52 protein-coding genes (1 of these 52 running past the window's edge) are annotated in these 57,671 nt (G+C 58.1%); 27 read left to right on the top strand and 25 right to left on the bottom strand.

The window, feature by feature from the left end; translation table 11 throughout:
- The 9 genes from paaD to GOW56_RS11490 form a co-directional block, all read right to left on the bottom strand.
- Positions 1-167, bottom strand: partial view of a 1,2-phenylacetyl-CoA epoxidase subunit PaaD gene (paaD, locus tag GOW56_RS11530; protein ID WP_171118426.1) — the 5' portion only. Its footprint begins 292 nt before the window's first position; 167 of the gene's 459 nt are visible here — the first part of the coding sequence; the start codon lies at positions 165-167; the stop codon falls past the left edge of the window.
- A 6-nt stretch (positions 168-173) separates the two neighbouring features.
- Positions 174-932, bottom strand: coding sequence for a 1,2-phenylacetyl-CoA epoxidase subunit PaaC (gene paaC, locus GOW56_RS11525; protein ID WP_171205958.1), 759 nt, complete (start codon positions 930-932; stop codon positions 174-176).
- Positions 932-1,216: a 1,2-phenylacetyl-CoA epoxidase subunit PaaB gene (paaB, locus tag GOW56_RS11520; RefSeq protein ID WP_171118424.1), complete on the bottom strand. Its 285-nt coding sequence runs from the start codon at positions 1,214-1,216 to the stop codon at positions 932-934. Before paaB ends, paaC begins: the two co-directional genes overlap by 1 nt.
- A gap of 23 nt (positions 1,217-1,239) precedes the next feature.
- The gene (gene paaA, locus GOW56_RS11515; protein WP_171205957.1) at positions 1,240-2,217 is read right to left on the bottom strand and encodes a 1,2-phenylacetyl-CoA epoxidase subunit PaaA; all 978 of its coding nucleotides are present in this window, start codon (positions 2,215-2,217) and stop codon (positions 1,240-1,242) included.
- A 15-nt stretch (positions 2,218-2,232) separates the two neighbouring features.
- Positions 2,233-3,435, bottom strand: coding sequence for a 3-oxoadipyl-CoA thiolase (gene pcaF, locus GOW56_RS11510; protein ID WP_171205956.1), 1,203 nt, complete (start codon positions 3,433-3,435; stop codon positions 2,233-2,235).
- A gap of 234 nt (positions 3,436-3,669) precedes the next feature.
- A complete protein-coding gene (locus tag GOW56_RS11505) occupies positions 3,670-4,485 on the bottom strand; it encodes a PaaX family transcriptional regulator C-terminal domain-containing protein (RefSeq protein WP_171205955.1) in 816 nt (271 codons plus the stop codon).
- 90 nt (positions 4,486-4,575) lie between these two features.
- Positions 4,576-5,685, bottom strand: coding sequence for a sterol desaturase family protein (locus tag GOW56_RS22095; RefSeq protein WP_171205954.1), 1,110 nt, complete (start codon positions 5,683-5,685; stop codon positions 4,576-4,578).
- Positions 5,686-5,783: 98 nt separating this feature from the next.
- Positions 5,784-5,996, bottom strand: coding sequence for a hypothetical protein (locus GOW56_RS11495; protein ID WP_171205953.1), 213 nt, complete (start codon positions 5,994-5,996; stop codon positions 5,784-5,786).
- A 35-nt stretch (positions 5,997-6,031) separates the two neighbouring features.
- The gene (locus tag GOW56_RS11490; protein WP_171205952.1) at positions 6,032-6,997 is read right to left on the bottom strand and encodes an NAD(P)-dependent oxidoreductase; all 966 of its coding nucleotides are present in this window, start codon (positions 6,995-6,997) and stop codon (positions 6,032-6,034) included.
- A gap of 132 nt (positions 6,998-7,129) precedes the next feature.
- Here GOW56_RS11490 and GOW56_RS11485 point away from each other — a divergent pair, with 132 nt between their 5' ends.
- Positions 7,130-8,005, top strand: a complete 876-nt coding sequence (locus tag GOW56_RS11485) for a LysR family transcriptional regulator (protein ID WP_171205951.1) — start codon at positions 7,130-7,132, stop codon at positions 8,003-8,005.
- Positions 8,006-8,049: 44 nt separating this feature from the next.
- On the opposite strand, the gene GOW56_RS11480 is transcribed toward GOW56_RS11485, so the two are convergent.
- Positions 8,050-8,955, bottom strand: a complete 906-nt coding sequence (locus GOW56_RS11480; RefSeq protein WP_253284247.1) for a LysR family transcriptional regulator — start codon at positions 8,953-8,955, stop codon at positions 8,050-8,052.
- Positions 8,956-9,044: 89 nt separating this feature from the next.
- Here GOW56_RS11480 and GOW56_RS11475 point away from each other — a divergent pair, with 89 nt between their 5' ends.
- Genes GOW56_RS11475 through GOW56_RS11460 form a run of 4 tightly spaced genes read left to right on the top strand, consistent with a single transcriptional unit; the run spans position 9,045 to position 14,654 of the window.
- Positions 9,045-10,220: a pyridoxal phosphate-dependent aminotransferase gene (locus tag GOW56_RS11475; protein ID WP_171118408.1), complete on the top strand. Its 1,176-nt coding sequence runs from the start codon at positions 9,045-9,047 to the stop codon at positions 10,218-10,220.
- Positions 10,217-11,419 (top strand): acyl-CoA dehydrogenase, encoded by a 1,203-nt coding sequence (locus tag GOW56_RS11470; RefSeq protein ID WP_171205950.1) that lies wholly within the window; start codon positions 10,217-10,219, stop codon positions 11,417-11,419. The genes GOW56_RS11475 and GOW56_RS11470 overlap by 4 nt, the downstream gene beginning before the upstream one ends.
- 11 nt (positions 11,420-11,430) lie before the next feature.
- Positions 11,431-13,620, top strand: coding sequence for a thiamine pyrophosphate-dependent enzyme (locus GOW56_RS11465; RefSeq protein ID WP_171205949.1), 2,190 nt, complete (start codon positions 11,431-11,433; stop codon positions 13,618-13,620).
- Entirely contained in the window at positions 13,617-14,654 is a 1,038-nt protein-coding gene (locus GOW56_RS11460) for an ACP S-malonyltransferase (protein WP_171205948.1), read from the top strand. Before GOW56_RS11465 ends, GOW56_RS11460 begins: the two co-directional genes overlap by 4 nt.
- A 98-nt stretch (positions 14,655-14,752) precedes the next feature.
- Here the strand turns inward: GOW56_RS11460 and GOW56_RS11455 are convergent, their stop codons facing one another.
- Positions 14,753-15,625, bottom strand: coding sequence for an amidohydrolase (locus GOW56_RS11455; RefSeq protein WP_171205947.1), 873 nt, complete (start codon positions 15,623-15,625; stop codon positions 14,753-14,755).
- Positions 15,622-16,623, bottom strand: a complete 1,002-nt coding sequence (locus tag GOW56_RS11450; protein WP_371807902.1) for an ester cyclase — start codon at positions 16,621-16,623, stop codon at positions 15,622-15,624. The genes GOW56_RS11455 and GOW56_RS11450 overlap by 4 nt, the downstream gene beginning before the upstream one ends.
- A 164-nt stretch (positions 16,624-16,787) precedes the next feature.
- Between GOW56_RS11450 and GOW56_RS11445 the strand changes: the two genes are divergently transcribed.
- From GOW56_RS11445 to GOW56_RS11375, 15 genes are all read left to right on the top strand, one after another.
- Complete coding sequence (locus GOW56_RS11445; RefSeq protein ID WP_152460110.1) at positions 16,788-17,834, top strand: ABC transporter ATP-binding protein; 1,047 nt, start codon at positions 16,788-16,790, stop codon at positions 17,832-17,834.
- 75 nt (positions 17,835-17,909) lie between these two features.
- Positions 17,910-19,118 carry an ABC transporter substrate-binding protein gene (locus GOW56_RS11440; protein WP_171205945.1) on the top strand — a complete coding sequence of 403 codons (1,209 nt, stop codon included), beginning with the start codon at positions 17,910-17,912 and terminating at the stop codon, positions 19,116-19,118.
- Positions 19,119-19,184: 66 nt separating this feature from the next.
- Entirely contained in the window at positions 19,185-20,207 is a 1,023-nt protein-coding gene (locus GOW56_RS11435; RefSeq protein WP_171205944.1) for a carbohydrate ABC transporter permease, read from the top strand.
- Position 20,208: 1 nt separating this feature from the next.
- The gene (locus tag GOW56_RS11430; RefSeq protein ID WP_171205943.1) at positions 20,209-21,363 is read left to right on the top strand and encodes a carbohydrate ABC transporter permease; all 1,155 of its coding nucleotides are present in this window, start codon (positions 20,209-20,211) and stop codon (positions 21,361-21,363) included.
- Between the two features lie 127 nt (positions 21,364-21,490).
- On the top strand, positions 21,491-22,021 hold the full coding sequence (locus GOW56_RS11425) for an ester cyclase (protein ID WP_171118397.1): 531 nt from the start codon (positions 21,491-21,493) through the stop codon (positions 22,019-22,021).
- Positions 22,022-22,032: 11 nt separating this feature from the next.
- Complete coding sequence (hisD, locus tag GOW56_RS11420) at positions 22,033-23,364, top strand: histidinol dehydrogenase (protein ID WP_171205942.1); 1,332 nt, start codon at positions 22,033-22,035, stop codon at positions 23,362-23,364.
- Positions 23,361-24,413, top strand: coding sequence for an ester cyclase (locus tag GOW56_RS11415; protein WP_171205941.1), 1,053 nt, complete (start codon positions 23,361-23,363; stop codon positions 24,411-24,413). Before hisD ends, GOW56_RS11415 begins: the two co-directional genes overlap by 4 nt.
- The gene (locus tag GOW56_RS11410) at positions 24,413-25,177 is read left to right on the top strand and encodes an SDR family NAD(P)-dependent oxidoreductase (RefSeq protein WP_171205940.1); all 765 of its coding nucleotides are present in this window, start codon (positions 24,413-24,415) and stop codon (positions 25,175-25,177) included. Before GOW56_RS11415 ends, GOW56_RS11410 begins: the two co-directional genes overlap by 1 nt.
- Positions 25,177-26,220 (top strand): LacI family DNA-binding transcriptional regulator, encoded by a 1,044-nt coding sequence (locus GOW56_RS11405; RefSeq protein ID WP_216597841.1) that lies wholly within the window; start codon positions 25,177-25,179, stop codon positions 26,218-26,220. The genes GOW56_RS11410 and GOW56_RS11405 overlap by 1 nt, the downstream gene beginning before the upstream one ends.
- Positions 26,217-27,206: an ester cyclase gene (locus tag GOW56_RS11400; RefSeq protein WP_171205939.1), complete on the top strand. Its 990-nt coding sequence runs from the start codon at positions 26,217-26,219 to the stop codon at positions 27,204-27,206. The genes GOW56_RS11405 and GOW56_RS11400 overlap by 4 nt, the downstream gene beginning before the upstream one ends.
- 191 nt (positions 27,207-27,397) lie before the next feature.
- The gene (locus GOW56_RS11395) at positions 27,398-28,363 is read left to right on the top strand and encodes a cupin (RefSeq protein WP_171205938.1); all 966 of its coding nucleotides are present in this window, start codon (positions 27,398-27,400) and stop codon (positions 28,361-28,363) included.
- Positions 28,360-28,962: a trans-aconitate 2-methyltransferase gene (locus tag GOW56_RS11390; RefSeq protein ID WP_171118386.1), complete on the top strand. Its 603-nt coding sequence runs from the start codon at positions 28,360-28,362 to the stop codon at positions 28,960-28,962. Before GOW56_RS11395 ends, GOW56_RS11390 begins: the two co-directional genes overlap by 4 nt.
- Before the next feature lie 10 nt (positions 28,963-28,972).
- Complete coding sequence (locus tag GOW56_RS11385; RefSeq protein ID WP_171205937.1) at positions 28,973-30,097, top strand: cobalamin-independent methionine synthase II family protein; 1,125 nt, start codon at positions 28,973-28,975, stop codon at positions 30,095-30,097.
- Positions 30,094-30,789 (top strand): alpha/beta fold hydrolase, encoded by a 696-nt coding sequence (locus GOW56_RS11380; protein WP_171205936.1) that lies wholly within the window; start codon positions 30,094-30,096, stop codon positions 30,787-30,789. Before GOW56_RS11385 ends, GOW56_RS11380 begins: the two co-directional genes overlap by 4 nt.
- A complete protein-coding gene (locus GOW56_RS11375; RefSeq protein WP_171170220.1) occupies positions 30,786-31,481 on the top strand; it encodes an RraA family protein in 696 nt (231 codons plus the stop codon). Before GOW56_RS11380 ends, GOW56_RS11375 begins: the two co-directional genes overlap by 4 nt.
- Positions 31,482-31,761: 280 nt before the next feature.
- Here GOW56_RS11375 and GOW56_RS11370 read toward each other — a convergent pair whose 3' ends face one another.
- Positions 31,762-35,223 (bottom strand): indolepyruvate ferredoxin oxidoreductase family protein, encoded by a 3,462-nt coding sequence (locus tag GOW56_RS11370; RefSeq protein WP_171205935.1) that lies wholly within the window; start codon positions 35,221-35,223, stop codon positions 31,762-31,764.
- Between the two features lie 127 nt (positions 35,224-35,350).
- Here GOW56_RS11370 and GOW56_RS11365 point away from each other — a divergent pair, with 127 nt between their 5' ends.
- Entirely contained in the window at positions 35,351-35,818 is a 468-nt protein-coding gene (locus GOW56_RS11365) for an Lrp/AsnC family transcriptional regulator (RefSeq protein ID WP_171205982.1), read from the top strand.
- Between the two features lie 460 nt (positions 35,819-36,278).
- Here GOW56_RS11365 and GOW56_RS11360 read toward each other — a convergent pair whose 3' ends face one another.
- The 5 genes from GOW56_RS11360 to GOW56_RS11340 all read right to left on the bottom strand — a co-directional run bounded on the left by GOW56_RS11360 (position 36,279) and on the right by GOW56_RS11340 (position 43,563).
- Positions 36,279-37,943: a Na/Pi cotransporter family protein gene (locus tag GOW56_RS11360; RefSeq protein ID WP_171205934.1), complete on the bottom strand. Its 1,665-nt coding sequence runs from the start codon at positions 37,941-37,943 to the stop codon at positions 36,279-36,281.
- A gap of 243 nt (positions 37,944-38,186) precedes the next feature.
- Positions 38,187-39,539, bottom strand: a complete 1,353-nt coding sequence (locus GOW56_RS11355; protein ID WP_171205933.1) for an aspartate aminotransferase family protein — start codon at positions 39,537-39,539, stop codon at positions 38,187-38,189.
- A gap of 106 nt (positions 39,540-39,645) precedes the next feature.
- A complete protein-coding gene (phnY, locus tag GOW56_RS11350) occupies positions 39,646-41,109 on the bottom strand; it encodes a phosphonoacetaldehyde dehydrogenase (RefSeq protein WP_254447206.1) in 1,464 nt (487 codons plus the stop codon).
- Positions 41,110-41,112: 3 nt separating this feature from the next.
- A complete protein-coding gene (phnA, locus tag GOW56_RS11345; protein WP_152460092.1) occupies positions 41,113-42,357 on the bottom strand; it encodes a phosphonoacetate hydrolase in 1,245 nt (414 codons plus the stop codon).
- An 18-nt stretch (positions 42,358-42,375) separates the two neighbouring features.
- Complete coding sequence (locus tag GOW56_RS11340; RefSeq protein ID WP_171205932.1) at positions 42,376-43,563, bottom strand: 2-aminoethylphosphonate--pyruvate transaminase; 1,188 nt, start codon at positions 43,561-43,563, stop codon at positions 42,376-42,378.
- 120 nt (positions 43,564-43,683) lie between these two features.
- On the opposite strand from GOW56_RS11340, the gene GOW56_RS11335 reads away from it, so the two are divergent.
- A complete protein-coding gene (locus tag GOW56_RS11335; RefSeq protein WP_171205931.1) occupies positions 43,684-44,574 on the top strand; it encodes a LysR substrate-binding domain-containing protein in 891 nt (296 codons plus the stop codon).
- 24 nt (positions 44,575-44,598) lie between these two features.
- Here GOW56_RS11335 and GOW56_RS11330 read toward each other — a convergent pair whose 3' ends face one another.
- The 7 genes from GOW56_RS11330 to glyA form a co-directional block, all read right to left on the bottom strand.
- The gene (locus tag GOW56_RS11330) at positions 44,599-46,620 is read right to left on the bottom strand and encodes a putative 2-aminoethylphosphonate ABC transporter permease subunit (RefSeq protein WP_171205930.1); all 2,022 of its coding nucleotides are present in this window, start codon (positions 46,618-46,620) and stop codon (positions 44,599-44,601) included.
- Entirely contained in the window at positions 46,617-47,732 is a 1,116-nt protein-coding gene (locus tag GOW56_RS11325) for a putative 2-aminoethylphosphonate ABC transporter ATP-binding protein (RefSeq protein ID WP_371807901.1), read from the bottom strand. Before GOW56_RS11325 ends, GOW56_RS11330 begins: the two co-directional genes overlap by 4 nt.
- A gap of 132 nt (positions 47,733-47,864) precedes the next feature.
- The gene (locus GOW56_RS11320; RefSeq protein WP_171205928.1) at positions 47,865-48,884 is read right to left on the bottom strand and encodes a putative 2-aminoethylphosphonate ABC transporter substrate-binding protein; all 1,020 of its coding nucleotides are present in this window, start codon (positions 48,882-48,884) and stop codon (positions 47,865-47,867) included.
- Between the two features lie 263 nt (positions 48,885-49,147).
- The gene (locus GOW56_RS11315) at positions 49,148-49,987 is read right to left on the bottom strand and encodes an EamA family transporter (protein ID WP_171205927.1); all 840 of its coding nucleotides are present in this window, start codon (positions 49,985-49,987) and stop codon (positions 49,148-49,150) included.
- A gap of 37 nt (positions 49,988-50,024) precedes the next feature.
- Positions 50,025-50,321: an FAD-dependent oxidoreductase gene (locus tag GOW56_RS11310; protein ID WP_371807904.1), complete on the bottom strand. Its 297-nt coding sequence runs from the start codon at positions 50,319-50,321 to the stop codon at positions 50,025-50,027.
- A 123-nt stretch (positions 50,322-50,444) separates the two neighbouring features.
- On the bottom strand, positions 50,445-51,200 hold the full coding sequence (locus GOW56_RS11305; protein ID WP_171205926.1) for a DeoR/GlpR family DNA-binding transcription regulator: 756 nt from the start codon (positions 51,198-51,200) through the stop codon (positions 50,445-50,447).
- A gap of 161 nt (positions 51,201-51,361) precedes the next feature.
- Positions 51,362-52,627, bottom strand: a complete 1,266-nt coding sequence (gene glyA / locus GOW56_RS11300) for a serine hydroxymethyltransferase (protein ID WP_171205925.1) — start codon at positions 52,625-52,627, stop codon at positions 51,362-51,364.
- A 109-nt stretch (positions 52,628-52,736) separates the two neighbouring features.
- Here glyA and GOW56_RS11295 point away from each other — a divergent pair, with 109 nt between their 5' ends.
- The 5 genes from GOW56_RS11295 to GOW56_RS11275 all read left to right on the top strand — a co-directional run bounded on the left by GOW56_RS11295 (position 52,737) and on the right by GOW56_RS11275 (position 57,661).
- Entirely contained in the window at positions 52,737-53,621 is an 885-nt protein-coding gene (locus tag GOW56_RS11295) for a LysR family transcriptional regulator (protein WP_171205924.1), read from the top strand.
- 220 nt (positions 53,622-53,841) lie between these two features.
- Positions 53,842-54,588, top strand: a complete 747-nt coding sequence (locus tag GOW56_RS11290; RefSeq protein WP_171205923.1) for an ABC transporter ATP-binding protein — start codon at positions 53,842-53,844, stop codon at positions 54,586-54,588.
- Entirely contained in the window at positions 54,585-55,376 is a 792-nt protein-coding gene (locus GOW56_RS11285; protein WP_171205922.1) for an ABC transporter permease, read from the top strand. The genes GOW56_RS11290 and GOW56_RS11285 overlap by 4 nt, the downstream gene beginning before the upstream one ends.
- A complete protein-coding gene (locus tag GOW56_RS11280; RefSeq protein WP_171205921.1) occupies positions 55,373-56,974 on the top strand; it encodes a HAMP domain-containing sensor histidine kinase in 1,602 nt (533 codons plus the stop codon). Before GOW56_RS11285 ends, GOW56_RS11280 begins: the two co-directional genes overlap by 4 nt.
- Before the next feature lie 3 nt (positions 56,975-56,977).
- A complete protein-coding gene (locus GOW56_RS11275) occupies positions 56,978-57,661 on the top strand; it encodes a response regulator transcription factor (RefSeq protein WP_170346833.1) in 684 nt (227 codons plus the stop codon).
- Positions 57,662-57,671: the final 10 nt, after the last annotated feature.

Raw genomic sequence — 57,671 nt, 5'->3', positions numbered from 1 at the left:
GATGTCGCCGGGCAACCGGAATACGTTGGCGTGACGGTTACGACCAGCGTGTCAGCGTCCCAGCGCACATCGCGCACAATGCCCAAATCCACGACGGAGATCACCGGGATTTCGGGATCGGGCACGGCATCCAGCCAGCTCCATATCTGGTCAGTCGAGACCCGCATCCGCTTTTACCACTTTGCTCCGGGATAGGCGCGTTGCAGCCATTGCATCTGCGTCAGCAGATGGCCCAGATGTTCGGTATGCATGCGCCCGTCGCGGCCGCCTTTATGGGCAAAACGGCTTTCCGGAATGGTCAGAGTTGCCTGATTGAGGACACGCTCAACCAGAGCGTCGTATTCCTCTCGCAAATCCGCCGGATTCGGAGCGATACCTCCGGCGACCATCTGGGCGTCCACCTCGTCGCTGGCAAACATCTCGCCCACATAGGGCCACAGGTAATCCAGTGCGTCCTGCATCCGTACATGGCTTTCCTCGGTTCCGTCGCCAAGCCCGACAACCGTGTCGCCCGAACGTTCCAGATGGTAGGTCACTTCCTTGCTGGCCTTGGCGGCGATTGCCGCGACCCGCTCGTCCGAGGAAGCCATCAGGCGCCCCAGCATGATCGAGTGCCATACATCGAACAGGAATTGACGCATCAGCGTACGGCCGAAATCGCCGTTCGGCACCTCGACCAGCAACACGTTGCGGAAATCCCAGGCGTCGCGCAGGAAGGCCAGATCGTCGGCGCTTTTGCCACCATCCGCCTCTCCGGCAAGGCCCAGCCACATCTGGGTCTGGCCAATCAGGTCCAGCGCAGTGTTGGCCAGCGCTATGTCTTCTTCCAGAACCGGCGCATGGCCGCACCACTCACTGACACGATGGCCGAGGATCAGGGTGTTGTCCCCCATCCGCAGCAGGAATTGCAGAAATGCCTCGTCCCGGGTCATCACATTGCCCCCACTTCATCGGGAATGTCGAAGAAAGTCGGGTGGCGGTAAACTTTGCTTTGGCTCGGTTCGTACAGCGGGCCTTTGTCGCTGGGCGACGACGCCGAGATGTTGTTGGCTTCGACCACCCAGATCGAGACGCCTTCGTTGCGGCGGGTGTAGACATCGCGCGCGTTCTTGATTGCCATTTCCGCGTCAGGGGCATGTAGCGAACCGACATGTCGGTGGCTCATCCCATGCTGACCGCGGATGAAGATTTCCCACAGGGGCCATTCGGTATTCATCGGGTATCCTCCTCAGGGTAAGCTTATTCAGCAGCCAGATTGCCGGCCTGTTTCTTGCGGGCGTGGGCCAGCAGCCCGTCACGGACCCACTTGCCGTCGTCCCATGCCTTGTTGCGCGCGGCCAGCCGATCCACGTTGCAGGGGCCGTTGCCCTTGATCACGCCAAAGAATTCCGACCAGTCGGGTTCCGTAAAGTCGTAATGCCCCCGCTCTTCATTCCACTTCAGATCCGGATCAGGGATTGTCAAACCCAGATATTCAGCCTGCGGCACAGTCTGGTCGACGAATTTCTGGCGCAGCTCGTCATTGGTATTGATCTTGATCTTCCAAGCCATCGACTGGGCCGAATGCACCGAGTCCTTGTCGGAGGGGCCGAACATCATCAGTGACGGGTACCAGAAGCGGTTCATCGCATCCTGCGCCATCTTGCGTTGCTCGGGCGTACCTTCGGCCATTTTGCGAATGGCATCGTAACCCTGGCGCTGGTGAAAGCTTTCTTCCTTGCAGATGCGGATCATGGCGCGCGAATACGGCCCGTAGGACGTTCTTTGCAGCGGCACCTGGTTCATGATCGCCGCCCCGTCAACCAGCCACCCGACGGCACCGATATCGGCCCAGTTCAAGGTCGGGTAATTGAAGATCGACGAATATTTCATGCGGCCATCCAGCAGCATCTCGGTCAGTTCATCGCGGCTGACACCCAACGTTTCGGCGGCACAATACAGGTAAAGACCGTGCCCGGCCTCGTCCTGCACCTTGGCGAGAAGGATCGCCTTCCGCTCCAGCGTCGGCGCGCGCGTGATCCAGTTGCCTTCGGGCAATTGGCCCACAATCTCGGAATGAGCGTGCTGTCCAATCTGACGGATCAGCGTCTTCCGATACCCGTGCGGCATCCAGTCCTTTGGCTCGATCTTGATATCCGCGTCGATCCGCGCCTGGAATTCAGCAAGCTTGTCCGGATCTTCATTCGACGCTTCGGATTCTACCATCTGAGCATACATGTCCCGTCTCCTCCGTTACACGCGTTCAAGTATAAGGGCCGCACCCTGCCCGACACCCACACACATGGTGCACAGGGCATAGCGCCCGCCGGTACGTTTCAATTGATAGGCCGCGGTCAGCACAAGACGCGCACCGCTCATGCCAAGGGGATGGCCCAGCGCTATTGCGCCACCGTTGGGGTTCACGTGGGGCGCATCGTCGGGAAGACCCAGCTCGCGCAAGGTGGCAAGGCCCTGAGACGCAAACGCCTCGTTCAGTTCGATCACGTCCATCCGATCCACGCTCAGCCCTGCGCGGGCCAGCACCTTGCGGCTGGCCGGCACCGGGCCGATGCCCATCACACGTGGCGCAACACCCGCAACCGACATGCCAACCACACGGGCCATCGGGGTCAGACCGTTCTTGGCTGCTGCGGCCTCATTCGCCATCAGGATCGCTGCCGCGCCATCATTCACACCGGACGCATTCCCCGCCGTCACGGTTTTGTCGGGCCCGTTCACACCTTTCAGACCCGCGAGTTTTTCTGCCGTAGTTCCCGGGCGCGGGTGCTCGTCCGTATCAACGACAATCGGATCGCCCTTGCGCTGGGGAACCGAAACCGGGGTAATTTCATCCTTGAACACCCCAGCGGCATGCGCGGCGGCCCAGCGGGACTGGCTGCGCGCGGCAAAGGCATCCTGGTCTTCCCGGCTGATACCATAATCTTCGGCGACATTGTCGGCCGTTTGCGGCATGGAGTCGACGCCGTATGCCTGCTTCATCTTCGGGTTCACGAAACGCCATCCGATCGTGGTGTCGTAAACCGCGTTGCTGCGAGTGAACGCCGAACTTGCCTTGGGCATCACGAACGGCGCGCGTGACATGCTTTCCACGCCACCCGCAATGACCAAATCATAGTCGCCCGCCTTGATGCCGCGCGCCGCCATTCCCACGGCGTCCATGCCGCTGGCACACAGACGGTTCACCGTCGTTCCCGGAACGTCAATCGGCAAACCCGCCAACAGCGCCGCCATACGCGCAACGTTTCGGTTGCTCTCGCCCGCCTGATTGGCATCGCCATAGATCACGTCGTCAACACTGGCCCAGTCGACCTGAGGGTTGCGCGCCTTCAATGCCGCCAACGGCAGAGCAGCCAGATCATCTGTGCGGACCGACGAAAGCGCTCCTCCGTAGCGTCCGATCGGAGTGCGCGTCGCGTCACAAATGAAAGCGTCCATCTTAGAGTACTCCTGTTCCCACGGAACAATATCAACCGTCTGGTCGGTTAATAAATCTTCCCCTGATTCGATGCAAGTCTTATGTTACTCAATCTTCTCATGTATCGCACATCTTGTAACATTAAAGGTGACTGCTGACCAAAGAGGTTTTCTTGACTGCAAAAAAGACGACGCAGCCCTTCTTAACAATGGCAGGACATCCAGCAGCTCGCCCGAACTTTGCCCCGCTGTGGGTCAGTCCATCAGCTCGGCTTCCAAGCTCGATAGCGAGGGGCGCGGCAGCCTGTCCAACAAGTGCGAGACAGCTTCTCTGCATGCGGCGCCTTTCCAGTCGTCCGGCAGGAAAACCGGTGGCAGGCTTGGGTGGCGCAGAACGATACGTCGCCAGGCATGCACCACCAGTACGCGCAGAACCGCCGACCGCATCGGATCGCCCGCCCCCTCTGCGGGCAAAAGCCGCTCAACAATCTGAATGGCATCCCAGAACTGATCATAGGCGGTTTTCAACGGCTCCGGCCCGCACAGGTCGCGAAGCCAGTTCGGGACGGACATCGTGTCGCTCTCGAAACCCAGAAGCTCCTCAAGATCATCCGGCATCGGCCCGGGCGCCATGGCCGTGGACGCATTCAGCGAGAAGTAATCCCCTGTCAGCATCAGGTCCGACAATTCCTTTCGGGAACTTTCCGAGTTGCTGGCGATGAGGACATGCCAGATATCCGGCATGTTCGGGTCGCGGGAATAGATACGCGGTGCGGCTGCAACGCTTTGACGGCGGCCAAAGCTGGTCAGCCTGTGCACACTGTTCCGACCAACCCGCGTGCTTTCAATCCAGCCTTCCTTGCGCAACCGATGCAACGCAACACGCGTGGCCTCGGCCCTGATCCCCGCCAGACGCGTAAGCGCGGTGATGAGTGATCCGCTGATCTGATCTGATCCATCCTGTGCCAGATCGCCGAAAATCGTGACCAGAACAGACCACACCCGCTGGGTGCTTGTCGTGGTCAGCCGGCTGACACAGGTTTCAAACCAGTCTGGAGCGGTATCTTTCATTTGCCCAGTATAATCGGGCTCGAAGGAAATGCCATCCGGCCCCGCGCGCCCAGTTTCGTTCAGGGTCAGGATTTCGCCAACGGGGTCGGTTCAGTCAAGCGTCGTCGGGCAAGACAAACGATCGACCGAGGCAGCGCCATCTGCGCGCGCGTCGCGTTGCCTGCCGCTCTGTTTGGCGTGCATGTCACGTTTGCGGTTGCGAGTCCGTTTCGTGGCCTCTTCCGAGCCATCATGATAGGTTCCGAACCACTTGTCCCAGGGCATTTCCGCGTTGCCGTAATTGCATTCGTAATACCGGTGATGCAATTGGTGGAAAAACGCCCCGATCAACAACGCCTGACGGTCGCGCGCCCAGATGGCCTCGTACCCGGAATGAGACGAGGCGGCACCCAACATCAGCCAATACCCCAGAAAGATCATGTGCACCGGGTTGCTGGGCAGTACCAGCACGATCAGGATGGCACTGAGATACCCCAAAGCCTCGACCGGATGCATCGACATGCCCGACCATGGGCCGGTGTTGACGTTGCGATGATGCACGGCGTGAACATGTCTGTAGATGAACGGCTGGTGCAGAAACAGATGCACCACGTAGAAATGAAAGCTCTGCCAGATCGCCAGGATCGGAAACAGCAGCACGAACCAGACCGGATGCGCCGCGAAGCTGAGCGTGGCGATATAGTCGTTGGCGTACATCCAGCGCAGAAAGCACTCCAGCATCGACAGGAATGTCGCGCCAAAGACCATCGAATGGTAGATGTTGTCCCAGGTCTGATAGCCGAACTTGTACAAAGCGTTCTTGCGCTTCATGTAAGGCCGTGGGTCGTATTTCAGCAGCTTTCCCTGCCCGTCAACGCCGTAGAACCACATGTGCAGACCACCGGCGACGATCAACAGCAGCACCCAGTTCCGAATGAATACCCATGACATCCAGCCCGGGGCAAACGAGGCCTGCCCGGCATCGACGGGTTGTACCCAGAAGGCCACAAGGAAGGCCAAGGCCAGAAAGATCGAGCGATCCGAGAACTGAAGCCAGTTCTGCCAAACCCATTTCGCCAGGACGCCGATTTTCGGCGGCCAGTTCCAGTACGGGGCGTATTTCACCGGCAAGTCCGGGTGCCAATGCCATTCGCGGCTCATGGGGCCGGGCTCGGGCGGCGCCTTGGTGGTGTCCTGACGGTTCGCGTCTTGGGTCGTCACGTGATTGTCCTTTCCTGAATAAAGTCGCCTTTTTCAGGACCAGGCCGGAGGCGGCTCGTAAGGATATTTGCGTGATGGCCGGCGATACATGATGTGACCTATTCGTGGAACGGGCGGTGGTTATCGAGCGCCTTGCGCAACCTGCCCCGCCCATCCGGTTTCTTGCGGACACCGGCAGCGGAAAGCGAACCGTTCCCCTCAGAAACGGCGGCACGAAAAACGGCCAGACGTTCCAGCCGATTTGCTTCAGGCGTGGTGCAGGATCCCCCCATGTCGGCGAATGTAACGGCGCAAGAATGATGATCCGCCATGCTGTAGATCCGTTTCCTGCCCGCCGCGCACCGCCCTATTCGGCGGCCTTCAGGTCAGATCCTTGCGGGATCACTTCGTAACCTGGCTCTTCGGGTTCATCGTCCAGCATTTCCGATGGGAACCCCGGCGCGCGAATATCCAGCCCGGTTTTGTCTTCGAGCCGGCGGATGATGTTGGGGGAAAACTCACGAGGGCCGTATTTCTCGATCCCGTCCTTGAAAATCTCGATCATCAGCGGATTGACCTCCAGCGGCACCCCGGCGCGATCCGCCACCTCCTGAAACAGGCCGATATCCTTCAACACCAGGTCCATCGTGAACGAGATATCGCGAGATCCGTTGAGGATGACCTGACTTTCGGTTTCATGCACGAAGGATGTTCCCGAACTGATCTTCATTGCCTCATACGCCGTATTCAAATCCATTCCGGCGGCCTTGGCGACCACAAGCGCCTCTGAACAGGTGATCAGGTTTGCAGTGGCCAGATAGTTGGTCAGCACCTTCAACACCGAAGCAGATCCCAGCTCACCGGTATGAAGGATGCGACGCCCCATCGTGGTCAGAAAGGGCAGAATACGTTCGAACGTGGCGCGATCACATCCGGCAAAAATCGAAATGTTGCCGGTATCCGCCCGATGACACCCCCCCGAGACCGGACAATCGACGGCAGCGCCACCGCGTTCCTTCACCATCGCACCCAGACGCTTGACCTCTGCTTCATCCGTGGTGGACATCTCCATCCAGATTTTGCCCGCGGTCACTTCGGGCAGCATGTCCTGCATCACAGCGTCCGAAGCCGCCGGAGAAGGCAGGCAGGTGATCACCGCATCACAATCCCGCATCAGTTGTGCCGGATTCTCGGCAGCCTTTGCCCCGCGGTCGACGAAACCTGACACCAGGTCAGAGTTCAGATCATGTACGGTCAAATCAACGCCATTGCGCAGCAAACTGCCACTGAGTTTCCCGCCGACATTTCCAAGGCCGATAAATCCAACTTTCATACCTGCGTTCCCTTTCCAGTGGCCAATCAGAGGACCAGCGCTGTTTTTCCCTGATGAAATCTACGGGCGTTGAATGCAGCATGTAAAACGAATAAATATCGCCGGTATCCATAAAATTTTTTGGTGCTGGAAATGTCAAAATCGCCCAATCTGGTCTGGCTGCGGTCTTTTGACTGTGCCGCACGGCATATGAGCTTTACTGCTGCGGCAGAAGAGCTTGGCATCACACAGACGGCCCTGAGCCTGCACGTCCGCTCATTGGAAGCACAGCTGGGCTGCCCTTTGTTCTTTCGTGCCGCGCGCAACCTCAGCCTGACAGAGGTCGGGCAGGCGTATGCGTTTTCAGTTCGGCGTGCCTTGGGCGACATCGACTTGTCGACCGCAAGCCTGTTTGGCTCCAGTCACAAGCACGAGCTGGTCGTGCGTGTGCCGATTTCCACGGCCAGCTTGTTCCTTGCCGGCAGATTGCCCGAGTTTTCACGCGCACACCCGGGTGTATCGATCAGGTTGGTTTCAAATATCTGGGCAGAATCCGCGGGCAGGGAAAACGTCGATGTCGAGCTGCGTTTGGGAAACGGGGAATGGAACGACGGGCCGTTCAGCAAGATCTCGGATGAGCGTATCGTTCCGGTTGCAGCCGGATCACGAGATCGGAAATGGCCTTCGACGGAAGAACTGCTGGTCAAACCCCAGATACAGATTTTGGGATTTCAGGACATGTGGCACCGGTATTTTTCCGCTTTCGGCACAGAATATTCTCCTGCGGCGTCTTGCTTCACCGTGGACACGACAATTGCCGCCGTGGACATCGTGGCGGAAGGTGGAGGTTACGCGGTAATCCTTGAGCGCTTTGCCAGAACCGCAATCAAGGCCGGAAGGTCCATCGCGATTGTCGGGGACGCCGTTCCAATCGAACAGAGCCATTTCCTTGTCGATGGTCAGAGATCAAACGCGAACTCTGCTGCAAAACAGATGTTTGAAACCTGGCTCAAACAGATTTTCGCCTGAGATGTGCCTGCGGGCAATGAGTTCGATCTTCTGTATTTGACCAGTTACGCGCGTGCCCGCGTCTGCTTGCTGATCCAGTTTGCAAAAACTTGAACGGCGTCGTTCTTCTGACCTGTTGGCGTCGCGATGTAATAGGCGCTGTTCGACGTGTTGGCGATCTGGCCGATTTCGGTCAGAACACCGGACGCCAGCTCTTCTTCAATCAAATACGAGGGCAGAATGGCGGCACCCAAACCGACGACGGCGGCCTCGATCAGCATCGAGAACTGATCAAACCGCATCCCCGGAAAAACCGCTCCCGGATCCAGCCCGATCTGAGAGTGATAGGTAGACCACAGCTCGGGGCGCGAGGTCAGATGCAAAAGCGGCAGCTCAAAGGTTTGCGCGCGGGTGTCCAGCCTGTGACGTCTCAGCAGCGCGGGTGCTGCCGTGACCACCAGATGCTCGGGGAACAACCTGCGCAATTGCGCGCCCGGCCAATCCTCCTGCCCGAAATGGATGGCCAGATCCATACGTCGTTCTTCAAGGCTGAAAGGCGTCGTGTAAGAGTGCAGATCCAGTTCGATCCCGGGATGACGCGTTTTGAAATCCGGCAGGCGCGGCACCAACCACCGTGTCGCAAAGGTGGGCAGGACGGCCAGGGTCAAAAGCGACGCACCGTCTCCGGCTGCAATCGCACGGTTGATCGTACCACTGAGACGTTCAAGATCACCTGCCAGCTCGTCCCGCAAGGCCCGCCCCGCTTTGGAAAGGCGCACTGCGCGTCCAACCCGCCGAAACAGCGTAACGCCAATCGCGGCCTCAAGCTCTCGGACCTGGCGGCTGATCGCGCTTTGCGTCACGCCAAGCTCTTCGGCCGCCATGGTATAGCTTTCATGGCGCGCGGCGGCTTCGAAACTGCGCATAAGGGCCAGCGATGGCAGTGAGTTGATCCGGGGCATGGAACTCATGAGTTTTAGTCACTGAAAAGATACTCATTGGCGTATTTTTCTCAAGTGACTTTGTGGCTAAAACCGAACCTGTTTGCAGAGGAAAGTTCATGGTGTTCCAGCGCGCTGACCGGTTGAACGGTATCGAATTGTCGGAAATCGTCCAGATCTCAGAGGCCGCCGCCCGCCTGCGCACCCAAGGGCGTGATATTCTGGCGCTGTCAACCGGCGAACCGGACCTGCCGACGCCGCCCCATGTGGTCGAAGCTGCGCATTCAGCGGCACTGGAGAGCAAAACCAGGTACCCGCCCACTGCGGGTGTGCCTGAACTGCGCACGGAAATTGCCCGACAGGCAGGTGCCGAGATGGCTCAGGTCATCGTATCGACAGGCGCGAAACAGGTGATCGCAAATGCGATGCTGGCCAGCCTTAACCCCGGCGACGAGGTCATCATGCCCGCCCCCTATTGGACCAGCTATTCCGATATTGTCCGGATGGCAGGTGGGGTGCCGGTTGTTCTGCCTTGCCCGATGGAGCAGAGCTTCAAACTGCTGCCTGAACAATTGCAGGCCGCCATCACACCGCGCACGCGCTGGCTGATGCTGAATTCACCCTCGAACCCGTCGGGCGCGATTTACTCGAAGGAAGAACTTGCGGGGCTGGCAAAAGTGCTGGAGCGTCACTCGCAGGTCTGGGTTCTGGCCGATGAGATTTATCGCCATCTCAGCTTTGCACCTTTCACGTCCGCGGCCGAAGCCGCCCCGGCGCTGACCCATCGCATGCTGATCGTCAACGGTGTGGCCAAGGCGTGGTCGATGACCGGATGGCGCATCGGCTGGGGGATCGGACCGTCCGATCTGATAAGCGCCATGGTCGCTGTTCAGGGTCAGGTCACATCGGGGGCATGCTCGATCTCGCAATGGGCGTCGCTGGCCGCCATCACTTGCGACCCCGAGTTGCTGGAGGAGCGTCGCGCCCTCTTTGCCGCGCGCCGCGATCTGGTCGTCGACGGGTTGAACGCAGTACCCGGGCTGCGCTGTTCCACCCCGGACGGGGCGTTTTACGCCTTTCCGTCCTGCACTGGCCTGTTGAAGGAACAAGGCGGACCATTTGACAGCGACGCGGAATTCTGCACGTGGTTGCTGGAAGATGCCGGCGTTGCCCTGGTGCCCGGCCGCGCCTTTGGGATGCCGGGCCATCTTCGCCTGTCATTCGCATATGCTGAAGATACAATTGCAGCGGGCCTTGCGCGTCTGAAAACCGCTGTGGAAAGGAAACTTGCATGAAACCTCAATCCGCCCCGCACCTTGGCCCCTTCACCTGGGACGATCCGTTCCTGCTGGAAGACCAGCTGGCCGAAGACGAACGCATGGTTCGTGATGCCGCACATGCCTACGCGCAGGACAAGCTGCTGTCTCGGGTAACTGCCGCGTTTGCCAATGAAGAAACCGACCCGGCCATCTTTCGCGAGATGGGTGAGATGGGTTTGCTGGGAACAACCATTCCCGAGGAATACGGCGGCATTGGGTCCAGCTATGTGACCTATGGTCTGGTCGCGCGCGAGGTCGAGCGTGTGGACAGCGGCTATCGTTCGATGATGTCGGTGCAGTCCAGCCTGGTGATGTATCCGATCTACGCTTACGGCACCGAAGAGCAGCGCCAGAAATACCTGCCCAAACTGGCAACCGGCGAATTTATCGGCTGCTTCGGGCTGACGGAACCCGATGCCGGTTCGGACCCCGGCTCGATGAAGACTGTCGCGAAGAAAACCGAGGGCGGCTATGTGCTGAACGGGTCGAAAATGTGGATCTCGAACGCCCCGATCGCCGATGTGTTCGTCGTTTGGGCCAAATCCGAAGCGCATGGCGGCAAGATCAAGGGCTTTGTCCTGGACAAGGGAACGGCAGGACTGTCGGCCCCCAAGATCGAAGGCAAGCTGTCCTTGCGCGCCTCGATCACCGGTGAGATCGTGATGAACAATGTCGAGGTCGGCGAGGACGCCCTGCTGCCCAATGTCGAAGGTTTGAAAGGCCCGTTCGGCTGTCTGAACCGTGCGCGTTACGGCATTGCCTGGGGGTCGATGGGCGCCGCCGAGGCGTGCTGGCACGCGGCCCGGCAATATGGGCTTGACCGCAAACAGTTCGGCCGTCCACTGGCGCAGACACAACTGTTCCAGCTGAAGCTTGCCAACATGCAGACCGAAATCTCGCTGGGCCTGCAAGCCGCGTTGCGCGTGGGTCGCCTGATCGACGAAGCCCGCGCCGCGCCCGAGATGGTCAGCCTGATCAAACGGAACAATTGCGGCAAGGCCCTTGAGATCGCCCGCCATGCCCGCGACATGCATGGTGGCAACGGGATCAGTCAGGACTTCCACGTGATCCGCCACATGGTGAACCTTGAAACCGTCAACACCTATGAAGGCACCCATGATGTGCATGCCCTGATCCTGGGCCGTGCGCAGACAGGTCTGCAAGCCTTCGCCTAAGGACATCTGACATGGATCGCGCCGCAATCGTGCATGACAATTTCCTGCGCCGTGTTGCGGCGCGGGACTTTCCCGAAGGGTCCGCACCGACCGGGCCGCTGAGCGGTCATGAAGCCGTCGCGCTTTACAGGGCGCAATGCCTGAGCCGGGCGCTGGACCGGCAAAGCCGCGCGATGCAGAAGGCCGGTCAGGGGTTCTATACGATCGGGTCGTCCGGACATGAGGGCATGGCGGCCGTTGCCGCCGCCCTGCGCCCGACCGATCCGGCCTTTCTGCACTACCGCGATGCGGCCTTTCAGATTACCCGCTCGGATCAGGTGCCGGGCCAAAGCCCGACATGGGATATTCTGCTGTCCTTTGCCTCGTCTTCCGAGGACCCGATCAGTGGCGGGCGTCACAAGGTTCTGGGATCGAAAGCGCTGTGCATTCCGCCGCAGACCTCGACCATCGCCAGCCATCTTCCCAAAGCGGTCGGCGCGGCATATGCCGCCGCCGCTGCACGGCGTCATCGCCCTGAGCATGCAGACATGCCCGAGGATGCCATCGTATTTTGTTCCTTCGGGGATGCCTCGGCCAACCACTCCACCGCACAGGGCGCGTTCAACACGGCGCAGTGGACGTCCTTTCAATCTGTGCCTCTGCCCCTGATGTTCTGCTGCGAAGACAACGGGATCGGCATCTCGACCAAAACGCCGAAAGGCTGGATCGCGGCCACTTTCGCCAACCGTCCGGGCCTGAAGTATTTCTCGTGCGACGGGTTGGATTTGTTCGACACCTACCGCGTCGCGCAACAGGCGGCCGACTATGTGCGCAGCCGCAGGAAACCTGCTTTCCTGCATGTTCGGACTGTTCGCCTGTACGGTCACGCCGGGGCCGATATGCCAACCACCTATATGCCAAAAGCCGAGGTTGAGGCCGAAGAAGCCAACGACCCGCTGCTGCATTCCGTGCGCCTGCTGGATCAGCGCGGCGCGATGAGCCCGGAACAGGCGCTGAGCGTCTACAATGATACCTGCGCCCGGGTCGCCCGCGTGGCCGATCAGGCCATCACACGCCCTCGCCTGCAAAACGCAAAAGAGGTGATGGCCAGCCTGATCCCGCCCGCACGCCCCTGCGCGCCGACCAATGGCCCAACACCCGAGCGTCGGGCCGAGGTGTTCGGCGGCGATCTCAAGGCACATTCTGAACCGCAGATCATGTCGCGATTGATCAACTGGGCCCTGACCGATCTGATGCTGGAACATGGCGAGATCGTCATGATGGGCGAAGATGTCGGGCGCAAGGGCGGCGTTTACGGCGTGACCCAAAAGCTGCAAACACGGTTTGGCCCTGACCGGATGATCGACACGTTGCTGGACGAACAGTCGATCCTGGGCCTGGCGATCGGCATGGCGCAGAACGGGTTCACGCCAATGCCAGAAATCCAGTTTCTGGCGTATCTTCACAATGCCGAGGATCAGCTGCGTGGTGAGGCCGCCACCCTGCCCTTTTTCTCGAATGGTCAATATACCAATCCGATGGTCGTGCGCATTGCCGGGCTGGGGTATCAAAAAGGGTTTGGGGGACATTTCCACAACGACAACTCGGTCGCTGTATTGCGCGACATTCCGGGCCTGATCCTGGCCTGCCCGTCGAACGGTGCCGACGCCGCGCGGATGCTGCGTGAATGCGTGCGCCTCGCGCGTGAAGAACAGCGGCTGATCGTTTTCCTCGAACCCATCGCGCTTTACCCGATGCGGGACCTGCACGAGGCCGGGGATGGCGGCTGGATGCAAACCTATCCCGACCCTTCTGAAAAGATCGGCTTCGGCGAGGTGGGCGTGGACGGTGACGGCGACGATCTGGCCATCGTCACCTTTGGAAATGGCGTCTATCTCAGCCATCAGGCGCGCACGGCCTTGCAGGCCGACGGGATCAAGACACGGATCATCGATATGCGCTGGTTGTCCCCTTTGCCCAAAGCGGCACTGACACAGGCCGTGACCGGGGCCAAGCGCATCCTGATTGTAGACGAAACCCGCCATCATGGCGGTGTGGCCGAAGCTCTCATGGCGCTTTTCCACGAAACCACCGATGTGCCGCTGGCTCGCATTACCGCCGAAGACAGCTTTATCGCCACGGGCCCGGCATATGCTGCAACCATGCCATCGAAAGACAGTATCGAAGCCGCCGCGCGATCCTTGATGGAGGCCGGCACATGAGTTCCGCCAAACAGACTGCCGTCGTCATCTGCCCTGGCCGGGGTACTTACAACAAACCCGAACTGGGTGTCTTGGGCCGGCAATTCAGCGACAAAGCGCTTCTGCGGCGCTTTGATGACATGCGGCGCGCGCAGGGGCAAGATACCCTCAGCGAACTGGACGGTGCCGCCCGATACTCCATTGCCAAGCACACGCGAGGCGACAATGCATCTGCTTTGATCTATGCCGCTACTCTGGGCGATTTCCGCGCCATCAACCCTGACAAAATCGAAGTGGTTGCGGTTACGGGAAATTCGATGGGCTGGTATTCGGCGCTGGCCTGCGGCGGTGCGCTGTCAGCCGAAGGAGGGTTCGAGGTGGTCAACACCATGGGCACTCTGATGCAGGAAAACATGATCGGTGGACAATTGATCTATCCTTTCGTGGATGCCGACTGGCATCCTGACCAGACCCGCAAGGCAGAGCTGCTTGCCTTGGTGGATGACATTGACCGAACCGATGCAACGCTGACCCTGTCGATTGATCTGGGCGGCATGTTGGTGCTTGCAGGTGACGACGCCGGTTTGGCCGCGTTCGAAAAGGCCGTACCGGTGGTTCAGGAACGTTTTCCCATGCGATTGGCCAACCATGCCGGGTTCCATTCGCATCTTCAGGCTCCGGTCTCGGCGCAGGGCCGCACGCAACTGGGCGCTGGCCTGTTTCGGCAACCAGACCTGCCCCTGATCGACGGTCGTGGCCGGATATGGTGGCCCGGAGCTTGCGACCCGAATGCGCTTTGGGATTACACATTGGGCCACCAAGTGACCGAGACTTATGATTTCACCCATGCCATAGCGCAAGCCGCGCATGAGTTCGCACCGGATCTGTTCATTGTGACCGGCCCCGGCACCACGCTGGGCGGAGCCGTCGCACAAAGCCTGATCCTGACCAATTGGTCCGGACTGTCGGACAAGCCCACATTTCAATCTCGCCAAAGAAACAGCCCGATTCTGTGTTCGATGGGAATGGATGATCAAAGGAAACAGGTGACATGAACCTGCGGGCCCGCCGGTCAGCCTCAGAGCCGGCGCGCCGGGATTGCCAAGCCGTTTAAGAAAACCGGTGCAGGAAGTCCGGTTTGTCATTTCCGGCGCTATTCAATGCGATAGAAACGTTCTGACGTGCCGCGAAAGACGTCGCCCAGCATCGACCCCGGGATGAGCGTCTCATGCCGGGAAACGGTTTCCTTGTAGGTCGAGGTAAGGCTGTCGACCGGAAAATTCGATCCGAACATGCAGCGATCGGCGCCAAACTTGGACAGGCAGGTTGAAACGATCGGCGAGACGCTCTCAGCATTCCAATCGTGGTCGAACATTCCCAGGCCGGAGAGTTTGCAAAAGACATGTGGCAGGTTTGACAGGGCCGTCAATTCATCTGCCCACCGTCGCAACCCTTGCGGAGTCCGGTCGTAAGGCGAACCTGCGTGGCAAAGAGCGATCCGGGTCTCCGGGGCCCGTGCAAGGATATTCGCGGTTTGACCCATCAGCTCTGGCAGCAGTTGAAGATCAAAGGAAAGACCGCGCGCGCCCAGTTGCTTCAGACCAGCCAAGAACTTTGGGTCTTCAAGTATCGCGTTCGTGCCAGTTGAGGCGTCTTCACCCGGAGCGCGGCCAATAATCTGACGAACGCCACGCACCGAAGGCAGGGTTTGAAGACGGTCGAGCTGTGCATCCAGATCATCCGAGGTCAGATCGCAGAATGCCACCTGCACCAACGGCCAGTCAGGGAACTGGTCGGCAACGGATTGTAACCACTGCGCCTCGGCCCAGGGGTCAGCGGCGCCGACCTGAATGTGAACCGAAGCGCCGAACCCCATGGCTTCGGCGTCTGCGCGAAACTCCGGGAGCAAATAGTCCCGCTGGATGGAAGACGGATCGCCGAAAAACCGAACGATACCTTTCTCCATGAGCCAGGGGTAGTGCACGGCCGAAAGGTCCCACAGGTGGTGATGCGCATCTATCCTCATGATGCTTCAATCCCGGTGGTGCGCGCCAGAATATCCACACCCTGCCCTTTCCAGAAATGCAGCAAGTCGATGAAGATCCAGTTTTCGGCCAGCTTGTCTTCGACGCGGCGATAGATATCGATCACCCTGAATTCGCCGGGTTTTCCGGTGGCTGGCATCCCCATGAAACCCCCTGTGGGCGTGGCAGTAAAATTGGGCCATCCAAAGAAGCCACCGTAATGCCCTTCGGCCAGACGGCAGACGTGATTGGTCTTTGACCGGTCCGTGAAGGCGGCGCGAAACGGTCCGGAGTGTTGGCTGGCATAGCGTTCGATCGTGTAGGTCGCGCCAATTCCTTCGGGGCCCCACCAGATCATGTCCTGGTGCCACGTGCGCGCCAATTCTTCTTCCAGCGACAGTCCGCTGTCCCAACGGCCCAGATCCGCGATCATCGCGTTGATGACCGCCAGCGTTTTTTCGCCTTCGTCAGCGGGTTGCTCATCATGCAGCAAACCATCATGGGTCCTTGGTCCGGGCTGAACCAGATGTGCCGCGGTCTGCGGGGGGAACGGATTCTGGCCAGCCTGGACCATCAAGTGCGGGATATCGAAATACATCGCCGTTTCGACAATTCTTCCGCCGGCCACCTTGTAGAACGCGCAATACCGCAGGAACGCCATCTTGCCGGTTGGGCGAATACCCAACCACGGTCGGTCGAACAGCCCCACCAGATGGCCCATGGCGACAACCCAAACGTCGGTTTCTTTCCGCAACGAGTTTTGCCCCGCAAACAGAATATCCACTCGGTTCTGCAAATGAGCAAGGCTGCCCTTCAGCGGCTGCCAGAATTGCCGCGCAACCTGTTCGGCGCCGTTGATTTCGTTGAACGGATGAAAGCCGCGCCACCTCGAGTCCGAAGCGCAGAATTGGCTCATCACCTTCGGAGTTTCCGTCACTGCGGCGGATTCCAATGCGGTGTGAAACGCAGAGACCAGTTTTTTTTCTGTCTGAAAGTTCACGGTATTTACCATTGTAGTCATAGTTTTGCGAGCGGCGCGAAGCCAGGTTGAGTCGGATTTCTCCGCTATTTTTGCATACGTATGCAAAAAAGTCTTGCCTGATTTGATACATGCGAATTACAGTTTTGCAAACGTATGCAAAACGATTCCTTGCAGGGGGCACCATGGCGGAAATTCAATTGCGGAACGTCGGCAAGCGATGGGGCTCATTCGTTGGGGTTCACAATTTCGACCTGACGATTGCAGATCGTGAGTTTCTGGTGCTGCTCGGCCCATCAGGCTGCGGCAAGACAACCACCATGCGAATGATCGCCGGCCTCGAAGACGTGACGGAGGGCGAAATCCTTGTCGACGGCAACGTAGTCAATGATCTGGAACCCAAGGACCGTGACGTGGCGATGGTGTTCCAAAGCTACGCTCTGTATCCCAACATGAACGTTTACGAGAACATCCGCTTTCCGCTGAAAGTGCGTGGTATCGACCCGGCAACACACGACGAGAAAGTGCGCCGCGCCAGCGCCATGGTTGAACTGGACGATTTCCTGCATCGCAAGCCAGCCGAGTTGTCGGGTGGTCAGAGACAGCGTGTGGCACTGGCACGTGCCATCGTGCGCGAACCCAACGTGTTCCTGATGGACGAGCCGTTGTCCAATCTGGACGCCAAGCTGCGGGTTTCCACTCGGGCCCAGATCAAGAACCTGAGCCATGAGCTGGCTGTCACCACCATTTACGTCACCCACGACCAGATCGAGGCCATGACCCTTGCAGACCGCGTCGTCGTGATGAAACAGGGCGTGGTTCAGCAGGTCGGAAGCCCGACAGAAATTTATGACCGTCCCGCGAATACGTTCGTCGCCAGCTTCATCGGTTCACCCGCCATGAATTTGATGGATGGCGAAGTGGCGGGCGGAATTTTCCGCGCCGAACATGTCGAAATTGCGGTGGATGCACCGGATGGCCCAATGACACTGGGTTTCAGGGCCGAAGATGCCAGCCTTGCCGATGGCAAAGGTCAGATCACCGCTCCGATCTATACGCTGGAACTGCTGGGCGACGCGACCATGATCTCGGTTCGGGTCGGCGGAGCTCTGGTTTCGGTGAAAGCAGACAAAGCATTCCGCGCCGAGATTGGCGAAACGGTCTCGTTCTCGGTGCCAACGGATATCTGTCACCTCTTCGAAGCTGGAAGCGGTGCGCGGATCGGGGGCTAACCCCACAAACGGCCCGCAAGGGCATAACACCGGTCCGGACGTCGACGACGGACCGATCCTGACAGGGAGAAACCTATGAAACTCAAGACGATCCTCATGGCCGGTGCCATGTCCATCGCGACCGGCGCGTGGGCAGATTGCGCCTTTGAAAACGAAGTGCCGCTAAAATCGCTGTCCGCCGGTTTTGAAGCGTGGAAAGCCGTCACCGATGCGATGGCAGAATGCGGCAATTTCAGCGCATCGCTGGATCAGGAATTCCGCGAAAAGCAGCCCGAAGCATTTGCTGCGGATCCCGCGCTTTATCAGATCGGCGGTGTTTCAAACGCGACCCTGGTGCCGTTGCTGAACGCAGGCACGATCCGTCCGCTGGATGATCTGGTCGAAAAATACGGCCAGGACCTGCTTCCCAACCAGTTGATCAAGGTCGATGGCAAGACCATGGCCATTGCAATGATGGTGAATGCGCAGCACCTGATGTATCGCGATGATGTTCTGGCTGAACTGGGCATCGAAGAACCAAAAACCTATGATGACGTCCTGGCCGCAGCTGCCAAGATCAAAGAAGCCGGCGTCATGGACTATCCGATCGGGGGAACGTTCAAGACTGGTTGGAACCTCGGCCAGGAATTCGTCAACATGTACCTTGGCGAAGGCGGCTCGTTCTTTGGCGACGGCAACGTTCCAACGATCAACAACGAGCAGGGCGTCGCTGCGCTGGAAACACTGAAAGCCATGACCGAGTACATGGATCCGGAATATCTGGTTTCCGACTCGACATACGTGCAGCAACAGTTCCAACAGGGCAAGATCGCCATGGCGAACCTTTGGGCCAGCCGTGCCGCCGCCATGAATGATGAGGCCGAAAGCCAGGTCGTCGGCAAAGTCACCATGGCAGCCGCTCCTATGGGTTCGGCAGCGCCGGCAACCACCATCTGGTGGGATGGCATCGTTCTCGCTTCGAACATGAGCGACGAAGAGGCCGACGCCGCATTCCGCGTCGCGCTTGAGGGCATGGACGGCGAAATGGTCAGCGCAAACAACGACGTCGCTGTTTGGCTGAGCCCTGCCTATTCAGCGGGTGCTTTGGCGGCAGGAGCAGCCGCTTCGGCTGAAGCGGGCGCAAAGGCTTACCCGGCATCTGGCCCGATGGGCATCATGCACACCGCCCTGGGCAACGGTCTGGCCGACTACCTGACCGGCGCCAAGGATGCTCAGACAACGCTGGCGGATATCGAGGCAGATTACATCACTGCCGCGAAAGAAGCAGGTCTGATCAGCAACTGATCCTCCCGTGGGAGGGCTACGGCCCTCCCGCCCCTTCCCCTCGAGAGTCATGAGAAAGGCAGAGCCATGAATTTCCGGACATTTGCCGCATTTGTCGGCCCCTCTGTCTTTATGATGCTTCTCTTTATCGCGTTTCCTCTGGTCAGCGTGTTCAAGCAGAGTTTTTACGTGACACAGCCGATCTATGAGACGGTCGAAAAGGAAACCTGCACGCCAGGTTTCCTGACGCAGACCTGCGTGACCGAGATGGTTTCGCAGCCAAAGCTCGACGAACATGGCGAGGTCATTACCCAAACCCAATATGTCGGCTTGCAAAGCTATCGCAACGTATTGGAGCCTGAACGCGCATGGCGCGCCATAAGCGACGGCAGTTGGCATGTGCTGTCTACGATCAACTTCTGGAAGGCGCTTCGGTTCACCCTGACCTTCACCTTGATCACTCTGCCACTGGTGGTCGGGTGCGGGCTTGGGATCGCAATACTGATCAACAACGCGGCGCGGTCCATCCGCGGGCCGGTGATCTTTGTGTCCTTGCTGCCCTTCATCATCACACCCGTAATCGGAGTGCTGTCGATCAACTGGCTGTTCCGGGGCGACGGCATCCTGACCGCAATGATGGAATGGTGGCTGAACCGGGACATCGCCCTTTTCGCCCAAGCCTGGACCATCGAAGTACTGATGATGCTCTACCGCGTCTGGCATGTGGCACCCTTTGCAGCAATCGTCTTCTACGCTGGGCTGCAAACGGTCAATCAGGACAGTCTTGAAAGTGCCGTGATTGACGGTGCGACCCGTTGGCAGCGCTTGAAATACATCGTCATTCCACACCTGATGCCACTGATCATTTTCGTGTCGATGATCCACCTTATGGACAGCTACCGCGTGTTCGAAGAGATCGTCGGTTTTTCGAGCCAGGGCTACGTCATCTCGCTACAGTGGCTGACCTTCGACTACCTGACGCCGGATCAGGCCGGCAACCGGTCGATCAGCCGGGCGTCCGCCAACTCAATGCTGACCATGATCGGTGTCGTCATCCTGCTTATCCTTCCGCTGCGCCGTACATGGCGCGACCATAAAGGAGGTCACTGACATGTCCTCGCGTGCGCTTCGCCAGCCCTTAAGCCTGCGGTTGACCTCGAACATCTTCCTTGCGCTCTGGTGCCTGATCGCGGCCTTTCCGATCTTCTGGATCGTGGTCATGAGCTTCAAATCACCCGTCGATGCGTTCGACAGCAACGCGCTGAACGTGATCTTCGGGCCGGCCACGCTGAGCGTCGGAAAGGGCTTGTCGCTGCTGGATATCATTCTGGGCATCGCGGTTATCTGGGGCACGATCTTCGCTGCCACCAAAACACTGCCTTCGATGATAAAGTCCTACACCAAGCCCGGTCAGGAATGGTTTGGATGGCTGATCGGTGTTCTGGTATTGCTGGTGGGTTTCCTGCTGGTGTTCTTCGTGGTCCTGCCTGCAATCCTGAACGTGTTGAACCCGCTGTTTGGCCCACTGGGACGGGATGTGCTTGGTCTGACGACCGAGCATTACAAAACCGTCTGGATCGACCGGGGCTTTTCAAACAACTTCAAGAACTCGCTGATCGTAACGACGGGCGTGGTGACAGTGTCGCTGACCGTGGGCACATTGGCGGGCTACGGTCTAGCGCGGTCAGGATCAACGTTGGCCTTCTGGATCCTGATCGTCGCACTGGTGTTCCGGGCATTGCCCCATTCGGTTCTGGTAGCAGGCTATCTGCCGGTGTTCATCAACTCGGCCGAATGGCTCAGCCCGATCTTGGGTGAGAACGCACCAACCTTGTACGGCAAGCCTTTTGCGGTGATCGCTGTTCTGGTTGCGATCAACCAGCCATTTACGATCTGGATGCTGCGCTCGTTCTTCCAGAACATCCCGGCTGAGCTGGATGAGGCAGCCCGCGTGGATGGGTGCAGCCACTTTCAGGCCTTCCGCCGTGTCATCATGCCGGTGATGTGGCCAGGCGTGATCACCACAGGACTGTTCAGCTTCTTGCTGGCGTACAACGATTTTCTGGTCACCGCGCTGCTGCTTGATGCGCAGAACCAGACCATGGTTCCCGCCATCGTCGGCATGTTCAATCGCGAGACGACGACAACCGATCAGGTCGTTGCGGTTGCCGCTGCCGTGTCGATCACCGCGCCTCTGATCTTCCTTGTGCTGATTTTCCAGCGCCAGATTGTCAGCGGTCTGACAGCCGGGGCGGTGAAAGGCTGATGAGCAAGAACGCCCGACATAACGCCATGTCGCGCCACCCGGCGCTGAACAGGATGCCGAGGGACTTTCTGAGCATTGGGGCCGCACGTCCCAATCCCTCCCTTCGGCAACCTCAAAGGATAGAAAAATGAAAGGTTCCCGTCCCGAACAAGCGGTTCTGACCCGCGACACGGACATGAGCAAGACGGAAGACACGCGCCGCGTGATCGAAACGATGGTTGATGGTCTGAATGATCACCGCATTGATGACATCGGTGAATTCTTCGCCCAAGGTTTTCGCTGGATGGGCAATCAGGGCTGCGGCACCAAGACCGGCCTGCAGGAATTTCAGGATAACTGGCAGCGCCCGTTTCAAGCCGCGTTTTCGGATAAGGTCTGCGTTGACGAAGCGCGCCTTTACATGGGTGAATGGGCCGCCGCCTTCGGCCGCCAGGAAGCCACGCATTCCGGCGAATTTCTGGGCATTGCCCCCACAGGCAAGCGTGTCGAAATCAGGTACATGGACTTCTGGAAAGTGGTCGACGGCAAGATTGTCGACAACTGGGTAAATGTCGACTTTGCCCACGTCGCCGCTCAGCTGGGCGTGGACCTGTTCAACGGCGAAGGCTGGGAAGCATTTGACCGCGGCGAGAAGACTCCGCCACGGCCGGAAAACTGAGGATTGGAAAGATGGCAATCGAGTATCTTAAACGCGGCAAATCCGATGCGGATCGGGCGGAAGATGATGCCAAGACCCGTGCCGTGGTTGAAGCGACGCTGAAAGACATCGAAACCCGTGGGGATTCCGCGGTGCGCGAGCTGAGTGAGAAGTTCGACAACTACTCACCTGCCTCGTTCCGCCTGAGCCAGCAGGAAATTGATGACCTGATCGGGCAATTGTCCGATCGTGAGCTGGCCGATATCAAATTCGCGCAGGAACAGGTGCGCAACTTTGCGCAGGCGCAGCGGGATTCAATGCTGGACATCGAGGTCGAAACCCTGCCCGGTGTCATTCTGGGGCACAAGAACATCCCGGTGCAATCCGTGGGTTGCTATGTTCCGGGCGGCAAGTTCCCCATGGTCGCCTCGGCGCATATGTCGGTGGCGACCGCCTCGGTCGCCGGTGTTCCGCGCATCATAGCATGCACACCCCCGTTTCAGGGCAAACCCAATGCAGCGGTGATTGCCGCTATGCACCTGGGTGGCGCGCATGAGATCTATGTCATGGGCGGCATTCAGGCCATCGGGGCCATGGCATTGGGCACCGAAACAATCGATCCGGTTCACATGCTTGTTGGCCCCGGCAACGCCTTTGTCGCGGAAGCCAAACGTCAGTTGTTCGGTCGTGTCGGGATCGATCTTTTTGCAGGGCCGACCGAAACGATGGTCATTGCCGACGAGACCGCCGCAGATGCGGAGCTGTGCGCAACCGATCTGCTGGGGCAGGCCGAGCATGGATACAACAGCCCCTGCGTTCTGTTGACCAACTCACGCAATCTGGCCAATGACACCTTGGCCGAGGTCGACCGGCTGCTGGGCATCCTGCCAACCGCAGATACCGCACAGGTGTCGTGGGACGAATATGGTGAGGTGATCGTTTGCGACACTTATGATGAGATGTTGCAGGTTGCCGATGACATCGCCTCGGAACATGTACAGGTGATGACCGACCGAGACGACTGGTTCCTTGAAAACATGACCTGCTATGGGGCGTTGTTCCTTGGGCCGCGCACCAATGTTTCGAACGGGGACAAGGTGATTGGCACCAACCACACGCTGCCCACCAAAAAAGCCGGGCGTTACACGGGTGGTCTTTGGGTTGGTAAATACCTGAAGACGCACAGCTATCAAAAAGTTCTGACCGATGAGGCCGCGACGCTGATCGGCGAGTATGGCTCGCGCCTGTGCATGCTTGAAGGGTTCGTTGGCCACGCGGAACAATGCAACGTTCGTGTGCGCCGATATGGCGGAATCAATGTTCCCTACGGTGCGCCCGCCCCTTACCGGGACGCTGCTGAATGAGTGACAAACACACACATCACAAGGCCCTGGTCGAACCGCTCAGGGCTGCGATGTACGATTTCGATGAGGCCGGCGTACGCCGGGCTTTGGCGGAGGTCACGTCACCGGATGCCGTGTTCCGTCTGTGTCATCCCTTTGGGGACAGCGTCGGCAGTGATGCGTTCTATGACACTGGCTACAAAGACTTACTGGCGGCCTGGCCCGATCTTGAACGACGGGATTACATCGTCATGGCCGGCCCGGATGAGTTCGGCGCAGATTGGGTCGGGTGTGGTGGGTATTACACCGGTGTTTTTACCGGCCCCTGGCTGGACATCCCGCCGACGGGTCATCAGGTCACGATGCGGTTTCATGAATTTTACCGCTTCGAAAACGGCAAGATCGTCGAGATGCAGGCCCTTTGGGACATCCCCGAAGTCATGATGCAGGCGAATGCCTGGCCGATGGCACCGAGCCTGGGCCGAGAATGGCACATCCCCGGCCCTGGCACTCAGGACGGGTTTGTCCCCGGCCCTTATGATGAAGCCAAGGGCAAACAGACCTGCCAGCATATCATCGACATGCTGGAGCATCTCAAGAAACACCCGTCCCAAGGCGGCCCCGAAGTGATGGAGATGGAACGGTTCTGGCACCCGCGCATGAACTGGTACGGCCCTTCGGGCATCGGCACCGGGCGCGGGTACGCGGGGTTCCGAAATTGGCATCAGATCCCATTTCTGAACGGTATGCCGGATCGCGGGCAGTTCGTGGACGACATCACCTATCACTTCTTCGGTGACGGGGAATATGCAGCTGTGACGGGCTGGCCCAACATGATCCAGACCGTCACAGACGATGGTTGGATGGGCATCGCTCCGTCAGGCAAGAAGATCACCATGCGCAGCCTCGATTTCTGGCGTTTGGAAAACGGCAGGATCCGGGAAAACTGGGTGCTGGTTGATTTGCTGGATGCCTACCGGCAGCTTGGCGTTGACGTCTTTGCCCGCCTGCGGGAATTCAACAAGGCCCGCAATTTGGGCCGTATTGAAATACCGGATGGAATGCACTGATGACGGAATTGCCACGCACCCCTTCGTTTTCTCTGAACGGAAAATCAGCCCTCGTTACCGGAGCCTCGTCGGGTATCGGTCAGGGGTGTGCGGTGGCTTTGGCCGAGGCAGGCGCGCATGTTGTTTGTGCGGCCAGAGGGGCGGACCGGTTGAACGACACCGTCTCCGCCTTGCGGGATCACGGCTGGTCGGCCGAAGCGCTTGTGATGGATCAGGGTGATCTGGATGCCCTGAAAAAGCTTTTCGATCACCGCACCTTCGATATCGTGGTGAATTCAGCGGGCGTGGCGCGCCACAGCCCGGCCATCGAAACCACACCCGATGACTTTGATGTTGTCACCAACGTCAATTTGCGTTCGGCCTATTTCCTGTCGGCCTACGCCGCCCGCGCTTTGATCTTGGCAGGAAAGCCGGGATCGATCATCCACATCTCCAGCCAGATGGGGCATGTCGGTGGGGTCGACCGGGCGCTTTATTGTGCGACCAAACATGGGCTTGAGGGCATGGTCAAATCCATGGCCATCGAATGGGGCAAACAAGGCATTCGGATCAACACTGTCTGCCCGACTTTCATCAGAACCCCCCTGACCCAATCCACTTTCGACAATCCTGAACGCGCCGCGTGGATCATGGAAAAGATCAAGTTGGACCGGGTCGGAGAAGTCGAAGACATCATGGGCGCGGTGCGTTATCTCGCGTCAGACGCCTCTGCACTGGTCACCGGCACGTCAATGCTTATCGACGGGGGTTGGACGGCAGATTGATGGCGGAAAAAGTAACATCCCTTCAGGTCGCCCAACTGGCTGGTGTCAGCCAGTCCGCCGTCAGCCGCGTATTCACGCCCGGCGCGTCCGTCAGCAAAAAGACCGAAGAGAAGGTGCGCAAAGCCGCTGCTGAACTGGGCTATCGTCCAAACGTTCTGGCCCGCGCCATGGTGTCCGGGAAAAGCCGGATTATCGGTTTGGTGGTAGGCTACCTGGATAACTATTTTTATCCGGAAGCGCTCGAGAAGCTGTCCAACGCCCTTCAGGAGCAAGGCTATCACGTGCTGATCTTCATGGCCTCACGATCGGCCGGGAACATCGACGATGTGATGGAAGAGATTCTTGATTATCAGGTGGATGGCGTCATCCTGGCCTCGGTGCCCATGTCGTCGGATATCGCCATGCGCTGCCAACAGGCCGGGGTGCCAGTGGTGCTGTTCAACCGCAGCCAGGACATCGAGGGCATCACCACGGTCACGTCCGACAACTATGCCGGGGGCCGCAAAGTCGCGGAATTTCTGCTAGCCGGTGGGCACCAACGGATTGCCTATATCGCAGGTTGGCAAGGGGCCTCGACGCAGCGGGACCGCGAAGCCGGGTATCGCGCCGCACTGGCCGAGGCCGGGCAGGAACTGTTTGCCCACGAAGTAGGGGAGTTTCACACGGAAAACGCCCGTACAGCAGCCCGTCGGATGTTCGATGTCGCCCCTGAACGACGGCCGGATGCCGTATTTGTGGCCAATGATCACATGGCATTGGCGGCGATGGATGTGATCCGTTTTGAACTTGGCCTGCGCGTCCCCGAGGATGTCTCGGTCGTGGGCTATGACGACGTGCCGCCGGCCGGTTGGCCAGCTTACAATTTGACAACGATCCGGCAGCGGGCCAACCTTATGGTGGCCGAAACCGTTGCCGCCCTTTTCGAACATATCGACACCCCGGCGAAAGCCGAACCGCGCAAAGTGGCCATTGATGGACCACTGGTTGTGCGGACCTCGGCCCGATTGCCAAAGGGGTGGGCCCCACAAAGGACAGAGACATGAAAGGCTTCGATCCGAAATTCCGGGATTTTCCGGACTACATCATCGGCATCACCAAAGAGATCTGGGAAGATCGGGGGATCGCCACGCTGCATGAGTATTACAGCGATGACATCGTCGTCCGTTCGCCTGGTTCGGTTGTTTTGGGCAATCAGAATGTCATTGGGGCCACAATGGCAACGCTGGCCGAGTTTCCGGATCGGCAGCTGCTGGGCGAAGACGTGATTTGGTCCGGCACACCGGAAGAGGGCATGTTGAGCTCTCATCGGATCATTTCAACGGCCACGCATTTGGCCGAGGGTGTCTATGGCAAGCCCACCGGCACCAAGCTGCGTTACCGGATTCTTGCGGATTGTCACGCCATCGACAATCAGATCAACGATGAATGGCTGATCCGCGATCAGGGCGCGATTGTGCGCCAGATGGGCTGGGATCCCAAAGAATACGCCGCTGATCTGATTGCCCGGGAAGGCGGCAAAGAGAACTGCGTTAAACCTCTGACGCCCAAAATCGATCAGCCTGGACCATACAAAGGCCATGGGAATGACAATGAATGGGGGCAGCGCTACGCCGATATTCTGACGCGGATCATGAACGCAGATATGGGCGTGATCGGTTCAGAATATGACCGCGCTGTTCAGTCAGAATATGTGGGTGGCGTAACAGGGCATGGCTGGCAGGCCATCGATCGCTTCTGGATGGGTCTGCGGGCGAGTTTTCCGAATGCAGAATTCAAGATCGAGCATCAGATCGGGCGAGATGACCCCGATATGCCTCCGCGCGCGGCAATTCGCTGGAGCCTTTGGGGCAAGCATGACGGCTGGGGCGTGTTTGGCGCGCCGACTGGTGCGCAGGTTTATGTCCTCGGGATCAGCCACGCTGAATTCGGCGCGCTTATTACAGGGCAGCCGCAGTTGCGCCGTGAATACACCCTGTTCGATGAAACCTCGGTCTGGAAGCAGATCCTGTTGCAGAACGGCGAGGTCTGAGTGGGCCGCCCGGTCTCATATCGCATCCTGTCGGGCGGTCTGTCCGAGCCCCGGACCGTTCGGCTTTTCCATATGTACCGTCAAAGCCTGAGGGCGCGGCGACTGAACCTGCGCCCGCCCGGAAAGTAAGGGCCTGTCCTGCTTGGGCACACGAGCTTTCTTTCCAAAAACGTTCAATCGGATCGTACGTCATGACAAAATCATCCATCCCTTCCCGCATAGTCCGCTATGGCGAGCTTCAACCTTGTAAAACCGCTTTTATCGATGCCCATACTCCCGGCAGCGACCAGAAAGAGAACTTCACGATAATCGGCGGCGGCGTCTCGGAATCTCCGGACCAGCATGTCCACATCACGGACAAGATCGGATTCAACATCGGAGCGGCCGGGCAGCCGCCGAAATGCCGCAACTCACTGCACAGCCACACCACCGCCGAGGTCTTTTTCGTTGCCAAGGGTCGTTGGCGGTTTTTCTGGGGCCGCTATGGTACGGCCGGGGAATTCATCGCCGAGGAAGGAGACATCTTCAACATTCCAACGGGTATTTTCCGGGGCTTTGAGAATGTCGGCCAGGATTACGGAATGATCATGTCGATCCTGGGCGGAGACGATGCGGGTGGCGGCGTCACCTGGGCGCCTCAGGTGATCGAAGATGCGCAGGCACATGGTCTGATGCTGGGCGACAATGGCGTTCTGTACGACTCCAAACTGGGCCAGGAACTGCCCCACAATGTCCGCCCGATGCCTTTGCTGACCGAAGAACAGCTGAAAAGCTATCCCGAAGTTCCTGTCGAAGATGTGGTCGGCAAATACGTTGCGCGGTATTGGGATCTAATGGCGTTGTCGGCCAAAAAGCCCGCAAAGGTGATTGGCGAAAACGCGTTGATCAAGGACAAACCCGGATTCGAGGTCGATTTTCTGGGGCGCGGATCCGCAGTGACCCAACCGATCGCTGCCGAGAAACCAGTGGTTCTGATGCCGGCCAGCGGTCACTGGCGTGTTTCGATCGACGGGTACGAAACCTCGATCTCGGTGGGCGACACGGCCTTGGTTCTTCCCGGCGAAACCTATGGTATTCAGCCATCTATGACCGGACAGGCGGGCCTGTACCGCATCACCGCAACCGATGACCCGGCAGGAGCGACCTGGACAGGATGAACGCGGACCCGAATGACACCCACGCCGTTTATGAACGGCAGGCGACCGAATATGACAGGCGCCGTTCCAAGGCCCTGTTCGAAGCGCGCTGGTTGGCGCGCTTCACGGCCAGCCTGAAGCCGGGTGACCGCGTATTGGACCTGGGCTGTGGTTCGGGCGACCCGATTGCCCGTTGGTTCATGGCCGAAGGGTTTGACGTCACGGGTATCGATTTTTCCGACGCCATGCTTGCCATTGCCCGCGACCGTTGGCCCGATGGCGACTGGCGCAACGCGGATATGCGGAGTTTTGAACTGGATCAACAGTTCGACGGCATCATTGCCTGGAACAGCTTTTTCCACCTTACGGCGGACGAGCAGAAAGACTGTATCGCCCGGATGGCGCGCCATTTGCGACCCAAGGGAATGCTCATGCTGACCGTCGGACCTCGTGCCGGAGAGGTCAGCGGCACAGTGGGATCAGAGCTTGTCTACCACGCCTCGCTGTCCCCGGCCGGTTACGCCGGGTGTCTTGAGAAAAACGGGCTGCAAATGACCGGATACCTGGCCGAAGATCCAGAGGCCCAAAGCCACACGATCCTGATGGCACGAAAAATTTAAGGAGGTCCCCATGACCGTAAAAACAACACATGTTGGCTCTCTGCCCCGAACGCAGGACGTCGTGGATTTTATTTTTGCCCGCGAAAACGGCGAACCTTATGACACAGGCGCCTTTGATACCTGCATGGCCAACGCCGTGGCCGAAACGGTGCGCAAACAGGTCGAAGCCGGTGTTGATATCGTCAGCGACGGCGAAACTTCGAAAATCTCCTATGCGACCTATGTCAAAGATCGCTACACCGGGTTTTCGGGCGACAGCCCTCGTAACGCGCCGGCAGACTTGAAGATGTTCCCCGGCTTTCTGCAAAGACTGGCCGATGACGGCGGTACCCCACAATACGCAAGGCCGATGTGCACGGGTGAGGTGCGATCAAAAGGGCAAGGTGAGTTACAAAAGGACATCGCCAATCTCAAAGCGGCCATGGCTCAACACGGGGCCGAGCGCGGTTTCATGAATGCCGCGTCTCCCGGAGTGATCTCGTTGTTTTTGCAGAATGATTTCTACCCTACGCGAGAGGCTTATCTGGCAGCGTTGGCCGACGCGATGAAGGACGAATACGAAACCATCTTCGCCGCCGGGTTGGACCTGCAACTGGATTGCCCCGATCTTGCCCTGTCGCGCCACATGCTGTTCACCGACCTGTCGGATGAGGCGTTCATCAAGATTGCCGACATGCATGTCGAGGCCCTGAACCACGCGCTTCAGAACGTCCCGCAGGATCGGGTACGGGTACATATTTGCTGGGGCAACTACGAAGGCCCGCATTGCTGCGACATCGCCATGGACAAGGTCTTCAGCACCCTGATGGCGACCAAGTCGCGCTATGTCCTGTTCGAAACGTCCAATCCGCGGCATGCCCATGAATGGACTGTCTTCCGGGACCGCAAGGCCGAGATTCCCGATGACAAGGTTCTGGTGCCCGGCGTGGTCGACACCACGACCAATTTCGTCGAACATCCCGAACTTGTGGCCCAACGGATTGACCGGTTCACGGAAATCGTGGGACCGGACCGGGTGATCGCGGGCAGCGATTGCGGCTTTGGCACTTTTGCGGGTTTCGGCGCCGTCGATCCCCAGATCGCCTATGCCAAGCTGGCGGCGTTGTCCGAAGGGGCAAAGCTGGCTTCGGCATGAAACCTCTGATCTTGTTGCCGGGCATGATGTGTGATGCCCGGCTTTTTGGCCCCCAGATCAATGCTCTGTCGGGCAGAATGCCCGTGATGACCTTTCCGTTGTCTCATCACGACAGCATAGAGGCCATGGCCCAGGATATCCTTGGAAATGCGCCGCCGGTCTTCGCGCTGGCCGGGCTGTCCATGGGGGGTATCGTGGCCATGGAGGTAACGCGCCAAGCCCCCGAACGTGTTTCGCGTCTGGCCTTGCTTGACACCAATCCAATGGCAGAAAAGCCAGAGGTAAAAGCGCGTCGCACGCCGCAGATATCCGCCGTTCGCAACGGTCAGATGAGGACCGTGATGCGTGACGAGATGAAGCCCGGTTATCTGGCTGACGGACCGAACCGGGGGGCGATTCTGGATCTGTGCATGGCAATGGCCACCGACCTGGGCCCTGACGTTTTCATACGTCAGTCCAAGGCGCTTATGAACCGACCGGACCAAAGCGAGACGCTGACGGCTTATACCGGAAAGGCTCTGGTCTTGTGCGGACGTGAAGACCGGCTTTGCCCAGTTGAACGCCACCGACTTATGCATGATCTGCTGCCACGAAGCGCGCTTGAGATCATCGGCGACGCGGGCCATCTCCCGACATTGGAACAACCTGAAAAAACAACAGCGGCGCTGTCCCGCTGGCTGGAGGACACATGACACCGTCCCTTTTGTCTTTGCTTCGCAAAGTCGATACGCCAACTGTCTGCAATGCCATCGAGGTGGCACAGGGCAGGCGCGGATTCGACAGGTTCACGCGTGGCACCATGCTAAGCTCGGCCCCCGAAGGGCCTGCCATCGTCGGCTATGCGCGCACCGCCAAAATTGCTGCGGTCAATCCCCCGACCGAGCCGCCCGACGTCATCAAAGCCCGACGTATGGCCTATTACAAGTACATGGCCGAGGCACCCGGCCCTTCAATCGCCGTGATCGAGGATCTGGATTATCCCGATTGCATCGGCGCTTATTGGGGTGAGATCAATACGACGGTTCACAAGGGTTTCGGCATGTCTGGCGCTCTGACCAACGGTGTCATGCGGGATCTCGGGGATTTGCCCTCAGGGTTCCCGGTTGTCGCTGGTTCCATCGGACCGAGCCATGGTTTCGTCCACGTCCGCGAGATTGACACTCAGGTTTCGATTTTTGGTCTGACAGTTGACCCCGGTGATCTTGTTCACGCCGATCGTCATGGCGCATTGGTCATACCGAATGATGTCGTTGATCAATTGGAAGCTGCAATCCATAAGCTTTTGGCGACAGAACGTATTGTTCTGGACGCAGCCCGCGAGCCCGCGTTTGATTTCGAAGCATTCGAAACCGCCTGGGCCGCCTTTGAAAAAGCACGGGTCTGATCACAAGGGTCGGAGACAATGAAAGCCGGCTGGGCAAAAAACACTTACAAGTCCCTTGCTCGTCCACCCAGAGCAAGACGGCCTCTGCCAACGCAATGCCCGTGACAAAGGGTTACCCAAATCTGTCTGTCCGATGGCGGCGTCGCGCCGCTGCCGGTGAAGCCCGAACGCAAACCGGACCGTTTCAGACAGCAGTCCATTACACCGGAGCGTAAGGGGGTTCAGATCCGTTCAGCCCCGCGTACAATCCGCGTTTCCAGACAGTTTCCCGAAAGAACAATCAAACCTTGTGAGAAGCGGCGCCCTGCGCATCCCTTCGCTGTTCTCCGATCACGTTCAGCATGGCATCTACATCTGTACGTACGGTTTGTGTTGCCGCTTCGCGCACCGGGCCAAAACCGCGGATATCCAGCGGCGCTGACAGGATCTTCAGGCAGGTTTCCGCCTCCAGCTCGGGGCTGACTTCTTCGATGCGATCCAAGACAGCCAAAAACCAGGCCAGGGTTTCGTTTTCAAGCTTGCGGTCCCTTGATAACCGGAATGGATCAAGCCAGCCGCCGCGAAGCCTGCGTGCACGCGAAAGGAGCCTCAGAACGGGGGTCATCCAACCACCGTAGCTTCGCTTGCGCGGTCGCCCGCGTGCATCCTTGCGACCGCTCAGAACCGGTGGCGCGAGGTGGTATTTGATCCGAAAATCCCCTTCGAACTCGGACCGCAATTGTTTCTCGAATTGTTGCGATGTCAGCAACCGAGCAACCTCGTATTCGTCCTTGATTGCCATGAGGCGAAACAGGGATTTTGCCGCAAGCGAAAGCGCTTCCTCGCGTATCTGGTCAGGCAGTGCTGCTGACAGACGGGTCAGGCGATCCCGGTACTGTTGCGCATAAGCGTCATCGTGATAGGTCGCCAATTCATCGGACCGGTAATCGATTATCTGCTGCGATGTTTCTTGCGAATAGCTCTTCTCCTTCGCATTCAGCATCTGCGGGTTTGCAGCGATCACCCGCCCCAGATCAAAGGCCATGATGTTGGCCTCGATCGCGGTTCCATTGAGCTTGATCGCCTGTTTGATTGCAACCTCACTGATCGGAATGTTCCCCAGCTGCCACGCGACTCCAAACAGCAAGGTATTGGCAAAGACCGAATCCCCCAGCAAATCCACGGCCAACTGGTTTGCATCCAACGCGAAGACATTTTCTTCGCCGACGGTCCGGCGTATCAGCGCTTCTCGTTCGTCGACCTTGAGCTGGGCATCGCGGTGCAAAACAAGGTCGCCTGTTGGCATTTCCGCACGGTTCAGTACGACTTTTGTGCCCTTGCGATAGTGAACCGAGGCTTTGGGCGCCGAAGACACGACCACGTCACACCCAATGACGGCGACGGCGCTTTTGGCCTCAATTCGGACCTGATTGATTTCTTCGGGCGTGCGGGCAATGCGAACATAGCCGACAACCGTACCGAATTTCTGGGCGAACCCGGTGAAATCCAGCACGCTGGCGCCTTTGCCTTCCAAATGCGCCGCCATCGTCAGAACGGCGCCCACCGTTACGACACCGGTGCCGCCGACCCCACCGACCAAAAGATCGTACGGCGCGTGCAGGTCAGGAAGCTGCGGGTCGGGAACCTTGGCAAGAAGCGACGGGATATCCAGTTTCTGCCTGGGTTCCTTTCGCCGCACCGCCCCTTCCACGGTAATGAAACTGGGGCAAAACCCGTTCAGGCAGGAAAAGTCCTTGTTGCACGAGTTCAGGTTGACCTTTCGCTTGCGGCCCAATGGGGTTTCCAAGGGTTCGATACTCAGACAGTTGCTTTCGACAGAGCAATCGCCGCAGCCTTCGCACACCGCGGGGTTGATGAAAGCAAACCGCTTGGGGTCTTCTGTTTTTCCACGCTTGCGGCGACGACGTTTCTCGGTGGCACAGGTCTGCTCGTAGATCAAAACCGTCACACCTTGGATGTCACGCAGCTCACGCTGCACGGCATCCATCTCTTCCCGGGGGTGAAAGCTCGTTCGTACCGGAAAATCGCTGGAATCGAACTTCGTTATATCGTCTGAAACCAACGCGATCCGGTCGACACCTTCCGCGCGACAAGTCTGGGCGATCCCGGAAACGCTGATAGGGCCATCAACAGGCTGCCCCCCCGTCATTGCCACTGCGTCATTGTACAGGATCTTGTAGGTGATGTTCGTACCCGCCGCCACGGCCTGGCGAATGGCAAGCGACCCGGAATGATACCAGGTGCCCTCGCCAAGGTTTTGAAAGATATGTTTGTTGCCATTGTATTTCGAGGCAACAACATGCGGCACACCTTCGCCCCCCATCTGCGCATAACCGACCGTGTTGCGGTTCATCCAACTTGCCATCACGTGACAGCCGATGCCTGACGCAGCCGTGCTTCCATCCGGGATTTTGGTGGATGTGTTGTGGGGACAACCCGAGCAAAAATACGGAGCCCTGACCGCACCCGGAACATTCAGAACGGATGGCGGTTCGTCCGTCAGCGCCTTCGCCTTTTCCAGAAATCCCTCTTCCGGGAAAAAACGGTCGAGTCGCTCTGCAACGACCGGAATCAGGTTCAACGGACTCAACTCTCCGGTCCAGGGAATCAACGGATCGCCCGCTGCGCGGTGTTTTCCGACCATCTTTTCGGGTTTGTCCCCCGGCCAGTCATAGAAATATTCCTTGAACTGGCTTTCGATGATCCCGCGTTTTTCCTCGACGACCAGCACCTCTTTTTTGCCACGGACGAAAGACAACGCATCGCGCCGCGCCAAAGGCCAAACCATCCCCACCTTGTAGATGTCGATGCCCAAACGGCGGCATCCGCTTTCGTCGAGCCCCAGAAGACGCAGCACTTCCATCAGGTCCAGATGGCTTTTGCCCGTTGTGACAATCCCGAATGGGGCATCCTTGATGTCATAGATGCGCCGGTCGATCGGGTTCGCCTCGACAAAAGCCTCGACTGCCCGCAACTTGTGTTCGATCCGCGTCTCGATGGCCGGGCTTGGCAAATCGGCGCTGCGCACGTGCAAGCCGCCCGGCGGCAGATCTATTTCCGGCAAGGTAAATTTACGGTCCGGCTTCAACCGCACGGATTGCCCGCTTTCCACGGTTTCCGAAATCGCCTTGAACCCGACCCAGGTGCCCGAGTATCGGCTCAGCGCGATCCCGTATTCACCGAACTCCAGGTATTCAGCCACGTTGGCAGGGTTCAGCGTTGGCATGAACCAGGTCATGAAGGCGACGTCGGACTGATGCGGCATTGAAGAAGACACGCAGCCATGATCGTCACCCGCGACAACCAGAACCCCGCCCTTCGGCGACGAGCCATAGGCATTGCCATGGCGCAACGCGTCCCCTGAACGGTCAACTCCGGGGCCCTTCCCGTACCACATCGAAAACACGCCCTCGACTTCACAATCGGGATCAAGCGAGGCCTGCTGGGCACCAAGAACCGCTGTGGCGCCGAGGTCTTCGTTTACGGCCGGCATGAATGTGATCCTGGCCGCCTCGGTTTCCTCTTTCGCTCGCCACAGCTCCAGATCCAAACCACCAAGAGGAGACCCCCGATATCCGGAGATGAACCCGGCCGTGTTGTTTCCCGCTGCTGCGTCCCTGCGGGCCTGGTCCAACATGATGCGCACCAGAGCTTGCGTTCCCGTCAGGAAAACACGACCCTCTGAGGCTTTGTATCGGTCCGACAGGGCGTAAGTATCGAATTTCAGGGACTGGTCAGTCATGGATGCCTCGCCTTTTCTGGGTATTTTACCGGACTCCTTTGAGGAATCTGTTCTAGCTTCCCGCCATTTCCGGGTATTTTTGAAAAATCCTCTCTTATTTTGTCACGTAATGGGGTATTTTTCTCGGATGCTTCTCGACTCACGTGACTGCCAACTTCTCGCGCTGCTTCAAAAGGATTGCCGCATCTCAAATGCTGACCTTGCAGAACGGGTGGGCATGTCATCCTCTGCTTGCTGGCGTCGAATCCGCGTGTTTGAAGAGGCCGGCCTGATTTCGCAGTACCGTGCCGAATTGTCGCCTGAACGCGCCGGGCTTTCGTTTCAGGCCCTGGTGCATGTTCATCTGACCCGGCACAATCCGGAACATCTTGAACGCTTCATTGCAGCGATCGAAAAGCGCCCGGAAGTCATGGAATGCTACGCAACGACCGGGCAGGCAGATTACCACATGCGGGTGATCTGCAAGGATATCGGGGCTTACAACGTTTTTCTTGAAGAATTCCTGTTTCGCCTGCCGGCGGTGGAAAGCGCGCAAACAAATGTCGTTCTGCGCGAAATCAAACGCAGCAACGCCCTGCCCATTCCTTCCTGTTGAGATCGGTTCCCCGGGTGGGACTTGCCGTCTGGTGTGGGCTTTGTTGCAAAGCTTTGAACGCACCAAGCGAAAGATTCACTCGAACATGTTCCGAAGCTACGATTTGGCCCGCCAAACTCCACGGAATTGATGTTCATAGAATTTTTCACGGATCAGGTCTGGGAACGCCCCCAAAAACCGTTGCGCAATTCAGCTTCAAGGCAGGTAAAACGTGGTTGCCTTTTCGACCGCGACCTTTTGGATTCCGCCTTCTGCGCCGCGCTCTGGGCGGAAGCTTCCATCGACGCCGAAAAGCCGCAAAACCGAATTTCGAAACTGAAGCCATTTTGTTGCTTCGCGTTTCGATCTTCCTGTTTTCTTTACCCGTGCTTGCATCGAGTCCGGCTCCTGTTCGCTGCCGTCATCAAAAGTGTAGCATCATTCCTTTGCTTTTTCAGATTTTATTCAGAGAACCTTCCGGCTATTTCGCAATTTCGTCGATCAGCCGCGTCTCGAGAAGCTGGCCATTCTGGTACAGCACCGGGTAAGCAATAGATGCGATATGGCTGTTGAACTCCCGGAACGCCCGCAACGTCTCAAGATGAATATCACTGGTTTCGAAGCTTTCCCGTGACCCGTGCTGCAATCGGCGCAGATGTCGTTTTCGGCTTTCACGTTCCACCCGTTTGATTTCGGTCTTCTCGAGGCTGAGCAGGCGCGCGCTTTCCAGATCGTCTGAAATAAGCACGTTTGATGCCAGCTTCATGTTAGCCAGAATGCCCTCGTGCATCTGAACAAGTTCCGACCAGCCTTCCTGCGAGAAGCTCGAGCCTTTGGCTCGCATTTCACCCGCCAACACGGTCAAGCGCTTGGCTACGACATCACCGGCCGTCTCCAGCCGGATTGCGAATTCCATCAAGTCGCGTGCGGATTTTTCGTCCTTTTTATCATATACATCCGGCGGAATCGCCGAAACGAATGCCCTGATCCCGGACAGGCAATTGTTCACGTCTTCGTCGATGGCTTGTACCGCTCGAATCTGTTGTTTGTCGCCACTGCGATACAATTCCAGGCAAGGCCGGAACATGGTTTCGACAAGGTCGCTCATCCGCAGCAGCTCACGTTTGAGGCTTGGCAGGGCCTGGCTGGGATTTGCCACATTGCCTATGTCCAATGCGCTGGCGGGTCGTGCCGGTTGCGGAACCAGTTCCTTCTTCTGATCCGGCAAAAACCTTTCGAACAGAACTTTCAATCTCCCGCAAAATGGCAAGGCCAGAAGCAGCAGTGACAGGTTAAACAAAACATGCACATTGACCAGCATCTGCCCGCCTTGCGGGTCTCCTAACAACCCGGTCCGCAAAGCCATGTTGGCGGCAAACAAACTCACCAAAGCCCAACTGCCACGCAATGCCAGGTTGGCATATGGAATGCGCCGGGCCTGGACTGGCATGGCACGGGTGAGCCAGACCGGAATGAAGGCAGAGCCGAAGTTCGCGCCAAACACCAAAGACATCCCGGCGGCGAACGGGATCGCTCCGATCTGCACAAGGGTGACACACATGAGGATGGCCGCCACCGAGGAATGCATGACGAAAGCCAAGGCGCCCCCGACCAGAAACGCGGTGATATAGTCGCGCGCCAGATAATCTGCCACCGCGGGCAGAAACGCGCTGTCCCGAATGGGATCCATCGCCTCGCGAAGGAACCGAAGCGAGATCAGGATAAAGGCCACGCCCATCAGGATGCGCCCCATTTGCCGGGTTTTTTTGGCGTCGGTCTTTACGAACAGATACCCCCCAACCGCCAACAGCATCGGAACAAGCCAGTCCAGCCGGAACGAAAGAATCTGGATGATCAGCGCCGACCCCAGATCGCCGCCAAGAACAATCGCAAGGCCGGCAGGAAAACTGAGCATTCCACTGGCCGCAAACCCCGAGGTCAACAGAGCAACGGCCGCCGAGCTTTGCAGCACGACCGCCATCGTCAACCCAACCACCGAGGCCTGAAGGTAGCTGCGTTGTTGGGTCATTACCCGCTGGAACGACGCCCCATAGCTGCGCTCGATCCCGGTTCGCACCATACGAACCGCGTAAAGCAGCAGCATCGTCGCCCCGGCAAGGCTGATAAGGAAGCTGACAATTGCCATACTCTACCCCGTTATTCTTTTTGGCCCAGCTTGTCGCGGCGCATTGTATTATTCATGTTACCGGCCGTGATTGGGAAGGGATACATCCCATTTTTGGCCTACAAGGCGTAAACTCCTGTGAGCTTCACCGCAAGCACTTGACCGCGCTTTGGCGGAACATCCGTCACCTATGAACTTGGCCAAGGGCGCCCGGAAGGACGCGGCCCCTGATCCTCTATTGTGACACGAGATCGGTAAGGGGCGTCAACTCTCGGCCTTGATTGCAGCAATTACGATGTCGATTGCGCGGTCCAACTCCAAACGCGAGATGGTCAGCGGCGGTGACAATGTCAGAACGCACCCCTGGCTGATCTTATAGCTCAGACCGGCCTCGAGGCAGGCATAGTAGATCCGTTCGGCGCACGCGTTTCCCGGTGTTTTGTCGGCGCGATCATCCACGATTTCGATCCCGAACATCAGGCCCCGTCCCCGGATGTCTCCGACAATCGGAACGTTCTGAAGTTCATCCATCAAGCGACCAATGGCATGTTCACCCAATTCGGCTGACCGGCGAACCAGGCCTTCGTCTTCGATGATCTGGATCGTCGTCAAAGCGGCCCGGGCGGTGACCGGGTTCTTTTCGTGCGTGTAATGCCCGATGGCATAATCTCCGCAGACATCCAGCTGTTTGCGGGCGACACAGGCGGCAATAGGAAGGATGCCGCCGCCAAGCGCCTTCCCAAGTGTCACGATGTCCGGGATGATCTCGTCATGTTCAAAGGCGAACATCCTGCCCGTCTTGCCAAGACCCGTCGGGATTTCATCCATGATCAACAGCGCCCCGTGACGGTTGCATGCCTCGCGCACCGTCTTCCAGAACCCCGGCGGCGGGACATAGGGCACGGCGCGCATCGGTTCCGCAATGACCGCCGCCACATCTCCTTCGCGCTCGAGGACATATTCCACCATTTTCGCACAGGCCAGCCCGCATGTTTCGGGGCCCGCATGATTGTACGGGCATCGATAGCAGGCAAAGGGGGCTACATGTTCGGTGCCGGACAAAAGGGGCCCCGCAATGTGACTGCGAAAGGTCGCCTCTCCGCCGACACTTGCAGCGCCGAACCCCGCGCCATGGAAAGCATCCCAGAAGCTGATCGTTTTGAACCGACCCGTAGCGGCGCGCGCGATCCTGAGGGCAACCTCGTTGGCGTCAGAGCCGCCGGTGGTAAAGAGCATTTTGCCCAGATCACCAGGCACGATCTCTGCCAGTTTTTCAGCCAGCTCCACCGCCGGATCATTGGTGAAGCGGCGAGGCGCGAAAGGCAGATCGTCAAGCTGTGCCTTTATGGCGGCTACCAAGCGGGGATGGCCATACCCGATGTGGTGCACCGAGTTGCCGTGGAAGTCCATGTACCGGCGGCCCTCGATATCTTCGATCCAGAGCCCTTCGGCCTTTGCAATGGTGCTGACGCAGGGTGAGGACAGAGATTGATGCAGGAACACGTTCGCATCGCGTTTGAGCAATGGCGATGATTTCGGCCCCGTCGACTTTTGCAGCCACGCCTTGCGCGCCTCGGACGTGTTTGATTCCCCTTCAGTGTGGACAATTTGTGGCATCGCCGCTCCTCTTTGCCGTCATCAAAAGATACAGACCCCGCAAGGCCCGCCAGTACCAGGGAGGAACTGTGTTGCCCTTTCCGCAAAAGGGGTAAGGGCAACAGACTCAGTTAGGCCACGGCAGCGAATAGGTTTTGACGTTGGTGAAAAACTTCATCGCTTCGATGACGCCTTCCTTCACCCCGTTTCCACTGTCCTTGATGCCGCCAAAGGGCGACATTTCAATGCGGTAACCCGGCTGTTCCCAGATGTTGCAGGTGCCGACGTTCAACCCGTTGATGAAGGCAATCGCCCGGTTCAGATCGTTTGTGCAGACACCCGAAGACAGGCCGAACTCGGTTCCGTTGGAAATTGCCATCACTTCTTCGTCGTTGTCCGGCACGCGAACGATCGGCACGATGGGTCCAAAGGTTTCCTCCATCACCAGCTCGCTGTCATGGGGCACCTTGTCGACCACGATAGGCGGCAGCAGCGCCCCCTGGCGACCGGGGTGGTACAGAATTTCAGCACCTTCTTTTTCCGCCTGTAAAACGCGGTTTTCAAAAACCTCGGCGGCCTTGTCATGGATCACGCATCCAAGTTCGGTTTCCGGGTCTTGAGGATCGCCGAACTTGATCTTCCTGGCCTTCTCAAGAACCAGCGGCACGAATGTATCGGCCACGCTTTCCTGCACGAGAATGCGCTTGACCGCCGTGCAACGCTGGCCGGAATTTCCGGTAGCCCCCGCCACCGCAATGGCTGCCGCCTTGTCTAGATCGGCCTCACTTAGGTCATTCAGTACGATCAGAGGGTCGTTGCCGCCAAGTTCCAGCGCCTGACGCTTGTAGACACCTTTTTCGGCAATCATCTTGCCCACGGGCACACCGCCGGTGAAGGTGATGATATCGATGTGTTCATTGGTGATCATCTCGTCGCCAATGTCGGCGGGCCAACCTGTCACGACCTGGAACATCTCGGGCGGCAAGCCGGCCTCATAGAGTATGTCAGCCAGTGTCAATGCGGTCAGCGGCGTCAGCTCGGTCGGTTTGCAAACCATGCAATTGTTGGTGGCAATCGACGGCGCGATCTTGTGGCTGACCATGTTCAACGGGTGATTGAACGGCGTGATTGCGCTGATTGCTTTCACCGGCTCTCGGGTGGTGAAAATCTTGCGGGCCTTGCCATTGTGGGTCAGGTCGCAGGAGAAGATTTCACCATCATCCTTCAATGCCTCGGCCGCCGCGAATTGATACACGTCCTGCGCGCGCTTGGTTTCGTAGATCGCATGCTGGTGACAGATCCCCAACTCCAGCGTCAGCCATTTCGCAAGATAATCGCGCTTTTCGCCGATCAACTCGCCCGCCCGTTGCAGGATCTGGCTGCGCTCGTATCGGGTCAGCTTGGGTTTGTAATTCGCGGCAATCTCGAACGCCCGGCGCGCATGTTCGGCTGTACCGGCTGGTACGTGACCCACAACCTCGTTTGTGTACGGGTAGAGAACGGGAACGGTGTCGTCGGTAAAGACAATCTCGCCACCGATCCGCATTCCCTCGTTGCGTACTTCGATTTTCGACATGGTCTGATCTTTCATAGCTTACTGTGCCGCCGCTGTTGTTGCGTAGAAGAAGGCATCGAAATTGCGCAGCACGGGTTGGTTTGGCAGGTCGATGACACGGTTCACGATGAAGGGAACTTCCTGCTCGGTCAAACCACCATGACTGCGCAACGGTTCTTTGAGTGCTGCCAGATCGTGGCGGTGCTCGGACGTGCCGATGCAGATGTTTTCACCGGAAACCATCACGATGTCGCCAATGCGGTCACCCGGCAATTCGAATTGCTCGATCGCCTCGGCCTTGGTCAGCACATGAGTGATGCCGCTGGTCGCCTTGAGCTTGCGGATGATGTCGCCCTGGTCTGCTCCGTCAGGCAAATAGGCGGTTGCAAAAGACCCCAATGCACCATGATGCACGACGTATGGGTCGGTAATCGGAAGAATGACCCGCGCCGCATCCTTGCCCAACCATTCGTCCATCAGGTCCTGCACGTACACCACCGAGGGGGATCCATCCGCCAAATGCTTTGGCTTCATGCCGTGGTCCGCGGTCACCACGATGGCCGCACCCAATTCATCCAGTTCGCCCAGATACCGGTCAAACATGGCATAGAAATCGAGAGCGCCTTTTTGATCGGGTGCAAACTTGTGCTGGATATAGTCGGTGGTCGACAAATACATCACGTCGGGCTTGAACTCTTTCAGCAGCTTGACGCCAGCGGCAAAGACAAATTCGGAAAGTTCTGCCGAGTAGACCTCGGGGACGTCCATGCCCAGCCATTTGCTGGCGTTGTCGATGCCATGTTCCGCCAGCGTCGTTTCACCCGACCGTTCGGAAGAAAACGCAACCGCCCTGCCCTCGTCAAATTTTAGCCCGGCCCCTAACAGCGCGCGCAGCTTGTCCTTGGCGGTTACCATCGCCACGCGGAAACCCGCGTCGTAGAATTGGGAAAAAATGGTCGGCGCACGCAGGAAGCGGACATCATTCATCATCACTTCCTCGCCGCTGTCAGGGTCGATGAGGTAGTTGCCGCAGATGCCATGCACGATCGGAGGGCGCCCGGTGGCAATCGAAAGATTGTTGGGGTTGGTGAAGGACGGGATAACGGAATGGGCCAGTCGGTCCGTACCCTCTTCGCGTATCCGCTTGAGATTGGGCATCAGCCCTTTCGCAATCGCGACATCAAGGTATTCGGGCTCGCATCCATCAAGGCAGATGGCAATAGCAGGCACCTTCGGCGTCGGATAGACGCGCTCATTTGCTTCGACAGGGGTTTGAATGGTCATCTGTATTTTCCTTGATGTTTAAGCGGCCAGCTTGGCGCGTTCTTCCAGTGCCCGAAGAGGAGGAGCGGCGTTTGTCACGCCCATTTCTTCCAGGGATTCCTTTGCTGCGCGCACGACATTGCGCATGACGTCTTCGTCCATCTGACCGATGCATCCGACGCGGAAACTGTCGACGACGGTCAGCTTGCCCGGGTAGATAATGAACCCTTTGTCCTTCATCAGGTTGTAGAACCGATCGAATACGAATTTCTCATCGGCGGGGCAGAAGAACGTGACGATGATCGGGCTGAGCCAACGATTGTCCAGCAGCGTTTCGAAACCCAGTTCACGCATGCCTGCAACCATGACGTCCCGGTTGCGGGTGTAACGTGCGCCGCGGCCGGCAACACCGCCTTCAGCGGCATGCGCCCGAAGCGCTTCGATAAAGGCGGCGACCACGTGCGTCGGCGGGGTAAAACGCCACTGACCGGTCTTGTTCATGTGCGCCCACTGGGCGTGCACATCCAGAGACAGGGAATGACTGTTGCCCTTTGCGGCTTCCAGCTCGTTCTTGCGCGCCACAATGAAGCCAAATCCGGGAACGCCCTCGATGCACTTGTTGGCCGAAGACACCATGGCTTCATATCGAATATCCGAGGGCCTGAGCTCGATCGCGCCGAAGGCCGACATCGAGTCGATCAACAGCTTGCGGCCGGCTGCATAGGTGGCCTCGGATATTTCCTCGACGGGGTTCAAGATACCCGAGCTGGTTTCGCAGTGAATGGCAACAACATGCGTGATGGCCGGATCATCCGCGAGAATGCGCGCAACCTCGTCGCCCCGTGGCGGCAGGTAATCGCCCTTGTCCAGCACGATATGGTCTCGGCCCAGATACTGTAGCGTTTGCGCAGAACGTTGCCCATAGGCGCCATTGGCCAGTACCAGCGCCTTTCCTTCCGGCGGAATAAACGACGCCAGCATTGCTTCGACCGAGAAGGAGCCGCTGCCCTGCATTGGCACGCAATCGAAGGCGTCGGCGCCGTCACCAAGCAGGCCCAGCAGGCTTGACCGCAGCTCTCTTGTCATGGCGCGAAAGTCGTCGTCCCAGCTGCCCCAGTCCTTCAGCATGGCCTCTTTCACGGCATAGGACGTTGTCAAAGGACCGGGTGTCAAAAGGTATGGTTCGCCGAGGCGCGGTTGCTCGATTTTTGGATGGGATGGCGTCATTACCGGGCTCCAGAACAGCGTTTTCACAAACACCATTGCAGCAACGGTTGCTATATGTGAAATTGCAAATATCAATCTAATTATAAGTGCAGCCTATGCACAAATCATTGGGGACCGGTGATGCGGCACAGCCAGCTCAAAGCCTTTCATTACGTGGCCAAACATGGCGGGTTTTCCCGCGCGGCCGAGGCGCTTTTTCTGACGCAGCCGGCGATTTCCGAACAGGTTCGAAAGCTGGAACAGGATCACGACCTGTTGTTGTTTCAGCGCGAACGAAAACGCGTGAACCTCACCCCCGAAGGCGAACAGCTTTACCGGTTCACAAAGCAGTATTTTGAGATCGAAGATCAGATCGAGGACTATCTTTCGGAAACCAAGGCCGCAATCGACGGGGAATTGCGGATCATCGCTGATTCAGCGCATCATATGACGTCTTTCCTGGGGTCGTTTCAAAAGAAGTACCCCAAAATCACCATCACCGTGCGGTCCGGAAACACCGAAGAAATTCTGGAGGAACTTCGGTCGTACAATGCCGAGATCGGTGTTGTCGGCAGCCTGTCCCCCGGCAAGGACATGGATGTGTTGAACCTGGGGTCCACTGAAATCGTGGCCTTTGCTGCCCAAGGCGTGCTTTTGGCATCCAAACCTTCGCTTTCTTTGGAAGAACTGGCCGGTCTGCCGCTGGTATTCAGAGAGCACGGGTCAAAAACACGTCAGAAACTGGAAGAAGAAGCCGAAAGGCGCGGTATCACGTTGAATCCTGCAATCGTTGCGGAAGGGCGCGAGGCCGTTCGCGAGCTTGTGGCCTCGGGCGCAGGCATCGGATTTGTCTCTCAGGCAGAGTATGGGCATGATGATCGGTTGCGACAAATCAAGCTCAAGGACGTGAAGTTGCAAATGGGTGAAAGCATGATTTCGCTGTCGCAACGGCGCAACGTAAAGATCATCCGAGCCTTCATGGACTTCGCCCAGCGCGCGCTGGAAGAAAAAAGCCCCCCCGCCGATACCTGACCGGCGGAGGCAGGGTTCTTTTGGTTACCGGCTTCGCCAAGCCTGGGTGCGCTTGAGAATGCCTTTTGAAGCAATCAGGTGAACGATCCGGGCAGCCGCGTTGGTGTAAAAGATCATCATGCCCATCGCCGCCGCAGGCGCGATATCCCCGGCATCATCCATGTTCAGCACCGCGATGGACGCAAGCGTCGTTTTGGGAGAGTAAAGAAATACCACTGCTGACACGGTCGTCATCGCATTGACGAACAGATAGATTGAGATGTCCAACACCGCCGGCAGACAAACCGGAACCGTTACCCGTGCGAACAGCTTCATTGTCGGCTGTTTGAGCGAGGCAGACACTGACTCAAATTCTCTGTCCATTTGCTTGAGCGCGGTGACGGCCGTCAGGTGCGATACGGTGTAGAAATGCGTCACAGTGCAAATCACCAAAATCGCCATCGTGCCGTAAATCCCGTTCAGCGGATTGGACGGGTTGTTGAAGAAGAAAATATATGACAGCCCCAATACCATGCCTGGGATCGCCATGGGCAGCATCGCGAACATCTGGAAAATCGACCTACCGGTTCTGAACCCGTTTGATTTTTCCACCAGATAGGCCCCGAAGAATACAACCGTCGTGCCGATGACTGCCGTCAGCAACGCCAGTTTGATCGAGTTGAAATACGACCCCCAGCCGCCGCCGTCCATTCTGTTGAACTGATAGTTCTTGAGGCTCAGACTCAGGTCGTAGGGCCAGAACTTGATCAGCGCCGCAAACTGACACACAGCCAGAAGACCAACGATGAACAGGCCGATCAGGCTGCAATAGATCAGGAATATGCGGTCAGCTTTCGGGTTCGGCGTCGCCTGATATGGCACAGAACGCGCCGAAAGCAACGCCACCTGCTTGGACTGAACCATTCGATCGATGGCAAAAGCCAGAATGGCCGGGATGACCAGAACCACAGAGACCACGGCGCCCATTTCAAAATTCTGCTGGCCGATCACCTGTTTGTAGATATCCACCGCAAGGACGTTGAATTGACCACCGATAACCTTCGGCAACCCGAAATCGGTGATCACCAGGTTGAACACGACAAAGGCCGCCGAGATCAGGCCATAGCGGGCCCCGGGGATGGTCACGGTCCAGAAGGTCCGCCATGGCGTCGACCGCAAGCTGGCCGCAGCTTCATACAGGCGCGCGTCAGATATCGCGAGCGCGGTCGATATGATCAGGAACGCGTGCGGAAAGGTAAAGAAAACCGATCCGATCACGATGCCTATGGGGCCGTAAATGCTGGCACCGAACAGCAACTCCTTGATCATGCCCTGATTGCCGAACAGGTAGACCAACGCGATGCCCGGCAAAAGCGACGGAACCAGGATCGGTGCCATCGCAATGAGGCGAAAAACACCCTTGAACCGCATGCAGCTTCGGTTCAGCGCATAGGCGAACCAAAACGCCAGTGTCACCGTCACAATGGTGCTGACTACCGAGATCCAAAGCGAGTTCTTGATCGAATTGAACAATGCCGGTGTCGAGAAGTAGTTGATGAAATTGTCCAGCCCTCGCGACTGGACCGGCCGCATTTGCACCCGGCGGAACGTGTTGGAATCAAGCTCGACCCAATCGGTGCCTTCATTCAATGTCGATCCGACCAGAAAGCGCCCGGTATCCGTCGTGTTGCGGATCTTGTACATCACTGGACTGCGAAAGCTGAAATCAGGAAAGAGTCCGGTCACCGGCAAGCGCCCGTCCGAACCCGTCACCAGATCAGAGTCGGAATAGACCCCCAATTGCCTGTTCAACTCGTCTGCCGACAGGATCGTTCCGTCGAAGACGCCTGCGTCGTCACTTACCTGAAACTCGTACTGGGACAGCTCGACCCGATAGGTCGAAAACGACTTGGACAGCATCGTGTAAAGCGGCAACGCCAATGTCACGACCAGATACAGCGCGATCACCATCATGCTGCCGCGCATCAGGATATCATCACGGCTGAGCTTGGGCTTGATGTCCGGCCCGACAGGCAGGCTGTCCTGATTGGTAGAAACCGAGCTCATGCCTTGGCCTCCGGCACTTCAAACGCCATAAGGCGGTTCTCGGGAAGCTCAATCACCACGCTGCGCCCCTCTTCCAGTTCCAGACGACGCACGGCATTGATCGAGAAATCCGCGATCAGTTCCGATGATCCGAACTTCTCGTTGTTCAATCGGCAGCGCCAGAACGAACCCAGGAACTCCATCTCATCCAGCGTCACCTCTATGCAGTTCCGATTGCCGCCCGTGTCGAGATAACCAGCTTCATGAGGGATGATGTCTTCGGGTCGAATGGCCGCGATGATCGGGGTTCCATCGTTGAACTTGTGGCTCAGGCAGGCAAAGGTCTTTTCCCCGACGCTCAAACGTCCGCCTTTGGTGACCTGTGACCGGATCTGGTTCATTTCACCGATAAAGTCGGCAACGAACAGATTGGCCGGCTCCCGGTAGATTTCGGTAGGAGGCCCCACCTGTTCGATCACACCATGGTTCATGACCACGATCCGGTCTGCCATGGCCAGCGCTTCTTCCTGATCGTGGGTCACCATCACGGTGGTCACACCCAGCTTGCGCTGCAACTCCTTGATCTCGTGCCGCAGATGAACACGCACTTTGGCGTCCAGCGCCGACAAGGGTTCGTCCAGCAGCAAAAGTCCGGGGTTGGTCGCGATGGCACGCGCCAGCGCAATCCGCTGCTGCTGACCACCTGACAATTGCGCCGGATATTTCTTGCCCTGATCCGGCAGACCAACCAGGGTCAAGAGTTCGTTTACGCGAACAGCGATATCCGATTTGCTGCGGCCGGTGTTTTCAAGGCCAAAAGCGATGTTCTTTTCAATGGTCAGATTTGGGAACAACGCGTAGGACTGAAACACGATCCCGAAATCACGCTCGGACGGGGGCAGATTGGACACGTCCTTGCCATCCTGCATGACCGTGCCCTTGGTCTGCAAATCCAATCCGGCGATTGCCCGCAAAAGAGTGGTCTTGCCGCACCCGGACGGGCCGAGGAAACAGACAAACTCGCCCTCGTTGATTTCCAAAGAGATGTCCTTGAGCGCCAGAAAGTTTCCGAACGCTTTCCACAAATTTTGGATGCTGAGATACAGTTCACCGGGTGGTGTTTTCTGAAGCACGGGAGAAGTCCTCACATCTGCACCTCGGGCGCGGCCGGTCCTGGCCGGTTGAAACCGGGTGAGTAAGTTGTTTTTCGGGGAACAAGAGACTGGTGCGCAGGAGAGGCACGAAAGCCTCTCCTGCCAATGGGGTTACTTCGCTTCCGACTTTCCGTCATAGCGAGACTGCCATTCCTTCAGGATTGCCGCGCGATTGTTGGCGGCAAACTCAAAATCATTTTCGATCATTGCATCCAGAAGACCCTCTGGGAAGTGCTCAACCGGTTTTGCAACGCCCGGATAGGCGACAACTGCATAGCCGGTGTTGTACATCTCGTTGGCTTCCTTGGTGACGGTGAAGTCCACCAGCTTCTGCGCGGCCTCCAAATTGGCGGTGCCAGCAACAATTGCGGTGGCTTCCATGTCCCAGCCGACGCCCTCAGAAGGCACGATGATCTCAAGCGGCGCGCCGTCAGCTTTGGACTTTGCCCCGCGGAACGCAAAAGAAATGCCGATCGGGATTTCGCCTGCTGCGGCCAGTTTGCAGGGTTTTGAACCTGAATGGGTGTAACGCGCGATGTTCTCGTGCAGCGCATCCATGTATTCCCAACCACCTTCTTCACCGAACATCTGCAACCAGCTGGACACGTCAAGGAACCCGGTGCCCGATGAATTCGGATTGGGCATGATCACCTGATCCTTGTACATCGGGTCGGTGAGATCCTTCCAGGATGTCGGCGGGGTCAGCCCGGCTTTCTCTGCCTCGACTGTATTGTAGCAGACGGCAGCAACCCAGGCGTCCATGCCGACCCAGGCAGGGGGGTTGTCGCCATCAACAAATTTTTTGTCCAGCTTTTCCACACCGGCCGGCGCATAAGGTTCCAACATACCTTCTGACTTCAGCAGCAGCAGCGACGTGGCGGCCAGGCCCCAAACAACGTCTGCCTGAGGATTATCACGCTCTGCCAACAATTTCGCCGTAATGATCCCGGTCGAGTCGCGAACCCAATTGATCTTGATATCAGGGTGGCTTTGATTGAACGTCTCGGCATACCGGGCCAAGTCTTCCGCCTCGACTGCGGTATAAACTGTCAATTCCGTTTCCGATGCCGCCGCCGTCGCCGTCAGCGCACCGATAGTCAGAGCTGCGAGAAGTGATGCTTTGTGTTTCATTGTGATCCTCTGTTGGTAGTAATGTTATTTTCGCCATTCTTGCGCGGCGTTCGAACTCGATTATTGTGCACCGATTGTTTGACAGCAGTTTGACAGATAAAAATGCCAATAAAAATCGATTATATCTTCGATGTCATAAGCATTTCCTATAGATGAAATCCGCCCGCCCCAGCAGATCGGTGCGGAACGGGACCATGACGATCAACAGGGCATGTCAAAGGTTCTGAATTCTTCAGACTTTCCCTGCGGCGGCACAAAAACGCTCAACGTGTCATCGCAAGGAGTCCGATCCCGATCGCGACGATGGTCGCTGCAAGAAGCCTGTTGGATTTCGGTCCTTCGCCGAACCACATCACACCAATAAGCGACGCAAAGATAACCGAACTTTCCCTAAGGGCGGATACAACGCCCAAGGGCGCGACCGTCTTGGCATACAGCACCAACCCATACGCCAGGCCAGAGATGACGCCGCCTGTCAGACCTGCCCAGACATAACGCCTGGGCAGCGCGACGACACGCTGCCATCTGGTCGCGAAGATAAACCCGGCAACAAAAATTTCGGCAACGAACAGTGCCGCAATGTATCCCAGTATGTTCCCGGACAGCCGGATACCAATGCCGTCCACAATCGAATAGGACGCTATCATCAGACCCGTGCCAAACGCCGCCGCCACGGCGACCCAGCTTGTGTTTCGGCCCAGCCCGACCAGGGACAGGCACCCAATCCCAGCCGAGATGCAGACAATGCCGACCCACGCGATCGGCGGCAGAAACTCACCCGCGAAAAGAATGGCACCCACCGTGACCAGGATTGGCGTCATCCCGCGTGAGATCGGGTACACCACCGACAGATCCCCATGTTTGTACGCGGTGTTGAGAAACCAATAGTACCCCCAGTGGATCAGGGTCGAGCCGATGATGAAGGGAAGCGCCGCCCAAACCGGCAAGCCGATAAAAGGCAACGCAATCAGCGCAGGCACGGCGTGGCCAAGCGCCACCAACCCCAAAACAACCGCTTTGTCGGGCGCGCCTTTGACAACCGCATTCCAGAGCGCGTGCAACACGGCTGCGGTCAATACGATGAGAACTGCCTGTATTGTCATTGTGGCCCGGCGAATTGAGCTGAAAACTTGTCTTGCGTCACAATTCGGCTTTCAGAGCGCTTTTTGCGCGCGCATGCAGCGGCTCGACCAAAGCTTGACCTGTATTGCGGCGGCAACGGTTTAGGGGGCTCAAACCCGCTGGGCAATGCAACCCCGGCGAGCGGCGGATCAGGTTGGTCATCGCGGGCTGGCTGCACAACTGGCCAACCAGACCAGCCGCACACCATGTGATGCCACGGCTCAGTTGCCCATGCTCAAAACGCAGCACGTCGCGATGCCCCTTTCCGGTCTGATGAAACGCAACCGCGCAGCCAATGATGCCGCCTCCGACAATGACATGTCGCGCAGCGTGGAAGTCTGGTATCAGCCATCGGCTCGCTCCGTACTCAGGGATTCGGATTTCCCTTCACCCTATTTGTACTTTGCAAATTTTGGCAATTTTTTTCCTGTTATTGCGTCATGCGATCACAATATCCACGGGCTGGCTTTGCAGCGCGCCAGCTATGCTGTTGGGCAACTCCTCATCCACCACCAGAGTCGCTTTCACCGGAAGAGGTTTCATCACGATCGGACCAACCATGTTGAACTTGCTGCTATCAGCCAGGATCAGCGGCCGCTGCGCCCGCTGCATCATCATATGACGCAAGTTGGCGCCTTCCAGCGAGAAATCGGTAAACAATGCCCGAGAGCTCACACCGCCGACCCCGATCAACGCATATTCCGCATTGTATCGCGACAGGTGGTCGAGCGTGTCCAAACCCAATGTGGCATTCTCTGAAAAATCCAGCCGCCCGCCCAGCAGCGTGACTTCGGCGGCCGCCGGCGCCAACACAGATGCAATCGCCAAATCATTGGTATATATGGTAAGATTTTGCCGCACAGCGGCCAGAGCCTGCGCCGCCGCCACTGTCGTTGACCCGCTGTCGATTATCACGCTGGCCCCGTCCGGGATCACGCTTGCCACATAGGCTCCAATCCGTTCCTTGCCTTGCGGGTTGGTTTGAGCCCGGTCGGCCATCGGAGGTTCCCGCCTGCGGATACTGGTCGCGCCGCCCCGCACCTGATGAAGCTTGTTCTCCAGTGCCAACTGTTCAATATCCTTGCGCACGGTTTCCCGTGACACACCAAGCCGTTCCGTCAGCGAACGGATCGAGACCGCTGGCTGGCGCGAGACTTCTTCCAGTATGATGGCGTGGCGTTCAGGTGCGAGCATTGACCGGCCCTTTGGTTTTGGACTGCATGAATATGCCAAAACTTGCAAACATGGTACAGCCCAAACACCCAATCAGACACGCGTTGCCATAGCGCCGCGGTAACGCCCTCACACCAATGGTCCAGAGCGGTCAATGGACCCTGCCACCGGGCACGCAGTGACTACGCCGGGTAGATGGGGAACGATTTGCACAACGCAGCGACCGAGGTTTTGCAGCGCAGAATTGTCGCGCCGGTATCACCCGCGGCCTCAGCTTCGATCAAATCCGCAATCACGTTTGCCAATTGGTCGAACGCGGCCTCTTTCATTCCGCGGGTCGTTGCCGCGCTCACGCCCAGGCGCAATCCAACCCATTCTGGCGGTCGCGTGCTGTCATTGGGGATCGCGTTTTTGTTGGTCGTGATATTGGCCTTCTCCAGAACGACCTCGGCACGTTTGCCTGTGATACCCTTGGGGCTGAGATCCACGAGCACCAGATGCGTGTCAGTACCACCGGACACGATACGCAACCCCCGGGACTGCAAGGTTTCCGCGAGTTTGGCGGCGTTGGCTTTGACCTGCGCTCCGTAGTCCTTGAATTCATCCGTAAGCGCTTCGGCAAGGCAAACTGCTTTGGCCGCCAGAACCTGGCTGTGGATCGAACCCTGAACGCCGGGGAAAACCGCAGATTGCAGCCTCTTGAACCAGTCCTCGTTGTTGGTGAGGATCAGCCCGCCACGAGGACCACGCAGTGTTTTTGTCGTGGTGCACGTCACAATGTCCGCATGCGGAAAAGGCGAAGGATGCACGCCCGCGGCGACCAGCCCGGCAATATGGGCCATGTCCACATGAAAATGCGCACCGACCTTTCTGGCGATTTGCCCCATGCGCTCGAAGTCGATTTCCCGTGGATAGGCAGACCCACCCGCGATCAGCAGCTTTGGCCGGATTTCCTCGGCCAGTTTTTCCAGCGCATCGCAGTCAATGACCTCGGATTCGGCATCGACACCATAATGATGCGGTTCGAACCAGCGACCCGACAGGTTGGCCTTCAGGCCGTGACTCAGATGACCGCCGGCCGCCAGATCCAGCGACAAGACCCTGTCACCAGGCTTGAGCAGCAGAAAGAAAACAGCAAGGTTCGCCTGGCTGCCGGAATGGGGCTGAACATTGGCATAGTCGCATCCGAACAGTTCCCTGGCGCGGTCAATTGCCGCCTGCTCGACGACGTCGACAAACTGACCACCCCCGTGGAACCGGTTTCCCGGATACCCTTCAAGCGTCTTGTTGGTCATCTCATGCCCAAGAGCATCCAGCACCGCGCGGCTGACGATATTTTCGGACGCGATCAGCTCAATTTGGTCCTGCTGGCGCTTTTTCTCGTTTGCAAGAGCTTCTGCGACGACGGGGTCGGTCATCCTGACTGGGTTTTCAAAGTGCCGCGACATCCGGGCTCCTCCGATGCGATTGCGTTTTCACCAAAATTCCAGAGTTCCACTGGCCGAAGCAAATCAGTATTGCTATTTATTTGCCGCAGAAAAACTAAGGCTTAAATGGATGTCACTTTCCCCTCGTCGCCCGAAAGGCCCACATCTCAATGCTTTACGAGCATTTGAAGCGGCGGCTCGGCTTGGAAGCTTTGCCGCTGCGGCAGACGAGCTATCCGTTACTCCGGGCGCGATAACTCAGCACGTCAAGGCCCTTGAAGCCTGGGCCGGCACCCAACTTTTTGTCCGAAATGCCCGCGGGGTCGAGATGACGGCGCTCGCCGAAGAGCTTTTGCCCGGGTTCACCCAGGCGTTTGATCAATTGGGAATGGCCGTGCAGGAACTTCGAACCAAGGCCCTGCCGCGCAAGGTCAAGGTCGCCGCGCTGCCGTCGATCGCGCAATTGTGGCTGGCGCCCAGACTTGGAACGCTCAGGCAAATTGCCCCGGATTTGTCCGTGTCTGTCGTGGCCCTTGAAACGCCGCCAAACCTTGCGCGTGAACCATTTGACATGACTTTGTTCTTTTCCGGTGAAACGATCGGAATCAACGAAATCAAAATAGCCGAAGATGTGATTTTCCCGGTTTGCGCGCCCTCGGTCGCGGACAGATTGAAATCTGTTTCAGATCTTTCGCGGGAAACCCTTCTCCATGACGGGGCATGGGCAAATGATTGGGACATTTGGCTGAACAGCCAACCGGATGGCGCAGGTGTACCGAAGACGGGAACCGTGCACTCGTTGTATTCCGTCGCGCTGGAAGAGGCGCGTCATGGCGGTGGCGTGTTGATGGCGCACGAAGTTCTGGTTCAGAAATTGCTGGACAATGGCGATCTGGTTCGCCCGTATTCGGCCTCGTTGAAGCTGCCCCGCGTAATGGTGGCCAAATTCACACCCTCTTTCAGCAGATCCCCCGCCTTCAAAGAGTTCAGATCGTTTTTGCTGAACGCAAACTGAAAAGCGGTGCTCGCAAAACGGGGTGTTCGCGCCGATCAGGCCCGCCTTCCCCTGACAGTTTCGGCTGGCCAGTTTTGGCGACGGATCCTTCGGGAAATACCATCAAATCCGTGAAGCTTCACATACTTAAGTCGTGGTCCGGCCTCGGACTGGAAGGTTGAGAAACGCGCCCCGACGATGCAAGCTGCTGTCAAGAACCATGGTTCGGGACGGAGGAAGAATGTCAGACGCGCGCCCCTCGGCGGAAACCGATCCTGGTCTCGCCGTACGCGACCTGAGCTTTCATTATGGCGCCAAGACGGCTTTGGATGCTGTCTCTTTTGACGTGTCGGCGGGAATGTTCTGCGGTCTGCTCGGTCCGAATGGGGCCGGGAAATCGACACTGGTGTCGCTGCTCACGCGATTGCTTGTGGCGCCGGACGGTGAAATCACGGTCGCAGGCCATGATCTGCGCCAATCCCCACGCAAGGCGCTGGCAAAGCTTGGCGTGGTCTTTCAGCAACCGACACTGGATCTGGGTTTGACGGTGCGCCAAAACATGGCCTATTTCGCGGCTCTGCATGGGTTGTCGCGATCCGAAGTCCCCGGCCGTATCGATGCGGCGCTGGATCGGCTGAACATGCGCGACCGCGCCGGGGAACGTGTGCGCGATCTCAATGGTGGTCATCGCCGCCGGATGGAACTGGCGCGTGCCCTGCTGCACGAACCTTCGGTGTTGCTGTTGGACGAACCGACCGTTGGGCTTGATGCCGCGGCTCGGCACGCGATAACCGATCATGTGCACGACCTGGCGGAACAGGGGCTGTGCGTCTTGTGGGCCACGCATCTGACAGATGAAATGCGCGACGACGACCAGCTTCTGGTTCTTCATCGCGGTCAGATTCTTGCCAGTGGGCAGGTGAGCCGCCTGCGGGGGGATCAAACACTGTCCGATTGGTTCCTGTCCCGAACCGAGGTGCCGGCATGAACGGGTTCCTGGGAGTCGCCCGCGCCATCATCGGACGCGAGTTTCTGCGTTTCATCCATCAACGCGAACGATTTCTGGCAGCCCTGGTCCGGCCAATGGTTTGGCTTTTGATCTTCGCAGCAGGGTTTCGCGCGGCCCTCGGCCTGTCGATCATTCCCCCCTACCAGACCTATATCACTTACGAGACCTATATCGTCCCCGGCCTGTGTGCGATGGTTCTGTTGTTCAATGGGATGCAAAGCTCGCTCAGCCTTGTCTACGACCGCGAGATGGGCTCGATGCGCCTACTGCTGACCAGCTCATTCCCGCGCTGGTGGCTGTTGTTCTGCCGTCTGCTGGGATCAACCGCGATATCCATCCTGCAAGTCTACACGTTTCTCGGATTGGCCGCTGTGTTCGGCATTGTCCTGCCCCTACCCGGATATGTCGCGGTTCTGCCGGGGCTGGTTCTGGGCGGTCTGATGCTGGGCGCGCTGGGGCTGGTGCTGTCCAGTTTCATCAAGCAGCTGGAGAATTTCGCCGGGGTGATGAACTTTGTCATCTTCCCGATGTTCTTCCTGTCCTCCGCCCTTTATCCGCTGTGGAAAATGGCTGAAAGCTCGCCGTTGCTGCGTGATATCTGTGCGCTCAATCCGTTCACGCATGTGGTCGAGTTGATCCGGTTTCTGCTTTACTTGCAGATCAACTGGGGGGCCCTGCTGTGGGTTCTGGCGTCAACCGCGATACTGAGTGCGATCGCCGTTTGGGGGTATGATCCGGCCCGGGGCCTGATGAGGCGGAAATCATGACGGCCGCGCCTCAAAGCGCAAAGCGCAGTCTGCTTCTGAAAACCCGGTTGGGCCTTGGCGCCGTGGTGCTTGGATCCGGCACGCTGCTGGCGGCCGCGACCCTGTATTTCGGGATGCAGAACGTCGCCAGCCGTCTGGAAACCGCGCTGGCGTCTGAAACCCGTATGGCACGCTATGCCGCTCTGTCGACCCAGGCCGCCACATTCCTTGTGATCGCAACCGAGTCGATACAGACCGGCCAAACAGTCGAATCTCGACTTGATCGCCTGTCCCCGATCCGAGACCAGATTGCGACAACGTTTCTACAGCTTCGCTCTGATGTGGAAGATGCCGTGGCCGCGGTTCAGTCCCTGGGGCTGGACGAACAATCGCGTTACGGAACCCAATCCCTGGGTCTGGCCAGAATGGAGGCGCTGCTGGCCAGCACGCTGGAAGGGCTAGCCGACGCAGAAGCCGATCAGGCCCAGCTGCGCGCCTATGTCGACTCGTTTGCGTCGGCGTTTGATCCTCTACTCAGCCAGGCGGTGAATACCGAGGTTCTGTTTCGAAATTCCGTATTGGCCGGGATCGAAAGGACCCGCTGGGTTCTGACCTGGGTGGCACTGACACTGGCACTGTTTGCCTTGCTCAGCACGGCGTGGTTCTACTTTGGTCTGGTGCGGCCGCAGTTCTCTCGTCTGGATCGGCTGCGCAATGCGGCGGTTCAGGTCGGCCAATCCGAATTCGCAGTTTCTCTGCCGCAAACCCGCAATGACGAGATCGGCCAGTTATATGGCGAGACCAACCGAATGGCGGCTGCATTGAGAAAACGCCAGGCCGAGGTTGACGCAGAATGGACCCGGTTGAACGAGACCATTGCCCAGCGAACCCGGGAACTGAGCGCTGCAAATGAATCCCTGTCCAAGATCGACGAAAACCGGCGCCGCTTTTTTGCTGATGTCAGCCACGAACTGCGCACACCGCTGACCGTCATCATGATGGAAGCTCAGATAGGCCAGAGGGATATTCAGACCGCACCAGAGACGTTGGCAACGATCGAAAGCAGCGCCGCAAAACTGAACCAGAGAATCGATGATTTGCTGCGCGTCGCCCGATCCGAAACCGGTGAGCTGGCTCTGGAACCAACCAAAGTTGCACTATGCGATCTGATGCAAACAGTTGTGAGCGACATTCAACCTGAAATCGACGGCGCCGACATGCAGCTTGAAACGGGCGACTTCCCGGATTGTGCGTTACACTGTGACCTGAACTGGATACGTCAGGTCCTGCTCAGTCTGATACGCAACGCGATCCGACATGCGCGGGACGGGAAGGCGTTGCTGCTGTCGGGTCAATCGGTTGACGGTGACGTTCAAATACAGCTGACGGATAACGGCCCCGGAATTCCCCACGGCGCCCAAACCCGGATCTTCGAGCGGTTTGTTCAGGGAGGGGCGGCAAACAGTCAGGGTTTCGGTGTCGGGCTGGCGCTGGCAAGGTGGGTCGTCGAGGCCCATGAAGGAACCATTTCGGTTGCAAGCCCGGTTCCACGTGAAAACGCCCTGGGGTCAAATGCCGGTACAAATGTCTGCATTCGATTACCGCTGGCAGAGGCATAGAAAATGGTCTCCAGACTGCTGATCATAGATGACGACCCCAGAATCACGTCGGCCCTTGTCCGGGGCCTTTCGCTGCACGGCTACTCAGCCGAGGCTGAAAACCGCGCCGACCAAGGGTTGGAGCGGTTGAAAAGCGGTGCATTCTCAGGTGCGATTGTAGATGTGATGCTGGGAACGGATAGCGGTGTCGAACTGGTCCGGGCCGCGCGCCGTGCCGGGGTCGGAATCCCGATCCTGATGTTGTCGGCCCTCTCTGATGTCGATCACCGCGCCGCCGGGCTGGAAGCCGGGGCCGATGATTATGTCGTGAAGCCGTTCAGCTTTGATGAGCTTGTCGCCCGGTTGCAAGTACAGGAACAACGCGTGCTCTCTCAGCGCCCGGACCCCGCGCGCCTGTCGTCGCGGGACAGAACACTTTCAATCCGCGAGACAAGCATTGCGCTCACCGAACGTGAATTCGAACTGCTCACGCTGCTCAACAGCAAGGCCGGATCGCCAATATCCCGAGGAGAGCTGTTTGACACGCTCTGGTCACAGGACGGGTCCAGTAACGAAAACGTGGTGGACGTCTACATCGGATATCTGAGAAAGAAATTGGGATTGGATGATTTTGGATTTGAAATCAAAACCATACGCAACCAGGGGTTTTGCATTCAGGGGGTCGCCCCGTTGTCGGATGACACCTGAGTACCGACCA

This window comes from Ruegeria sp. HKCCA0235A, from assembly GCF_013033235.1.
Taxonomy (GTDB): domain Bacteria; phylum Pseudomonadota; class Alphaproteobacteria; order Rhodobacterales; family Rhodobacteraceae; genus Ruegeria.
The sequence above is the reverse complement of the archived record's forward strand: the minus strand, read 5'-3'. Positions and strand labels throughout refer to the sequence as shown.

Excerpts from the sequence above, each read along its gene's own strand:
- GOW56_RS11355 (WP_171205933.1), bottom strand. The coding sequence starts at position 39,539 with ATGCCACAAATTGTCCACACTGAAGGGGAATCAAACACGTCCGAGGCG.
- GOW56_RS11435 (WP_171205944.1), top strand. The coding sequence starts at position 19,185 with ATGAATTTCCGGACATTTGCCGCATTTGTCGGCCCCTCTGTCTTTATG.
- GOW56_RS11430 (WP_171205943.1), top strand. The coding sequence starts at position 20,209 with ATGTCCTCGCGTGCGCTTCGCCAGCCCTTAAGCCTGCGGTTGACCTCG.
- GOW56_RS11330 (WP_171205930.1), bottom strand. The coding sequence starts at position 46,620 with ATGAGCTCGGTTTCTACCAATCAGGACAGCCTGCCTGTCGGGCCGGAC.
- GOW56_RS11360 (WP_171205934.1), bottom strand. The coding sequence starts at position 37,943 with ATGGCAATTGTCAGCTTCCTTATCAGCCTTGCCGGGGCGACGATGCTG.
- GOW56_RS11335 (WP_171205931.1), top strand. The coding sequence starts at position 43,684 with ATGCGGCACAGCCAGCTCAAAGCCTTTCATTACGTGGCCAAACATGGC.
- GOW56_RS11465 (WP_171205949.1), top strand. The coding sequence starts at position 11,431 with ATGGATCGCGCCGCAATCGTGCATGACAATTTCCTGCGCCGTGTTGCG.
- GOW56_RS11405 (WP_216597841.1), top strand. The coding sequence starts at position 25,177 with ATGGCGGAAAAAGTAACATCCCTTCAGGTCGCCCAACTGGCTGGTGTC.
- GOW56_RS11480 (WP_253284247.1), bottom strand. The coding sequence starts at position 8,955 with ATGAGTTCCATGCCCCGGATCAACTCACTGCCATCGCTGGCCCTTATG.
- glyA (WP_171205925.1), bottom strand. The coding sequence starts at position 52,627 with ATGTCGCGGCACTTTGAAAACCCAGTCAGGATGACCGACCCCGTCGTC.
- phnA (WP_152460092.1), bottom strand. The coding sequence starts at position 42,357 with ATGACCATTCAAACCCCTGTCGAAGCAAATGAGCGCGTCTATCCGACG.
- GOW56_RS11375 (WP_171170220.1), top strand. The coding sequence starts at position 30,786 with ATGACACCGTCCCTTTTGTCTTTGCTTCGCAAAGTCGATACGCCAACT.
- GOW56_RS11340 (WP_171205932.1), bottom strand. The coding sequence starts at position 43,563 with ATGACGCCATCCCATCCAAAAATCGAGCAACCGCGCCTCGGCGAACCA.
- GOW56_RS11400 (WP_171205939.1), top strand. The coding sequence starts at position 26,217 with ATGAAAGGCTTCGATCCGAAATTCCGGGATTTTCCGGACTACATCATC.
- GOW56_RS11295 (WP_171205924.1), top strand. The coding sequence starts at position 52,737 with ATGTCACTTTCCCCTCGTCGCCCGAAAGGCCCACATCTCAATGCTTTA.
- hisD (WP_171205942.1), top strand. The coding sequence starts at position 22,033 with ATGGCAATCGAGTATCTTAAACGCGGCAAATCCGATGCGGATCGGGCG.
- GOW56_RS11390 (WP_171118386.1), top strand. The coding sequence starts at position 28,360 with ATGAACGCGGACCCGAATGACACCCACGCCGTTTATGAACGGCAGGCG.
- GOW56_RS11380 (WP_171205936.1), top strand. The coding sequence starts at position 30,094 with ATGAAACCTCTGATCTTGTTGCCGGGCATGATGTGTGATGCCCGGCTT.
- GOW56_RS11370 (WP_171205935.1), bottom strand. The coding sequence starts at position 35,223 with ATGACTGACCAGTCCCTGAAATTCGATACTTACGCCCTGTCGGACCGA.
- GOW56_RS11455 (WP_171205947.1), bottom strand. The coding sequence starts at position 15,625 with ATGAGGATAGATGCGCATCACCACCTGTGGGACCTTTCGGCCGTGCAC.
- GOW56_RS11275 (WP_170346833.1), top strand. The coding sequence starts at position 56,978 with ATGGTCTCCAGACTGCTGATCATAGATGACGACCCCAGAATCACGTCG.
- GOW56_RS11285 (WP_171205922.1), top strand. The coding sequence starts at position 54,585 with ATGAACGGGTTCCTGGGAGTCGCCCGCGCCATCATCGGACGCGAGTTT.
- GOW56_RS11485 (WP_171205951.1), top strand. The coding sequence starts at position 7,130 with ATGTCAAAATCGCCCAATCTGGTCTGGCTGCGGTCTTTTGACTGTGCC.
- phnY (WP_254447206.1), bottom strand. The coding sequence starts at position 41,109 with ATGAAAGATCAGACCATGTCGAAAATCGAAGTACGCAACGAGGGAATG.
- GOW56_RS11490 (WP_171205952.1), bottom strand. The coding sequence starts at position 6,997 with ATGAAAGTTGGATTTATCGGCCTTGGAAATGTCGGCGGGAAACTCAGT.
- paaB (WP_171118424.1), bottom strand. The coding sequence starts at position 1,216 with ATGAATACCGAATGGCCCCTGTGGGAAATCTTCATCCGCGGTCAGCAT.
- GOW56_RS11495 (WP_171205953.1), bottom strand. The coding sequence starts at position 5,996 with ATGGCGGATCATCATTCTTGCGCCGTTACATTCGCCGACATGGGGGGA.
- GOW56_RS11290 (WP_171205923.1), top strand. The coding sequence starts at position 53,842 with ATGTCAGACGCGCGCCCCTCGGCGGAAACCGATCCTGGTCTCGCCGTA.
- paaA (WP_171205957.1), bottom strand. The coding sequence starts at position 2,217 with ATGTATGCTCAGATGGTAGAATCCGAAGCGTCGAATGAAGATCCGGAC.
- GOW56_RS11475 (WP_171118408.1), top strand. The coding sequence starts at position 9,045 with ATGGTGTTCCAGCGCGCTGACCGGTTGAACGGTATCGAATTGTCGGAA.
- GOW56_RS11315 (WP_171205927.1), bottom strand. The coding sequence starts at position 49,987 with ATGACAATACAGGCAGTTCTCATCGTATTGACCGCAGCCGTGTTGCAC.
- GOW56_RS11320 (WP_171205928.1), bottom strand. The coding sequence starts at position 48,884 with ATGAAACACAAAGCATCACTTCTCGCAGCTCTGACTATCGGTGCGCTG.
- paaC (WP_171205958.1), bottom strand. The coding sequence starts at position 932 with ATGACCCGGGACGAGGCATTTCTGCAATTCCTGCTGCGGATGGGGGAC.
- GOW56_RS11305 (WP_171205926.1), bottom strand. The coding sequence starts at position 51,200 with ATGCTCGCACCTGAACGCCACGCCATCATACTGGAAGAAGTCTCGCGC.
- pcaF (WP_171205956.1), bottom strand. The coding sequence starts at position 3,435 with ATGGACGCTTTCATTTGTGACGCGACGCGCACTCCGATCGGACGCTAC.
- GOW56_RS11280 (WP_171205921.1), top strand. The coding sequence starts at position 55,373 with ATGACGGCCGCGCCTCAAAGCGCAAAGCGCAGTCTGCTTCTGAAAACC.
- GOW56_RS11365 (WP_171205982.1), top strand. The coding sequence starts at position 35,351 with ATGCTTCTCGACTCACGTGACTGCCAACTTCTCGCGCTGCTTCAAAAG.
- GOW56_RS11505 (WP_171205955.1), bottom strand. The coding sequence starts at position 4,485 with ATGAAAGATACCGCTCCAGACTGGTTTGAAACCTGTGTCAGCCGGCTG.
- GOW56_RS11425 (WP_171118397.1), top strand. The coding sequence starts at position 21,491 with ATGAAAGGTTCCCGTCCCGAACAAGCGGTTCTGACCCGCGACACGGAC.
- GOW56_RS11385 (WP_171205937.1), top strand. The coding sequence starts at position 28,973 with ATGACCGTAAAAACAACACATGTTGGCTCTCTGCCCCGAACGCAGGAC.
- GOW56_RS11445 (WP_152460110.1), top strand. The coding sequence starts at position 16,788 with ATGGCGGAAATTCAATTGCGGAACGTCGGCAAGCGATGGGGCTCATTC.
- GOW56_RS11440 (WP_171205945.1), top strand. The coding sequence starts at position 17,910 with ATGAAACTCAAGACGATCCTCATGGCCGGTGCCATGTCCATCGCGACC.
- GOW56_RS11460 (WP_171205948.1), top strand. The coding sequence starts at position 13,617 with ATGAGTTCCGCCAAACAGACTGCCGTCGTCATCTGCCCTGGCCGGGGT.
- GOW56_RS11415 (WP_171205941.1), top strand. The coding sequence starts at position 23,361 with ATGAGTGACAAACACACACATCACAAGGCCCTGGTCGAACCGCTCAGG.
- GOW56_RS11470 (WP_171205950.1), top strand. The coding sequence starts at position 10,217 with ATGAAACCTCAATCCGCCCCGCACCTTGGCCCCTTCACCTGGGACGAT.
- GOW56_RS11395 (WP_171205938.1), top strand. The coding sequence starts at position 27,398 with ATGACAAAATCATCCATCCCTTCCCGCATAGTCCGCTATGGCGAGCTT.
- GOW56_RS11410 (WP_171205940.1), top strand. The coding sequence starts at position 24,413 with ATGACGGAATTGCCACGCACCCCTTCGTTTTCTCTGAACGGAAAATCA.